At 29.5% G+C, this 57,671-nt stretch carries 45 protein-coding genes and 1 riboswitch (1 of these 46 cut by a window edge); of the genes, 36 read left to right on the forward strand and 9 right to left on the reverse strand.

Going from position 1 to position 57,671, the window contains the following annotated elements; all coding sequences use genetic code 11:
- Window positions 1-146: 146 nt before the first annotated feature.
- On the reverse strand, window positions 147-1,478 hold the full coding sequence (locus tag B3Z56_RS06250) for a DUF4910 domain-containing protein (protein WP_346878472.1): 1,332 nt from the start codon (window positions 1,476-1,478) through the stop codon (window positions 147-149).
- A gap of 331 nt (window positions 1,479-1,809) precedes the next feature.
- Here B3Z56_RS06250 and B3Z56_RS06255 point away from each other — a divergent pair, with 331 nt between their 5' ends.
- The 5 genes from B3Z56_RS06255 (at window position 1,810) to B3Z56_RS06275 (ending at window position 6,717) form a co-directional block, all read left to right on the forward strand.
- The gene (locus tag B3Z56_RS06255) at window positions 1,810-2,652 is read left to right on the forward strand and encodes a helix-turn-helix domain-containing protein (protein ID WP_346878473.1); all 843 of its coding nucleotides are present in this window, start codon (window positions 1,810-1,812) and stop codon (window positions 2,650-2,652) included.
- A 77-nt stretch (window positions 2,653-2,729) separates the two neighbouring features.
- Window positions 2,730-3,644, forward strand: a complete 915-nt coding sequence (locus B3Z56_RS06260; protein WP_346878474.1) for a hypothetical protein — start codon at window positions 2,730-2,732, stop codon at window positions 3,642-3,644.
- A 258-nt stretch (window positions 3,645-3,902) separates the two neighbouring features.
- Complete coding sequence (gene proB, locus B3Z56_RS06265; protein WP_346878475.1) at window positions 3,903-4,715, forward strand: glutamate 5-kinase; 813 nt, start codon at window positions 3,903-3,905, stop codon at window positions 4,713-4,715.
- A 25-nt stretch (window positions 4,716-4,740) separates the two neighbouring features.
- Window positions 4,741-5,985 (forward strand): glutamate-5-semialdehyde dehydrogenase, encoded by a 1,245-nt coding sequence (locus tag B3Z56_RS06270; RefSeq protein ID WP_346878476.1) that lies wholly within the window; start codon window positions 4,741-4,743, stop codon window positions 5,983-5,985.
- A 255-nt stretch (window positions 5,986-6,240) separates the two neighbouring features.
- Window positions 6,241-6,717 carry a hypothetical protein gene (locus B3Z56_RS06275; RefSeq protein WP_346878477.1) on the forward strand — a complete coding sequence of 159 codons (477 nt, stop codon included), beginning with the start codon at window positions 6,241-6,243 and terminating at the stop codon, window positions 6,715-6,717.
- A 203-nt stretch (window positions 6,718-6,920) separates the two neighbouring features.
- Here B3Z56_RS06275 and B3Z56_RS06280 read toward each other — a convergent pair whose 3' ends face one another.
- Complete coding sequence (locus B3Z56_RS06280; protein WP_346847268.1) at window positions 6,921-7,391, reverse strand: cupin domain-containing protein; 471 nt, start codon at window positions 7,389-7,391, stop codon at window positions 6,921-6,923.
- Between the two features lie 195 nt (window positions 7,392-7,586).
- Between B3Z56_RS06280 and B3Z56_RS06285 the strand changes: the two genes are divergently transcribed.
- From B3Z56_RS06285 to B3Z56_RS06300, 4 genes are read left to right on the forward strand one after another with little or no spacing between them, the layout of a single operon-like run.
- Window positions 7,587-9,914, forward strand: coding sequence for an ABC transporter permease (locus B3Z56_RS06285; RefSeq protein WP_346878478.1), 2,328 nt, complete (start codon window positions 7,587-7,589; stop codon window positions 9,912-9,914).
- 11 nt (window positions 9,915-9,925) lie between these two features.
- The gene (locus B3Z56_RS06290) at window positions 9,926-10,681 is read left to right on the forward strand and encodes an ABC transporter ATP-binding protein (protein WP_346847270.1); all 756 of its coding nucleotides are present in this window, start codon (window positions 9,926-9,928) and stop codon (window positions 10,679-10,681) included.
- Between the two features lie 33 nt (window positions 10,682-10,714).
- The gene (locus B3Z56_RS06295; RefSeq protein ID WP_346878479.1) at window positions 10,715-11,401 is read left to right on the forward strand and encodes a response regulator transcription factor; all 687 of its coding nucleotides are present in this window, start codon (window positions 10,715-10,717) and stop codon (window positions 11,399-11,401) included.
- Window positions 11,383-12,774 (forward strand): HAMP domain-containing sensor histidine kinase, encoded by a 1,392-nt coding sequence (locus tag B3Z56_RS06300; protein WP_346878480.1) that lies wholly within the window; start codon window positions 11,383-11,385, stop codon window positions 12,772-12,774. Before B3Z56_RS06295 ends, B3Z56_RS06300 begins: the two co-directional genes overlap by 19 nt.
- Window positions 12,775-12,861: 87 nt before the next feature.
- Here the strand turns inward: B3Z56_RS06300 and B3Z56_RS06305 are convergent, their stop codons facing one another.
- Together B3Z56_RS06305 and B3Z56_RS06310 are read right to left on the reverse strand one after the other, a co-directional pair.
- Window positions 12,862-13,428, reverse strand: a complete 567-nt coding sequence (locus tag B3Z56_RS06305; protein ID WP_346847273.1) for a DUF6143 family protein — start codon at window positions 13,426-13,428, stop codon at window positions 12,862-12,864.
- 251 nt (window positions 13,429-13,679) lie between these two features.
- Window positions 13,680-16,070, reverse strand: a complete 2,391-nt coding sequence (locus B3Z56_RS06310; RefSeq protein WP_346847274.1) for an ABC transporter ATP-binding protein/permease — start codon at window positions 16,068-16,070, stop codon at window positions 13,680-13,682.
- Window positions 16,071-16,240: 170 nt separating this feature from the next.
- Here B3Z56_RS06310 and B3Z56_RS06315 point away from each other — a divergent pair, with 170 nt between their 5' ends.
- The gene (locus B3Z56_RS06315; protein ID WP_346847275.1) at window positions 16,241-16,915 is read left to right on the forward strand and encodes a response regulator transcription factor; all 675 of its coding nucleotides are present in this window, start codon (window positions 16,241-16,243) and stop codon (window positions 16,913-16,915) included.
- Window positions 16,912-18,204 carry a HAMP domain-containing sensor histidine kinase gene (locus B3Z56_RS06320; RefSeq protein ID WP_346878481.1) on the forward strand — a complete coding sequence of 431 codons (1,293 nt, stop codon included), beginning with the start codon at window positions 16,912-16,914 and terminating at the stop codon, window positions 18,202-18,204. Before B3Z56_RS06315 ends, B3Z56_RS06320 begins: the two co-directional genes overlap by 4 nt.
- Before the next feature lie 219 nt (window positions 18,205-18,423).
- On the opposite strand, the gene B3Z56_RS06325 is transcribed toward B3Z56_RS06320, so the two are convergent.
- Window positions 18,424-18,969, reverse strand: a complete 546-nt coding sequence (locus B3Z56_RS06325; RefSeq protein WP_346877220.1) for a GNAT family N-acetyltransferase — start codon at window positions 18,967-18,969, stop codon at window positions 18,424-18,426.
- Window positions 18,970-19,437: 468 nt separating this feature from the next.
- Window positions 19,438-19,623: riboswitch (cobalamin riboswitch) on the forward strand.
- Window positions 19,624-19,942: 319 nt separating this feature from the next.
- Here B3Z56_RS06325 and B3Z56_RS06330 point away from each other — a divergent pair.
- From B3Z56_RS06330 to B3Z56_RS06390, 13 genes are all read left to right on the forward strand, one after another.
- On the forward strand, window positions 19,943-21,076 hold the full coding sequence (locus B3Z56_RS06330) for an ABC transporter substrate-binding protein (RefSeq protein WP_346878482.1): 1,134 nt from the start codon (window positions 19,943-19,945) through the stop codon (window positions 21,074-21,076).
- A 4-nt stretch (window positions 21,077-21,080) separates the two neighbouring features.
- Window positions 21,081-22,142 carry an iron ABC transporter permease gene (locus tag B3Z56_RS06335; RefSeq protein WP_346847279.1) on the forward strand — a complete coding sequence of 354 codons (1,062 nt, stop codon included), beginning with the start codon at window positions 21,081-21,083 and terminating at the stop codon, window positions 22,140-22,142.
- The gene (locus B3Z56_RS06340; protein ID WP_346847280.1) at window positions 22,142-22,900 is read left to right on the forward strand and encodes an ABC transporter ATP-binding protein; all 759 of its coding nucleotides are present in this window, start codon (window positions 22,142-22,144) and stop codon (window positions 22,898-22,900) included. The genes B3Z56_RS06335 and B3Z56_RS06340 overlap by 1 nt, the downstream gene beginning before the upstream one ends.
- A 35-nt stretch (window positions 22,901-22,935) precedes the next feature.
- The gene (locus tag B3Z56_RS06345; RefSeq protein WP_346847281.1) at window positions 22,936-23,715 is read left to right on the forward strand and encodes a nicotianamine synthase family protein; all 780 of its coding nucleotides are present in this window, start codon (window positions 22,936-22,938) and stop codon (window positions 23,713-23,715) included.
- The gene (locus B3Z56_RS06350) at window positions 23,712-25,031 is read left to right on the forward strand and encodes an opine metallophore biosynthesis dehydrogenase (protein ID WP_346847282.1); all 1,320 of its coding nucleotides are present in this window, start codon (window positions 23,712-23,714) and stop codon (window positions 25,029-25,031) included. Before B3Z56_RS06345 ends, B3Z56_RS06350 begins: the two co-directional genes overlap by 4 nt.
- Window positions 25,018-25,869, forward strand: coding sequence for a DMT family transporter (locus B3Z56_RS06355; RefSeq protein ID WP_346847283.1), 852 nt, complete (start codon window positions 25,018-25,020; stop codon window positions 25,867-25,869). Before B3Z56_RS06350 ends, B3Z56_RS06355 begins: the two co-directional genes overlap by 14 nt.
- Window positions 25,870-26,116: 247 nt before the next feature.
- Window positions 26,117-26,623, forward strand: a complete 507-nt coding sequence (locus tag B3Z56_RS06360; RefSeq protein WP_035131214.1) for a GNAT family N-acetyltransferase — start codon at window positions 26,117-26,119, stop codon at window positions 26,621-26,623.
- Window positions 26,624-27,098: 475 nt separating this feature from the next.
- Complete coding sequence (locus B3Z56_RS06365; protein ID WP_346878483.1) at window positions 27,099-28,487, forward strand: MATE family efflux transporter; 1,389 nt, start codon at window positions 27,099-27,101, stop codon at window positions 28,485-28,487.
- A gap of 291 nt (window positions 28,488-28,778) precedes the next feature.
- A complete protein-coding gene (locus B3Z56_RS06370) occupies window positions 28,779-30,542 on the forward strand; it encodes a PAS domain-containing protein (protein WP_346878484.1) in 1,764 nt (587 codons plus the stop codon).
- A gap of 45 nt (window positions 30,543-30,587) precedes the next feature.
- Entirely contained in the window at window positions 30,588-30,833 is a 246-nt protein-coding gene (locus B3Z56_RS06375; protein ID WP_346847287.1) for a hypothetical protein, read from the forward strand.
- Window positions 30,817-31,245, forward strand: coding sequence for a large conductance mechanosensitive channel protein MscL (mscL, locus tag B3Z56_RS06380; RefSeq protein WP_346847288.1), 429 nt, complete (start codon window positions 30,817-30,819; stop codon window positions 31,243-31,245). Before B3Z56_RS06375 ends, mscL begins: the two co-directional genes overlap by 17 nt.
- A gap of 420 nt (window positions 31,246-31,665) precedes the next feature.
- The gene (locus tag B3Z56_RS06385) at window positions 31,666-34,602 is read left to right on the forward strand and encodes an insulinase family protein (protein ID WP_346878485.1); all 2,937 of its coding nucleotides are present in this window, start codon (window positions 31,666-31,668) and stop codon (window positions 34,600-34,602) included.
- 180 nt (window positions 34,603-34,782) lie between these two features.
- Window positions 34,783-34,980 carry a cold-shock protein gene (locus B3Z56_RS06390; protein ID WP_035131204.1) on the forward strand — a complete coding sequence of 66 codons (198 nt, stop codon included), beginning with the start codon at window positions 34,783-34,785 and terminating at the stop codon, window positions 34,978-34,980.
- A gap of 153 nt (window positions 34,981-35,133) precedes the next feature.
- Here B3Z56_RS06390 and B3Z56_RS06395 read toward each other — a convergent pair whose 3' ends face one another.
- Window positions 35,134-35,823, reverse strand: a complete 690-nt coding sequence (locus B3Z56_RS06395) for a TetR/AcrR family transcriptional regulator (protein WP_346877228.1) — start codon at window positions 35,821-35,823, stop codon at window positions 35,134-35,136.
- 221 nt (window positions 35,824-36,044) lie between these two features.
- Here B3Z56_RS06395 and B3Z56_RS06400 point away from each other — a divergent pair, with 221 nt between their 5' ends.
- The 12 genes from B3Z56_RS06400 to B3Z56_RS06455 all read left to right on the forward strand — a co-directional run bounded on the left by B3Z56_RS06400 (window position 36,045) and on the right by B3Z56_RS06455 (window position 54,695).
- Window positions 36,045-37,370 (forward strand): glycine/sarcosine/betaine reductase component B subunit, encoded by a 1,326-nt coding sequence (locus B3Z56_RS06400; RefSeq protein ID WP_346877229.1) that lies wholly within the window; start codon window positions 36,045-36,047, stop codon window positions 37,368-37,370.
- An 18-nt stretch (window positions 37,371-37,388) separates the two neighbouring features.
- The gene (gene grdH / locus B3Z56_RS06405) at window positions 37,389-38,699 is read left to right on the forward strand and encodes a betaine reductase selenoprotein B (protein ID WP_346878486.1); all 1,311 of its coding nucleotides are present in this window, start codon (window positions 37,389-37,391) and stop codon (window positions 38,697-38,699) included.
- A gap of 88 nt (window positions 38,700-38,787) precedes the next feature.
- Window positions 38,788-40,329: a glycine betaine uptake BCCT transporter gene (locus B3Z56_RS06410; RefSeq protein WP_346878487.1), complete on the forward strand. Its 1,542-nt coding sequence runs from the start codon at window positions 38,788-38,790 to the stop codon at window positions 40,327-40,329.
- A gap of 255 nt (window positions 40,330-40,584) precedes the next feature.
- Window positions 40,585-41,748 carry an SAM-dependent methyltransferase gene (locus B3Z56_RS06415; protein WP_346847293.1) on the forward strand — a complete coding sequence of 388 codons (1,164 nt, stop codon included), beginning with the start codon at window positions 40,585-40,587 and terminating at the stop codon, window positions 41,746-41,748.
- A 75-nt stretch (window positions 41,749-41,823) separates the two neighbouring features.
- A complete protein-coding gene (locus tag B3Z56_RS06420; protein ID WP_346847294.1) occupies window positions 41,824-42,909 on the forward strand; it encodes a CdaR family transcriptional regulator in 1,086 nt (361 codons plus the stop codon).
- 304 nt (window positions 42,910-43,213) lie between these two features.
- Window positions 43,214-44,356 carry a glycerate kinase gene (locus tag B3Z56_RS06425; RefSeq protein WP_346878488.1) on the forward strand — a complete coding sequence of 381 codons (1,143 nt, stop codon included), beginning with the start codon at window positions 43,214-43,216 and terminating at the stop codon, window positions 44,354-44,356.
- A gap of 24 nt (window positions 44,357-44,380) precedes the next feature.
- Window positions 44,381-45,640, forward strand: a complete 1,260-nt coding sequence (locus B3Z56_RS06430; protein ID WP_346847296.1) for a GntP family permease — start codon at window positions 44,381-44,383, stop codon at window positions 45,638-45,640.
- A 337-nt stretch (window positions 45,641-45,977) separates the two neighbouring features.
- Complete coding sequence (locus tag B3Z56_RS06435; RefSeq protein ID WP_346847297.1) at window positions 45,978-46,724, forward strand: biosynthetic peptidoglycan transglycosylase; 747 nt, start codon at window positions 45,978-45,980, stop codon at window positions 46,722-46,724.
- Window positions 46,725-46,912: 188 nt separating this feature from the next.
- Complete coding sequence (locus B3Z56_RS06440) at window positions 46,913-48,319, forward strand: L,D-transpeptidase family protein (RefSeq protein ID WP_346847298.1); 1,407 nt, start codon at window positions 46,913-46,915, stop codon at window positions 48,317-48,319.
- A gap of 85 nt (window positions 48,320-48,404) precedes the next feature.
- Entirely contained in the window at window positions 48,405-50,150 is a 1,746-nt protein-coding gene (locus B3Z56_RS06445) for a flavin monoamine oxidase family protein (protein ID WP_414632296.1), read from the forward strand.
- A gap of 185 nt (window positions 50,151-50,335) precedes the next feature.
- Window positions 50,336-50,749 (forward strand): hemerythrin domain-containing protein, encoded by a 414-nt coding sequence (locus tag B3Z56_RS06450; protein ID WP_346847299.1) that lies wholly within the window; start codon window positions 50,336-50,338, stop codon window positions 50,747-50,749.
- 502 nt (window positions 50,750-51,251) lie between these two features.
- Complete coding sequence (locus B3Z56_RS06455; RefSeq protein ID WP_346878489.1) at window positions 51,252-54,695, forward strand: pyruvate carboxylase; 3,444 nt, start codon at window positions 51,252-51,254, stop codon at window positions 54,693-54,695.
- Window positions 54,696-54,843: 148 nt separating this feature from the next.
- Here B3Z56_RS06455 and B3Z56_RS06460 read toward each other — a convergent pair whose 3' ends face one another.
- From B3Z56_RS06460 to B3Z56_RS06470, 3 genes are all read right to left on the reverse strand, one after another.
- Window positions 54,844-55,353 (reverse strand): ferritin, encoded by a 510-nt coding sequence (locus B3Z56_RS06460; protein ID WP_346847301.1) that lies wholly within the window; start codon window positions 55,351-55,353, stop codon window positions 54,844-54,846.
- A 94-nt stretch (window positions 55,354-55,447) separates the two neighbouring features.
- Window positions 55,448-56,563 (reverse strand): SLC13 family permease, encoded by a 1,116-nt coding sequence (locus tag B3Z56_RS06465; RefSeq protein ID WP_346878490.1) that lies wholly within the window; start codon window positions 56,561-56,563, stop codon window positions 55,448-55,450.
- 91 nt (window positions 56,564-56,654) lie between these two features.
- Window positions 56,655-57,671, reverse strand: the 3' portion of a protein-coding gene (locus B3Z56_RS06470) for an MATE family efflux transporter (protein WP_346877231.1). It continues 366 nt past the right edge of the window; only the last 1,017 of its 1,383 coding nucleotides appear in the window; its start codon lies beyond the right edge, outside the window — the gene reads right to left on this strand; the stop codon is at window positions 56,655-56,657.

Below are 57,671 nucleotides of genomic sequence, written 5' to 3' on the forward strand. Positions count from 1 at the left end.
TATAGAGCCTTATTTTTATTAGAGAAAGGTATCCACTACAATTATATTTGCTTGTTCATTATTATCCATAGGAATAATAGTACATTAGAAGTATTATGTTACTTAAGTTCTTTTTTATATAAGATTTAAGATTTTATTTTTAGTTATTATTTTGAGAATCTTTCTGGATTATTACCAATTTCATTACATAAAGATGTGATTACGTTGCATGTATTAGATAAGTTTTCTTTATTGATCTTATCAGCGGTATCTTTATCCGTATGGTAGTCAACAAATGGGCCATATTCAAAATATGCCACTGGTATACCAGCTGCTTCAAAAGCTACATGATCACTTCTGTTACTTTCATCTCTTCTATTATCGTATTGGAAGTTATTCATACAACTTACTGCTAAATCTGCAGTTAAAGAATCCTTAGAGCTATCCATTGTGTAAACACATAAATTATCACCGATACCAACCATATCGGCATTTACCATTGCAATAGTATTTTGTAAATCATCACTATTTAAAGATTGAACATAATAATTTGAACCCACTAAACCTATTTCTTCAGCACCAAATGCAATAAATTTAATATTGCAATCAAGGTTTTTCTTGGATAAAATCCTTGCTGATTCCATTACAGTAGAAATACCTGAAGCATTGTCATTTGCAGCTGGGGTATCTACTCCATCATAGTGAGCTCCAACTATTAAGGTTTTAGCATCTTTCTTTTTAGATTTTAATGTTGCAATAATATTTTTTGATTTACTATCTATACACTGACTATCAACCTTTAGTGTGGCTTTAAGGCCTTTTTTTGAGGTTATTATGGTTGAATTAAGATATTCTGCATCAGCTTTAGATATTGTAACAGCTGGTATTTTTGTAGGTTCAACTAGGGTAGCGGATAGAGGTTCTTCACTATTAGGATCAAAAAATATAACACCTACAGCACCCATTGCAGTAGCTCTTTCAGTTTTATTTTTAAATGTATCACCACCACGTTGAATAATAACAAGTTTATCTTTTACTTTAGCTTTTTCCAAATCAGTTTGTGTTCCCATATATCCATTAACGACTTCTGAAGTTAATCCTTCCTTTGGAGTCTCTTTACTAAAGGTTAAAGCCTTAGATTCAACAACTTTACTTTCAGGCATATCTATTTTTACTTCTACATCATTACATTTAAACGCTGTTACAGGAAACTCTTGTTCATCAACACTAAGTCCCATGTCTTTAAACTCTTTACAAATATATGATGCTGCATCCTTTTCTCCATCAAACCCGGTTATTCTAGCATCATCCTTTGCGGAAAGTTTCTCTATAGTGCTATATATCCTATCTTCAGAAATATCCTTTGAAAAATCTTTGAATTTTATGCTAGTTATATCACTTAAGCTAGAGGACTTGTCTTTAACACTATTACAACCCACAAGTGATGTTATAACAATTAAAGAGCAACATATACATATTATTTTTTTGGTGCCTTTCAAAATTAATCCCTCCCCAAAATTATTAGTAAGTATAACCTTTGTTTTAATCTTAAAATAGATAAAATTTTATACTCCTTTCATTTATAACTAAATAGTATTTGTAATGTAGTTAGTACAATTGAACATATGTTATTTGTAAATTATATGAATATATTAACACTTAATTACATTTAATTCTAGTAATAAATTAGGCACACTAACACTTTTTATAAACTTTATCTATTAAAGATTTTAATAGATAAAGTTTATCCTAAATATTAGAAATAATGTTATAATATTAGTACGATTATTAACAAAAATAAAAATAAATTATTATGAAGTGGTGGAACAAATGAAAGAGCTATCAGACTTATTTAAACCCATAACTAATAATATAATAAATAAATCAGATACTTATAGAGAAGTTGAGCCATGTGATACTTTAAAGCCATATATAAGATGCTTTTGGGGAAGTCCAGTGCCTTATAGAAATAAGGAAATAACTAAAGAGGGGGATAGAAACAATATTGTGATTCCAGATTGTTGTATGGATATAATTTTTGATATAGATTATAGTAATAATAAAGTGAATAACCTATTTTGTAGTATAAATGATTCTCCTTTTTATACACAAGAGGTTAAAACCTCAGCGTTGATTTCTACCTTTGGTATCCGATTTAATTTTTGGGCTGTGCATTTATTTACAGATAATCAATTGCCTAAAAAGTGTAATGAGTTTGCAATTGTAGACCAATATTTTATGGATTTAGGAAAAGAAATTGAAGATATAGTTATATATTATCCTAAGATTGAAGAAAGAATATATTACATAGAAAAGTTATTGCTTAGAAGATTATTCAATAAGAATTTTAGAAATAAAAATTTATTAAATGGAGTATATTATATTTTGAAATCTAAAGGGGTAACTACAATATCAGAGATTAGTAATTATATTTCTGTTAGTTCTAGACAGTTGGAGCGTATCTTCGGAGAATATATTGGAATAACTCCTAAGAAGTGCTGCAGTTTAGTTAGATATCAAAATATATGGAAAGACATAGCTTTTAAGAGAGATTTTAATCTTAGTAATATTACTTATAGTTATGGTTATTGTGATCAAGCTCATATGATAAATGACTTTAAAAAATACCATGGAAACACTCCTATGAAAGCTATAAACGAGTTAATTAAATAGAATGTCGCATTTTTACAATACTAAAGGTGTTTAATGTATTAACATTAAGTTATGAAATAAAGTTTGTGAGGTGTACTATGGAGAAGTTAAAGATGAGCCAATTTAAAAATATAGAGGAGCATATATTTAGTAATGGTAGAGATATTGAAAAAGTAAAATGGAATTATACTTTTAATAAGGGTAGTAAAGAGGATATAGTATCAGAACTAATAAAATATCAAAATGAGGATGGTGGTTTTGGAAAGGGATTAGAAGCTGATATGCTATTACCATCATCAACAAGTATAGCATCTACTGAGGCCATTTTTATTGCATATGATTATGACCTTAATTGTGAGGAGCCTTGGTTTGGAAATTTATTAAATTATTTTGAAAAAACCATTGAAGATACGCCATCATTCTGGGAGAAGGTTCCAAAGGAAGTTGAAAACTTTCCCCATGCACCATGGTGGATATATGCTCCAGATACAAAATTTACTCCTAACCCTTGTGCTGTTGTTGCCTCAGCTTTTATCAAGTATGGTAATGCTGTTCAAAAGGAGATAGGTAATAAAATTGCAGCTAGATGTATAGAGTTTTTAAATAGTAATGAAGAGTGTTCTGACCATGATTGCTATTGCCTACAAAGACTATTTATAGTTTTAAAAGAACTAAATTCAAATTTGATTAGTGATGTAACTATAAGGTCTATGGAAAGAAGAATATTAGACTGTCTTTGTATAGATGAGGCTAAATGGATGGAATATGTATCACAACCTTTAGATTTAGTAACTTCACCTGAGTCACAATGGTATAAATTAGTTGAAACCTTTATAGAAAAGAACTTTTCTTTTTGGATTAATACATTGAAGGAAGAAGGTTTTTGGCAACCTAATTTTTCTTGGGGAGTAGATAGTGAAGTAGCTAGAAATGTTACTAGAATTTGGACTTGCTACATAGCTGTGAAAAGAGCTAGGATTTTCAAAGCTTTTGGGCTAATAAATTTATATTGATTTTAAATTAATATGTAAATAAGTTTTGAATTTAATGGTGGTGTCTCGTCTCCACCATAAAACCCACGACAATACAGCAATGTATTGTCGTGGGTTATTTTATGTACAGGATATATGCTTAGGTTTGCTATTCATTGGAAGTTATTTCTAATAAATTGTAGAGTGGGGTAGTATTAATAAACTTATATTTTTATGATAATATTATTACAAGCTTATTAAAAGATAAAATTAATGAAGGAAACTTAAGAGGAGATAAAAATGAAATATCGCGAAAATATTAAAAATTCAAGAAGAATAATTATAAAAATTGGTACTTCAACCTTAACCTATGACAATGGAAACATAAACTTAAGAAGAATTGAAAAAATAGCCATGTCAATATCTGATTTAATAAATAGTGGGAAAGAAATAATCCTTGTAACATCTGGATCTATAGGTGTTGGAGTAAGTAAAATGAACTTAAAGGAAAGACCAAAAACTATTAGAGAAAAACAGGCAGCAGCATCTGTGGGACAAGTAGCACTTATGAATATTTATAGCAAACTATTTGGAGAATATGGCTATTCAGTAGGTCAAATACTTTTAACAAGAGACATTATAGAATGTGAAAGAAGTAGAAATAATGTTGCAAATACTTTTGAAACCTTGTTAGAAAGCGGAATAATTCCAATAGTAAATGAAAATGATAGTGTATCTATAGATGAAATTGAAAATATATCTAGATTTGGAGATAATGACAATCTAGCAGCAATAGTTTCTACTATTGTGGATGCAAATCTTTTAATAATACTATCAGATATTGATGGTTTCTATGACTCTAATCCAAGAACAAATAAGGATGCAAAGCTTATAAAAGAAGTGAAATATATAACGGAAGAAGTAATAAATTTTGCAGAAGGTGCTGGAAGTAATTTAGGTACAGGTGGAATGGAAACTAAAATACATGCAGCAAAGCTTGTAACTGATAATGGTACAAATATGATATTAGCAAATGGAAAAGATCCAAGTAAACTTATTGATATATTAAATGGAGACGATGTAGGAACTTTATTTCTGAGAAAAGAAAGATAAAAAAATATGAAGGGAGTAATTTTAGATGGAAGAGTTAATTTTAAAAGGGAAAAAAGTAAAAGAAGCTGCGTACATATTATCAAATATTTCAACAAATGAAAAAAATAAAGCTTTAAATGAAATGGCAAAAGCATTATTAGAGAATGCTAGTGAAATAATAGCAGTAAATAAAATTGATATAGAAAATGCAAAAAATAAGGGAACATCAGAAGCAATAGTAGATAGATTGCTTTTAAATGAAGACAGAATCAAAGGGATGAGTGGATGTTTAACACAAGTAGCAGGACTAGAAGACCCTGTAGGTGAAGTAAGTTCAATAATAACTAGACCAAATGGACTACAAATAGGGAAAAAAAGGGTACCTCTAGGAGTAATAGGAATAATATACGAGGCAAGACCAAATGTTACTTGTGATGCAGTAGGGCTATGTTTAAAATCAGGTAATGCAATAATACTAAGAGGTGGAAGTGAAGCTATAAACTCCAACAAAAAAATAGTACAAATATTAAAAAAAGCCTTAGAAAAAACTAAGTTACCAGTAGATTGTATTCAATTAATAGAAGATACAAGTAGAGAAACTGTTAAAAATATGATGAAGTTAAATGAATATATAGATGTGCTAATACCAAGAGGAGGCGCTGGACTAATAAAATCAGTAGTAGAAAATGCTACAGTACCAGTAATAGAAACTGGAACAGGGAACTGCCATGTTTATGTTGATAAAAATAGTGACTTAGAAATGGCAAAACAAATAGTTATAAATGCAAAAACTACTAGACCAGCAGTTTGCAACTCTGAGGAAAAATTACTTGTTCATGAAGATATAGCAAAAGAATTTATTCCAGTAATAGTTGATGAGTTAAGACAAAGAAAAGTAGAAGTTAGAGGAGACAAAAAATCTATAGAAATAGTAAATGACATAATACTAGCAAATGAAGAAGACTATTATAAAGAATATTTAGATTATATAATTTGTATAAAGGTAGTAAAAGATATAGATGAAGCGATAACTCATATAAATAAATATGGCTCAGGCCACTCTGAAGCTATAGTAACAAATGATTATCAGAATGCTCAAAGATTTCATCAACAAGTAGATGCAGCAGCAGTTTATGTGAATGCTTCTACTAGATTTACTGATGGAGAGGAATTCGGATTTGGAGCAGAAATAGGTATAAGCACTCAAAAGCTACATGCAAGAGGTCCCATGGGACTTAAAGAGCTTACCACTAATAAGTATATAATATTTGGAAATGGTCAAATCAGATAATAACTAAGGAGTTACTCAAAATGATTAAAGGTATTTTGAGTAACTCCTTTTGTCATCTTTATTTTGTTTAGTAAGGACTCAGAAGATAATCTGAATATATTTATATATAGATTCAAATAATATAAATATGTTATTTAGAATAGGAAATGTGTAGAAGGTAGCAATTCCATATATTGCTTAACTTTATACTATTAAAAAATTTATTTATGATATACATATAGAAATTTACTTACCTTGAGTAAGAGGAGTGATAGCATGAACAATGATTTAAGGATAGATATCTTTTTGGATGAAACAAATACTCCATTTGCACCATATTTTAGCTCGGATGATTTACACCTAAGCTCTGATTTGGAAGAGTTTATTTTATCAAAGCTACTGAATTGCAAAAGAAGAGAAGTTGATATATTTATTAAAGGTGAAAATAATTATGATGATAAGTTGTTGAAGACAGCTATAGTAAATACCTTTTCAAACCGAGTGGAAGAAAATGAATATATCTATGGTAGAAATAATATGAAGGCTATTGTTTTGTACGCATTTGGCATCATTATTGGTTTGATAGGCTTGAGCCTTTCAAGCAGATATGCTTATTTCGCAGGTATATTAAGTATAGTGTGTTGGGTATTTATCTGGTCAGGCACAGAAGTTTATTTTTTTGAAAACCGACAAATAAAATCAGATATAAGGAAGTACCAGAATATTATTAATGCAAATGTGCATAAAAAATAGACATAATGAATGGCCAATTCTACATAGAGTAAATATATTAATAAGGGCATTGAATAAAATAAAAGATTATATGGTGGATTATAAATACTACATTTCATCTCCACCATTAAAATGGGGCTGTCTCACAAATTTTTTAGAGCGACAGCCCCATTTTTTATCCACGATATATTAAATAAATATTTAGCTAATATCAGGAAGAAGGTTTATCTAGTTAACTTTTTTATTATATCTTCTAGATTTGGATACATATTTAAAAGGTCTCTTCTCTCAAATAATTCAAAATCATCAAAAGTAAAGGCAGGGGCTACCATACATCCAACTAAAGCAAATCCATCATTATTCATAGAAGAACCAAATATATATCCCTTAGGAACTAAAACTTGTGGAACCTCTCCTTTTTCTATATCTAATCCTAATTGCTTAGTTATAAGCTCACCCTCTGGTGTGATCATATATATAGTCAGAGGTTGCCCGTCGTGGTAATACCACATTTCATCAGAAGTTAATCTGTGAAAATGAGACACCTCTCCTGTTTCAAGCAAGAAATATATGCTACTAAATAACTTTTTATCTTCTCTAAAGAAATCTTCTGATAATACTGATTGTTTGAAGTATCCCCCTTCCACATGTGGTGTCATGCCTAATTTTTCTATATAATATTGTGCTGATTTCATGCTGTACCTCCTAAGTATAATAAATCTATTATATCAAAAACTTAATGATTTGTTGTAGTAATATAAATTAATGACGGCATTACTGATAGAATTCCTTAGTGTATAATCAATTTAGAAAAATGTAAGAATTCATTAAGAATTTGAAATAAATATATTAAAAATTAATTAGTAATATAAAAGTATGGAGGGATGATGATGTGGAAAAAGAAAATTAAACAAAAAAAATTACAATTAATTTTAATAGCAATTATTTTAATGGTATCTTCATCTATATTTGCACTATCTATGAGCTTTACAAGTACAGTTTCAAAATATACTAATGATTATTATGAAGGAGAAAATATAAAGGATATTGTAGTTCAGACATATAATGAGGATGTTATTTCAAAAGTTGAAAGTTTTATTATGGAAGAAGAAACTAATGAAAAGGATATTAGAAAAACAAAGGGGTTAACGGTAGATAGACAAGTATTTTTAGGGGATGAAAACCTTGATTTGGGAATGGCAAATTTAATAATTTATGAGAGTATGAAAGCTCATCCATGGGATGTAGTTATAACAGAAGGAGAAAAAGTAACGACTCCAAGTAAAGGTACTATTTGGGTCTCAAATCTTTTAGCTGATTCTAAGAATTTAAAAATAGGAGATAAGTTAAAGATAAAAGATGGTGATGAATATAAATATTTAACTATATCAGCTTTAGTAAACGATTCAGTAGTTCCGAGTTCTGTTGTGGGCTATAATAATTTATATATAGGTAGTAATGATTATGATGACTTTAATGAACCTATTAAATCTGAATATATTGGTTATGATTCATCTAAAGAAGGAAACGATGCAACATCTGAATTAATTTCTTATATAGGTGATTCAATTGATGGAGTTATATATGATAAGTGGATTACAATATTTGCAGCAAATGCTGGAAGTCAAATTACAAGTGCAGTGGGGTTAAGTACAGCTATATTAATATTCATTGTATCTATTGTAATAATAAGATTTGTACTATGGAACAACATTTTAAAGGAGTATAAATCTATAGGTGTATATAAATCATTAGGATTTACCTCAAAGCAGATACGTAATATATATTTAAAAAGCTTTGGAATAGTAGGAGTCATTGCAATAACCGCTGGAAGTTTCTTTAGTATTTGGTTTATAAATTATTTAGTAAAGATATCTATTAAATATATTGGAATATATGAAGGTGGTATAAATAATTTTAGCTTTATAGTTTTAACAATAATATTAATGAGTTTTGTTTTAATATCTAATATTTATCTTTTACTTAGAAGAATAAATAAAATAAAGCCTGTTGAGGCATTTAGAATAGGAGTTACTTCATCTAAAGAGAAATTTAGGAAGTCAATTATTAGAGATGCTTCATCACCAATGTCCATGGCTATAAATGATATTTTTAAATATAAAAAGCAAAATATAATTATAGTAACAGTTTTATCCCTTGTAATATATCTTTCAGTATTTTTAGTTAGTGTAAATTACTCAATGATTAATATGAAAGATAATGCATGGAATATGTTTGGATTACTTCAGGGAGATGTTACCTTAGATTTTCCAAGTGGAGAGGCGTCATATGATAAGGCTTTAGAAGAAATTAAGAGTGACCCGAGAGTCTTAGGCGTAAGAGCGTGCTCATTTGATGTAGGAAAGGTCGCTTATTTAGATGTATCAAGATACAATATAAAAAATGCTCAAGTTATTACTTATTTATATGATAACTATGACAATAACCATGGGTTTAATGTATCTATTAAAGAGGGAAGAAATCCTAAAAATAAAAATGAAATTGCATTGTCAGAACAAATTCTAAAAGATGCAAGTTTAGATATTGGAGATTATATTGATATAAAAATATTAGGTGAAGAGAGATCATTGCTCATCACTGGTAAATATATCGGCATGATGTCAAATAACTACAATATGAGAATGACTTTAGATGTAGTGCCTAAGGAAATTAGAAATAACCTTAATAACTTAAACAACAATATTACTTTAAAAGATAAAAATGATTATGAAGAGTTTAAAGAAGAATATAAACAAAAATATGAAGTATGTTCTATAGATACATGTCCAAGTTTGATTGCAACAGCAAGTAAGTCAGTTATTGAGATAGTTATACCAGTTACTACAATTATTCTTTTAGGAATATTACTATTCAGTATATTAAATATAGTAAATCTTATAATTATGAACAATACCGATAATAGAAGAAATAATGCTATTATAAAATCGCTAGGATTTTCAAATATTTATATTTTAAAGAGAACTTTATATAGAATTATGCTACTTATAGGTATTTCATCTTTGGCTGGATTTATTTTAAATGCTACTATATCTAAAAATTTATTTAAGCTTGCAATGATGGGAATAGATGGGTTGATGATTCCAAATGGTGAAGTTATAAGCACAATAGTATTTATTGGAATATTAACCATTGGCTCATCAATAATATCAATGTTTAGTATAAGAAAAATATCTACAGTGGAACTTATTGAAGAGTAGGGGGAGAAGAGATGGGAAGTATTATTAAAGCAAGTGGATTATGTAAATCATTTATTTTAGGAAAAACATCAAACAATGTATTAAAAAATATTAATTTAGATATATATGAAAGTGATTTTACTGTAATAATGGGTAGTTCAGGTTCTGGAAAATCTACATTGTTATACTCTATTAGTACTATGGATAGCCCAAGTGCAGGTAGCGTTGAGCTTTTAGGAAAAGATATAACAAATATAGGTGAAAAAGAAGCTACAAGTATTAGAAATAAATATATATCCTTTGTTTTTCAAAGTATAAATTTACTTTATGATTTAACTATAAGAGAAAATATAACTTATTGTGGTTATCTAAACAATAAAGATAAGAAGAGCGTAAATAAAAAAACAGATGAATTATTGAATAGATTAGAGCTGAAAGATATTGAGAATAAATATCCTTCAGAAATATCAGGAGGACAACAGCAAAGAGTTGCAATTGCTAGAGCATTAATTAACAATCCTAAGATAATTTTTGGAGATGAGCCAACAGGAGCACTTAATTCTTCAACGGGAGCCAGGGTATTGGATATTCTTACAGAATTAAATGAAGAGGGACAATCCATAGTAATGGTAACCCATGATTTAAAAGCAGCCTCAAGAGCAAGTAGATTGATTTATTTAAAGGATGGAAGAATTGATGGTGATTTGTCTCTTGGAAGATATAATGAAAAAGATTCAGATAGTAGAGAAAAAAAGATATTTGAATTTATAAAAAGTAGGGGCTGGTAAAATAATGATATAATGGAAGTGGGGGTGAGTAGAATGCATGATAAAATCTTGGTAATTGAAGATGATAATGATTTAGGAAACTTAATAAAAGATTACTTAGAGATAGATGGGTTTCAGGTATTGATAGCTAATGATGGGTTAAAAGGTGTGGAACTGGCTAATGATCCTATGATAAAGCTCATTATTTTAGATATTATGCTCCCACTTTTAGATGGTGTTGAAGTTTGTAAAAGAATAAGGATGATATCGAAAATGCCAATACTTATGTTATCAGCTAAAAGTGGAGAGATGGATAAGATACTAACATTAGGAGTAGGGGCAGATGACTATATGACAAAACCTTTTTCTCCAATGGAATTAGTGGCAAGGGTGAAAGCTCATATAAGAAGGTATACTTCATTTTCTAGTGATACACTATCAGATGTAAAACAATTTGGTGATTTAATAGTAGACTCTAAGGCATATAAAGCTTTACTAAATAATAAGGAAATACCACTAACTTCTAAGGAATTTCAAATATTGGATTTTTTCACATCTAATCCTTCCCAAGTGTTTTCAAAGTCTCAGGTATATGAAAGTGTATGGGGTTACAGTGAATATATGGATGAAAATACTATAGCTGTGTACGTTAAAAGGTTAAGAGAGAAGCTTGGAGAATACGGTGAAAAGTCGATAAAGACAATATGGGGAGTAGGATATAAGTGGGAAGTAATAGAGTGAAGGATAATTACCTTGGTAAAAAAATTAGTATATTTACAGGGTTAACATATCTATTTGTTATATTATCAGTGGTATATTCTCTCCTAATTTTAAAGGAAGATATTAAAAAAGAAGATAAGTCTAATTTATTAAGAATAGAAACATCAAATCAAAGAGAATTGATTGAAGAAATGTTTAAAGAAAATAGCTATTACATGGAAAATGATTTTTATGATTATACAGTTATAAATTTAAAAGGGGAGGCTATCTTTTCTTCCATAGATGATTTTAATAAAGGAGAAAAGATAAATCTTGAAAATGAAATAGGTTATGATAATGCCTTTGACAATAGAAAAAATGCATTAATTAGATACAGTATACCTTTAGTTAATAATGATGTTCAAGAAGGGATTATAATTATAGATTTACCACAGAGTATATTAAAAAAGGAAAGCAAAAATGAGAAATTTATACCCCTGTGGATACTTTTATTTTTAATAGGAATATTAGCTTTTATGATAAATAGGTTTGTAAAAATAGATATAATAAAACCAATTAAAGAGCTCCATAGTAGTGCAAAAACCATACTAAATGGAAGCTATAAGTGTAAAGTAAACTACGATTATCATGGGGAGGTTGGAGAGTTTTGTCATGATTTTGAAGCTATGAGAGGTGAAATAATAGACTCAAAAGAAAAGGAAGAAAAGCTTAAAAGAAATGAAAAAGAATTATTAGCTTGTATTTCACATGATTTAAAAACTCCTCTTTCATCAATTTCAGGATATGTTGAAGGCATAAGAGATGGAATTGCAAAGGATGAAGATGGTATAAAAAGATATTCAAACATTATATTGAAGAAATCTAAGGAACTTTCAAAATTAATAGATGATATATTAGAGCAATCGAAAACAGAGTTGAATGAAATGTCAATTGAAAGAAAAGAAATATACTCTGATGATTATCTAAAGGAAGTTTTAGGTGACCTATCTATTGATGTAGCTACTCATAATATGAAATTAGATGTTAAGGGACAATTGCCAAGGGCTTTGATTTCTATAGATATAATAAGAATAAATCAAGTTATAAATAATATTATTTCAAATTCAATAAAATACTCTAAATCAGGAGAAAAAATTGAGATATGGGTAGATGATGAGATAGATAAAATTACTGTAAATATTAAGGATTTTGGTAGTGGAATTAGCATTGATGATATACCATTTGTTTTTAATAAGTTTTATAGAGGTGAAAAGTATAGAAACACTAATATATCAGGTTCAGGGCTTGGTCTTTCTATATCTAAGTATATAGTAGAGAGTCATGGAGGAAATATAAAGTGTTCATCTTCTTTAGAATCTGGAACTACTATTAGTTTTACTATACTTAAAATATAATTAATAAAGGTGCTGTCACACCTCAGAATTTATTTTCTATTGTGTAGCAGCACCTTTTTTATCTTTTAATTTAATTATTAGTAGGATTTACTTTATCTTTTCTTCCCACCATCCAAATGCGACTCTACCTTGAGCAAGTTCATTTGGAGTTTCTGGGTTGGATAAGAAAATAATAAATGATCCTCCAGGAGGAAAAATAAATTTGCCTACTTCTTCGTCGGCAATTGTAACCTCTGGAAGGGCTCTTCTAACAAATGCCTTAACTCCACCTTTAGGTTCTCCTATAACATTGCTTGCTTTAAGTAACCTAATTCGTGGCTTTGGTAATGGGCAAAGAGCTGTATTAGCTGGAGTAACTAATTCTGATATCTCTGGACATCCAGGTGGATTTGAATTAAACCATATTTGCGCTCTTATTGGTGATTCTCCAATATTTGTGACAGTCCAGACATATACGTGTAGATTAACTCCTGAATAATAAGGATTTACTAATCCTGCCCATGCACTTTTACCTCTTCCAAAATTTAATTCATCTGCATAGCCTACAAAATATTTTCCTTGAAGTGAAAGATATAGAGGATATGGCATACTAGCTACTTGAGTTATTGGATTAGGTAAGATTATAGAGTCATTACAATTTTTTGTGTTTTCCATTTTCATAATATCTCCTATTAAAAGTATAGATTTTTCATATTCTCCATACATAAGGTATAAGAATAAATCTGTATACTGTTAATATATGTTGTACGGATATAAGGGGTGTACAAGGAGTTGAAATTTAGTAAATCTGAGAATTTAAGATAGTGTTTAATATAAAATTTAATTATTAATTTCTAGATAACTATAGGAAATAAAAATGTCACATACTCTTTAAAATAAGGAGTATGTAACATTAAATTTATATATTATTCTGTACGTAATGATTCTACAGGATTTTTTCTTGCAGCCATTTTTGCTGGAATAGCACCACCCAGCAATGTTAAAGAAACACTTATAATTATAAGTATTATAGCATGAACTGGATTAAGTTTTGCTACACCTTCAAGGTCTGTTAAATTCTTAAGAACACTATTTATTGGAAATGTTAATAAGTATGATATTAATATTCCAAGTAATCCTGAACAAGAACCTATTATGAATGTTTCAGCATTGAATACACGGGTTATATCTTTCTTTCTTGCACCTAATGCTCTCAATACACCAATTTCCTTTGTTCTTTCTAATACAGAAATGTATGTTATTATCCCAATCATAATAAGGGATACAACAAGTGATATTGCGGCAAAGGCAATTAAAACAAGGGTTATTGAATCCATAATACCACCAGATAATTTTGTGAATGTAGCTGCTAAATCTGTATATATTATAGAGTCTTCAACAGCATTTCCATCATTCCATGAATTTAAGTAATTAAGTACCCTATCCTTGGTAGTAAAATCTTTAGGGTAAAGGGTGATAGCAAATGGTGTAGAAGTAGCACCTAATTGAGAAAGTACGTCATCTTTAGTAACATTAGGAGTAGTACTACTAGCTCCTCCCATTGGTGACATTGCAGCCATTGGATTAGTAGGCATACTAGTTCCAGCTGTGGCACCTCCAAAAGGCTTTCCAGTTAATACATTATAGTTAGAATCTTGCTGTACTTTAACAATTTCAGAGTTTTTAGCATTATCAATAAAATATTGTGATAATTCATCTGAATATGAAAGTCCTGGTGAAAGAATTTCTAGCTTTGAATTTTTGCTAGAACGAACTATACCAGCAATTTTAAGAGTAATAGCATTATCATTATTATAAATATCTATAAGATTGTCTGGAGTACCGTTTATTGTAAATATATTGCCCATCTGTTTGTAGTAATCATCATTTAAAGCTAATTTAAATTCCTTGTTTATAATATCATTAAAACTTACAGTATCTGATTCAGAATCTATACCTAAAGCTTCTAGCATAGAGTTGTCAAGTCTGTTATAGCTATCGACAATAAGAACAAGATCCGTTTTTTCTTTAGGATATGACCCAGCTAATAAATCATAATTGCTTTCAAGGTATCCTTTAGTATCTAAATTTAGACTATTGGGATATGATGAAAAGTTAATTAGGGATGTATTTACTGGAGTTGCAGTTTTGCCATCAGATTTCAAAAGATTCATATTAACAAGTCTTGTATAGGACATTCCAGAGAGCAGAGATGAATCAATATTTTCAATATACTCTATGTATTCATCAGTAAATACATTTGTGTGTTCAATACTATTTTTACTAGGGTCATAAGGATAAATGTAATCTACATCTGGAAATTGATTTTCATTTACGGAATTACTCACTGCTTCTTTGTGTTGCTCTCTCATTGCATCCATATCAACTTCGGCGGTTTTTTGATTAATCATTATTGGAAAACCAGATAATGTACTATTTTCAAATTCTCCAATTTGTTTATCGAATCCATTTGATAATGAAAGTATTAAGGCAATACCAATTATACCTATACTTGAGGCAAAAGCAGTAAGTGCTGTTCTCCATTTCTTTGTAGATATGTTTTTGCCAGATAGTTTTAAAGCAGTAAAGAAACTCATACTTGTTTTCTTAAGTTTATAATCAGCAGTATCTAAGTCATCATAAAATGGATTGCTATCAGATTTTATCTCACCATCTCTAAATTCAACAATTCTATCAGCATATTCATTAGCTAACTCTGGATTATGAGTTACCATAACAACAAGTTTATCCTTTGAAATTTCTTTAATAAGCTCCATAATCTGAATACTTGTATGAGTGTCCAAAGCCCCAGTAGGTTCATCTGCTAAAATTATATCAGGGTCATTAGCTAGAGCTCGAGCTATAGCAACTCTTTGCATTTGTCCTCCTGATAGTTGGTTTGGTTTTTTGTGAACATGGTCCTTTAGGCCAACCTTTTCTAACACCTCAAGAGCTTTCTTGTGCTTCTCTGTATTTGAAACTCCACTAAGGGTCATTCCCATTTCTACATTATCTACTATACTTAAGTGAGAAATTAGGTTGTAACTTTGAAAAATAAATCCAACACTATTATTTCTATAGGCATCCCAATCTGAGTCTTTAAAATTTTTTGTAGATTTACCATTGATAATTAAATCACCTTCATCATATTGGTCAAGACCACCTATAACATTTAAACATGTTGTTTTTCCAGAGCCACTCGGTCCAAGAATTGCAACAAATTCAGATTTTCTAAATTTTAGGCTTATTCCATCTAATGCAACTTGAGTAAATTCGCCTGTAGTATAACTTTTAAATATGTTTTTTAATTGTAACATTATGCTCCTCCTTTACGATTAACTTTTCTAATTGTAGAATCGTAATATGAACCTAATATGAATTATGGTCTAAAAGTATATTTTTATTTCTTTTTTATTTGTAAAGTTCATATTTAATTAACATAAAATAATTATTATATAAAGTAACATAATAAATTGAGGTGATAATATTGTTTAATATACTTGTTGTAGAGGATGATAAGAATTTAAGAAAACTTATATCTGCAACCTTAAAACAAAATGGATATAACTCATTAATGGCAGAGAATGGAGAAATAGCTCTTGATATTATGGATAAAGAGCATATTGATTTAGTAATATCTGATATAATGATGCCTAAGTTAGATGGTTACAATTTAGTGAAAGCTTTGAGAGACTCAGGATATAATATGCCAATACTTATGGTTACAGCTAAGGAAATGTTCGAAGATAAGAGAAAAGGATTTAATGTTGGCGTAGACGATTATATGGTAAAACCTATTGATATAAATGAAATGATATTAAGAGTTGGAGCACTTCTTAGAAGAGCTAAGATATCTAATGAACATAGACTATCTATAGGTGATATTATTTTAGATTATGATTCAATATCTGTAAGTCGACATGGAGACAGTGCTACCCTTCCTAAAAAAGAATTTTATTTATTATTTAAATTATTATCTTATCCTAACGTCATATTTACACGAAGACAGTTATTAGATGAAATATGGGGTATGGATAATGAAGTGGATGAGCGTACTGTAGATGTTCATATAAAAAGATTGAGAGAAAGATATGATAGTTGTACAGAATTTGAGATTGTTACAGTACGTGGTCTTGGATATAAGGCGGTTAAGAAGATATGAGAAAAAATCTAAGAGTTAAGTTTGTTGTAATTCTTCTATTGATGATGATTGTATCAGGAATTTGTTCCCTTATAATATCTGCATTAATGTTTAGTGGAAATATAGAGAAAGAATCAAAAAATGCCCAAAGGAAAGTAGTAGATACTATAATAGAACTATATGATAATACAGATTTTACTTTAAATAAAATTATAGAGTTAAGTAATAATGATAGATATGAAGTAATACTTATCAATGATTTGCATGAGTATGCTGGAACTGCTGATACGCTTCATGAGAGAGAATTTCTACAGATTAAAACCAAAAGACTTCCTATTATTAATACTATATTAAAGGTAGATGATAGGTATATAAAAATATCTAATTCATTTAATGAAAAAAGTGTGCATATACGTGCATTTTTTCTAACTATCACATCCTTAATTATATCTACTGTAATAGCTACCATAATATCAGGTATAGCATCAAAGCGAATCTTAAGGCCAATAAGAACTTTAAGTAAAGCTACTGAAGAGGTAGCAAAGGGAAACTTTAGTGTTAAAATAGGTATTCCTAAGGATTATGAATTTTCATTATTAGCAAAAAATTTTAACAAGATGGTTCATGAGCTTAGTAGTATAGAGACCTTAAGAAATGATTTTGTTAGTAACGTTTCCCACGAGATAAAAACACCCATTGCATCTATACAAGGCTTTGCAAAGTTAATTCAAGATAAAAACTTAGATGATGATGAGAGAAGTGAATTTACAGATATTATTATTAGTGAGTCATCAAGGCTTTCTAAGCTAACTTCAAATATATTAAAGCTTTCAAAGCTTGAAAATCAAGAGGTTATTACTGGAAAAGCAGAGTTTGCATTAGATGAACAGATTAGGTGTGCAATTCTTATAATGGAACCAGAGTGGAGTGAAAAGGGAATTGACTTAGATATAGACCTAGATAAAGTCAGTATTATAGGAAATGAGGATTTATTGCAGCAGGTATGGCTAAATATAATAGGAAATGCTATTAAGTTTACGGAGAAGGGTGGAACTATTGGTATCAAATTAATGGATTTGAAGGATAAAATAGTTATTAAGGTTTCAGATAATGGTGTTGGAATGAATGAAGAAACTCAAAGACATATTTTTGATAAGTTCTATCAAGGTGATAAATCCCATTTAAGCAAGGGAAATGGATTAGGATTATCACTTGTAAAACGAATAATTGAATTATGTGATGGTGAAATAAAGGTTAGGAGTAAGCTTTATTATGGTACGACTTTCACAATAGGACTACCTAAAAAATAATATTCTTAATAAATAGGATATTCCCATTTAGAGATTTAAAATTTTGCGAAGAGTAGATATGAAAAGTGAGGAAAGAAAAGAGTTGTAGTTGCAATAAAAATTTTATACCTTTATTGAACTATATAAAGATATAAGGAGCTGTCGCACTAATTTTTTAGTGTGACAGCTCCTTTACTTTAGACTTTACTGCACCTGTGAAATAAAGTTGGTAATGACACTTTACTTCATATTTATGGTCTTCCATTCATCTACAAGCATCCCATATTCATAGGTGTCTTTCCAGAGAGGATTACCATTTTCATCCTCAAAGAAATAGATATTTTGGAGACGGTGTCCTTCTCTTCTCATATTTACAGCTTCAAGCAGTTTCCAAGAAGATATGTTTCGGGGATCACAATTAGCAATTATACGTCTTGTACCTAGATTCTCAAAGGCATATTTCATAATAGCTTTTACACTTTCAGTAGCGTACCCTTTTCTATGATATTTGGAGTTAAATATATATCCAAGTTCCCAAGTCATAAAATCCTCTTTACTAAAATATAAATTGCCAATTACTTTTCCTGTACTCTTCAAGGAGACAGCCAAAAATGTATCACCCTTTGACCTGGATAGTGCTTCTTCTTTACAATCTTCCTCGGAGAAAGGCTTGTAGGGTTCAAATTTTAATACTTGCTCATCAGAAAAATACTCATGTAAATCTCTCCAGTCCTCAGGAGTAAAGTTACGAATTATTAATCTCTCAGTTTCAACTTTACAAATCATTTTTTTATACTCCATTTCATTCATTATTTATAATTAATTACTCAAACCTCGCACATGTAAATATAGCTTAACCCATTGATTTATCAAAGGTTTTGTGCTCAAATTTGCAGAGAATTCCTCTGGAAAATGATATGATGTAAATACCCAAAATACAATATATTAAATTTTTGGATGAATTATCTTATGAACAGTTTACCACAAAATAACCCAAAAAAAATGATTTAATAAAATTCATTTTAAACTATATGAAGCAATTTAAAGTTATGTAGTCTCATTAAAAATCAAATTGCTATAAGCAGTTAAAAAAGTAGCTTAATTTTGCAATAATTATGCTTATTAAATTACTTCGATATTGATAGTGCAATGGTTGAAATACTTTTTGTGCTGCGAAGTTTGAGTTATTATGAAAACAAATAATTCGAATTATTTGACAAAATATATAAGTATATGTATTATATAGATATAAAATTACATATTGTGTTTTATGGTTGCATACGCAATAACAGGGAATGAGGTTAGAATCCTCAACAGCCCCCGCTACTGTAATAGCTACGAAACTCTTTAAAAGTCACTATGAAAATAATTCATGGGAAGGCAAGGAGAATTAGGTTTGAAGCTATAAGTCAGGAGACCTACCATAAAATAAAGTTTGCAATTTCGGTGGGAAATTAAAGCGGCAAAGATTATTAATAGATATCAAATGTATATTTTAGTATACATTTTTTATTCTGTGTATATGTGTGCTTAAAGTCCTAGAAATAGGACTTTTTTTATTTTCACTATTTATATTTTTATATTTTTTACCAATTTTGTATTGATAATGAATTTCAAATATGATACTATGTTTTTATGAAATTGATATTCATTATCATTAACAGGTTAATAAATCATAATAGAAGTAAAGAGGGAGGTGGCTAAACATTCTTATATGAAAACCAAATTGTATTATAGAAAGTAAGAGGAGTGATTTTTTATGAAAAAACTAGTTAGTATAATGGTATCTTTAATAATGATAGTAGGGATAACAGGATGCTCACAGGAAAAGGAAAAAAACTCAGAAGAAAGTACTGTTATAGAAGTAGAAGACATAAATGGTGATGTAGTTACTTTAAATAGGCCAGCAGAAAAAATATTTTTAGGATTTTATATAGAAAATTATCTTGCAGTGTCTGGGGATTTTAAACTAGATAGAATTGTTGCTATGTCAAAAGGAGAAACAAAGGATTTAATGAATGCAATGTGGAGTAAGTATGCAGAAATAATTCCTAATTTAGAAGGGTGTATTGATACAGGATCTATTTACTTAGATAGTTTCAGTATGGAGAAACTAATTGAGGCAAAACCAGATTTAGTAATTCTTGCACCTTATCAGGCAAAAAAAATAGGGGATGGGATTAATACTATAAAAAGTCTAGGGATTCCTGTAGCAGTAGTTGACTACAATTCTTTTACTTTAGATAAGCATGTAAAAAGTACAGAAATACTTGGAAAATTATTAGGAAAAGAAGAAAGAGCAAAGGAACTTGTTGAAAATTATAAAAGTCATATAAAAAATGTTGAAGATAGAGTAAAAGATATACCAGAAGATAAGCTTAAATCTGTTTATTTTGAACTTGCAAGTCAAGGTCCAGATACCTATGGAAATTCTTATGGAAACTCTTTATGGGGAAATATACTTAAAACTGCAAAATGTAAAAATATTGCTGAAGAGAAAGTTGAAGAATATGGTCCACTAAATCCTGAATACGTTATCTCCAGCAATCCTGATATTATAATGTTCTCAGGACAAACTAATTCTCAAGATAAGGGAAAACAAAGATTTGAGATGGGATTCAATGTAAATGAGGATAGAGCTGTAGAAACAATGAATATGTATTTAAAAAGACCAGGTTGGAACAATCTAAATGCGGTAAAAAATAAAGAAGTATATGGTTTTGATCATAGCGGACTTAGAACTCTTTATGATTATGTATATCTTCAATATGCTGCAAAGGCAATTCATCCGGAAAAGTTTAAAGATGTAGATCCAATGAAAAATCTAAATGAATTTTATGAAAAATATTTACCAGTAAAACCAGCAGGTACTTTTATGATAAAGGGGGAATAGTCAAATGACTAATAAAATAAAAGTATTGGAGGATTTAAATGAGGGAGAGGATGTATATAAGAACATAAATAAAAAAAGATTTATTTTATTTGCTATTACAATTATAGCATTACTTGTATTTTCTATTTTAGATTTAATTGTTGGACCCTCTGGGATGTCTTTATCAGAGGTAATACGGACTTTAATACAAGGACCTACTAAAGAAAATATAAATTCAGCTGTTATGTGGTCTATAAGACTTCCAATGACATTAACATGTATATTTGTGGGAGCTTCATTGGGATTAGCAGGATCTCATATGCAAACTATACTTAGTAATCCATTAGCTAGTCCATATACTTTAGGTATTTCATCAGCAGCTGGCTTTGGGGCTTCTCTTGCTATTGTCACAGGAATTACTATTGGAAACATAGGATGGATTTCTATACCTTTAATGGCATTTGCTTTTTCATTTATATCTAGTTTATGTATATATTTTATAGGTAAAAGTAAGGGTATGAAGTCTATAACAATGGTGTTAACAGGTATTGTTATTCATTTTCTATTTCAGGCACTACAATCTTTAGTTCAGTATATGGCAGCACCAGAAGTATCACAACAAATTGTATTCTGGATGTTTGGAAGTTTATTAAAATCTACCTGGATTGGGGTATTTATTACTGCAAGTATTTTTCTTTTATGTTTCTTACTAACTACAACTATAGTATGGAAAATAACAGCCCTATCTGCCGGAGAAGAAAGAGCAAGAAGTCTTGGAATAAATGTAGACAAATTAAAGTTAAGGGTATTTTTAATATCAACTTTGTTAACTACAGGAGCTGTTTCATTTATAGGTCCTATTGGATTTATAGGATTAATTTCTCCGCATTTTGCAAGGTTATCCGTTGGAGAAGATCAAAGATATTTATCTCCCGTTTCAGCTATATTTGGAGCATTAATCATGGTTGTAGCTTCTATAATATCTAAAGTAATAAAACCAGGTGCATTAATACCTATAGGCATTGTTACATCTATTGTTGGAGTACCTTTTTTACTTTTTTTATTACTATCTAAGGGGGCAGAGTAATGAGTTTTATTACAGTAGATAAGGTTTCAGTTAAATATAAAAATAAAGAGGTATTAAGAGATATTACTTCTACTTTTAACCAAGGTGAAATAACTTCAATTATTGGTCCTAATGGTACAGGAAAGACAACCTTTATAAAAGCTATATCTAATATGGTTAACTATGGAGGTCATATATATATGAATGAAAATAATAAGGAGAAAATATCCATGGAAAAAGTGGGCTATGTGCCGCAGATGAGTAATAGTAGTTCTGGTTTAACTGTATTTGAAATGGTATTGCTTGGACATATGAAGGATTTAAAGTGGAAAATTTCTAAGGATAAACTAGAAGAAACAAATAAAATATTGAAAAAAATAAATTTAAGTCATCTAAGTTATAATAAATTTTCTAGTTTAAGTGGAGGAGAAAAACAATTAGTGATTATGGCACAAACCTTAGTTTCAAAGCCCAAAATACTACTATTAGATGAACCAACCAGCGCATTAGATATAAGACATCAGCTACAAGTTTTAGATCTAGCAAGAGAGTATACTACAGAAAATAATGCTATTACTATAGTTGTAATTCATGACTTAGCTTTGTCAACTAGATATAGTGACAAAATAGTATTATTTAACAAAGGATATGTGATGAAGGAAGGAAAACCAGAGGAAGTATTACAACCATCATTATTGAAAGAGGTTTATAAGGTAGATGTAGAAGTTTGCTGCACGAAGAAAGGTTATTTTACAGTTACCCCTATTACATGTAGTTAAATAATAGTAAAAATAAAGTTTTGAGGTGAGAGGGTATGAATAAACATAAATTTTTATTAAATTTAAAGTTGTTAAACATAGATATTAAAGAAATTATGAACTTATGCAAAGAGCATAATGAATGTTTTTCAGTCTTAAAAGATAAACTTGATTACGTATGTGATTTTATACTAGATAATTCAAATAATTTAAAATGGAAGAAATATTTATCAGAAGAAACGTATGATTCTCTAGTTAGAGAACTTAGAAACTCTACTTCAAATGCCTTAGGATGGGTTGAAAAGTTTCAAGCTCATAGCATATTAAGCGGTAGTGTGGATTCATTCAAGTATTCTGATGAATTAAATCTTGCTGTGCAAAATGAAATACTGGAGTTTGAAATAAATACCAAATCAAGGATTCTATTTATTGGCTCTGGAGCTATGCCTATAACAGCTTTTACTATAAAAAATGAAGTTGATTGTGAAGTGACATGTTTAGATATTGATAAAGAAGCACTTGATTTGTCTCAAAGATTATCAGATAAGTATGGGATCAAAAATATATTCTTTTCATCCCAAGATGTAAGTAAATTTGATTTAAACAACTTTACTCATATTATTATAGCTTCTTTAGTTGAAGAAAAATTAGATATTGCAAAATTTTTATTAGAAAATATCAATGGAGATACAAAGGTTATTTTAAGGTATGGAAATGAGTTAAAAAGTATATTTAATTACCCTTTGGATACAAAGATATTGAAACATTGTCAAAAAACAATAATAAAAGACAGTAAATATATTTATGAAAGTATAGTTTTGGAGAAATCTGTATGATGATTAAAGATATATATAATAATTTGGGAAACATATTAATAGTAGGTTCAGGACCTGTAGCAATGAATATGACAATTAATTTATCTAAAGGGTTTTTGGGTGAAATAGGTATGGTTGCTAGAGAAAGTGATAAAACTATATCTTTTTTACAACAATTAAAAAATAATGATTTTACAATAATGGGGAACGCATCAAAAAGAGAATTATTTAAAGTAGAAGGAAGCTATAAATTAAAAAAATTATATATAGGACATGCTAATATAGATGATATCTGGGATACTATGGTATTGTGTGTTCCATGTGATTGCTATATGGACATATTAAAAAAAGTAGATTTACTAAGGCTTACTAGAGTAAAAACGATTATTTTAGTATCACCAGAGTTTGGGTCTAGTATAATAGTTTCTAATTACTTAAATAGAGAGATAAGGGAATTAGAGATAATTTCTTTGTCTAATTATTTCGGTGCAACTAAGTATTCATCATCAAAATCATTAATAGAAGTAACAACAAAAGCTTTGAAAAAAAAGATATATATAGGTTCATCATTAGAATATAGCTATAAAGTACAAGTTCTAAAAAGTTTTCTAAAAGATATTGGAGTTATTTCAGAAATATTAAATGATCCATTAGAAGTTGAAAGCAGAAACATAACTATGTTTGTACATCCAGCTTTTTTAATTAATGATATTAGTTTAAATCAAGTATTTGATTATGATAAAACAAATAAATATGTATACAAGCTATATCCAGAAGGACCTATAACAATGAATACTATATCTATTATGCGTTCTTTATGGAAAGAAATATGTCAAGTGTATATGAAACTCAGGATTAAACCTATTAATATACTTAAGTTTTTAAACGATGATAATTATCCAGTTTTAGAAGAATCTATATCAAGAGAAAATATAGATAAATATATGGAATATGATACCATAAAACAAGAATATTTACTTTATGTTAGATATTCCTCAATATTAATTGATCCGTTTTCCATACCAGATAAAAATGGAAGATACTTTGAGTTTTCAAGGATTCCTTATCCAAAAATTTATAAAGATAATAGGGGAAAATGGAATATACCAAGAATGCCATTTGAAGATTATAAAAAGATCAAGCTTTTATATGCTATAGGAAAAAAATTAAATATAGACATGGAAAATGCAAAATATTTATTAGACTTATTTGATATTTACTTAAATAAATTTATTGAAGATAAGGGTGAGAATAATATAAATAATAGTGTATTTGAAGATCATAGCATAAACAATGCAAAAATTATAATTAAGGAGCGATTAAATGAGAGTAGATAAAGGTGTAATATTGGCAATACTATCTTCATTTACGTTTAGTATAATGAATGTTTTAGTAAAGTTAGTTAGTAATAGAATACCCTCTAATGAAATAGCTTTTTTTAGAGGCATAATTGGTGTGATTTTAATATTGATATTAATGAAGGGAACTAATGTAAAGTTTTCTAAAGAAGGAAAACCACTTTTATTAATGAGAGGGCTTCTAGGAGGACTTTACATGGTAACATACTTCTTTGCAATTTCTACAATGAAGTTAGGAGATGCTTCTATATTAGCACATTTATCAGGTGTTTTTGTAATGATATTTTCTGCAATGTTTTTGAAGGAAAGACTACCAAAGAATGCTTGGATATTTATTATAATTATTTTATTTGGGGCAAGCCTTATAATAAATCCATTTAGATATTCCACATATTCTTTTTATGCTATATTTGGATTGTTAAGTGCAATCCTATCAGCAAGTGCTTCTATAACTATTAGAAAATTAGCAAAATCTAAGAAACATCATTCTTATGAAATTGTATTTTATTTTTTAGCTGCATCTACAATAGTAGCGGCTATATTAATGAGAAATAATTTTGTAGTACCAACAGTTAGAGAATTTGTTTTATTGTTTATTTTAGGAGTTGTTTCCTTATTAGCACAAATATTTTTAACAGGTGCGTTTGGAAATACTAATGCTGTAATTGTAGAAGTAGTAAGGTATATAGGAATATTATTTAATGCAACTTGGGGATTGATATTATTTGGAGAATCTTTATCCGTATACTCTATATTAGGAGGAATTCTTATAATTGGAGCATCTATTGTTTTATCCAGACAAAAATCTTTAGAGTAGGGGAAATCAAATGTAATAAAAAGACTTTTAATAACTTTAACTGGGATTAAAAAGCTAAAAATGGGAAATATAAACTAATTGGAAAAGTTGTAGAAAACAAAGGAAAGTACAATAAAAACAAGTTAAACTTAGTTAATCAGCAATTAAGATTTTTACTTATATTAAGATTAATAGTATTATAAATCATAGTTACTAGTAAATTAACATATGTTTGCAAGCATTAAATAGGTTTAAGGAGTTGTACTTTGTGGAAATAAACAGTATAGTCCTAAGCCCAGAAGTATATAGATCTGATGCAGAAAAGATAGCTGATTGGCTTAGTGATGAGGAAATTGTAAAGTATTTAAATGAAGATAATAAGGCTAGAGAGAACTTAATTAATGTTATAGATAGAATAAATCTGCCAATTTTAACTCATTTATTTAATAACAACTGTAGATTTTTTACTATAAAAAATCCCTATGGAACTATAGGTTTTTTAAGACTTATCCCAAAAGGTGAAACAATTGAAATTGTTATAGCTGTGGGAGAAAAGGAACTGTGGGGAAAAGGTATAGGCCATAATGCAGTTATGGAAGCGTTAAAAACTGCATTTTTTGAAATGAGGACAGAAAAAGTTGTTGCAAAAATTAAGAAAGATAATAAAAGGTCTCAAAACCTTGTAAAGGGAATTGGATTTAGAGAAATAAAAAAACTTGAAAAAGAAGTAGAATATCATATTACAAAGGAAATATTCTGGAAGAAAGCAGCATAATAATCTTTTATATGAGAGTAAATAAAATAATAAAGAAAAAATTTTAGACAACCATCTTAGGTAATAAACTGGGAGGGTTGTTTTTTTATTGAGAATTAAATTATTGTTATAGTAGATAAAACTTTTACTAATGAATTTTTATCATTTAACAACAACATTAAATTTAAAACAAAAATTGACAAGAATTCAGAATTGTTATACACTAATATTAATTCGAGTATCGAAGTAATATTCAAAAGACCAGTGCATTTAAAAGATTTATCCTAAAGGACAACGACTTCTAAGTACCCAAAATACCGATATTAAGAATTCAGTTGGTAAGATTCAAAGAAACTAAGAACTATGTTTATTATATAAATTTTAAAAATAAAATAAGTTATAAAAGAATGAAATTTAGAGCTAACCATTTATGGTTAGCTCTAAATTAAGGAAAAATTGAAGTTTAATTTATTAAATTTAATCAGGAGGTAGATGTATGGTAAAATTTTCAGAACTTTTTTCTCCTAAAGACATGACTGAGGGGACACCATGGAAACGAATTGTAGAATTTTCATTACCAATGCTTATTGGGAATATAGCTCAGCAGTTTTATAACACAGCGGATTCTATTATTGTGGGTAAGTATGTAGGTGATAATGCACTGGCTGCTGTAGGTAGTGCATCTCCAATATTAAATCTTTTACTTGTACTTTTTGTTGGAATTGCAACAGGAGCAGGAATCATGGTTGCTCAATATTTTGGAGCAAAGGATAGAGAAAGGCTTTCTCATACCATTGGGGTATGCATATCTCTTACTGCTATAGCATCTCTAATCATAATGGTTATAGGGCCTCTAGTTACTCGTCCATTGTTATCTTTTCTTAACACTCCAGCATCTATAATAGATTGGTGTGCAGATTATCTTGTTATTTATTATGTAGGTATAGCAGGCTTTGCTTATTACAATATTTTAGCAGGAGTACTTAGAGGACTTGGCGACTCTATATCTGCTCTTGGATTTTTACTTATTGCTACAATTTTAAATGTATTCCTTGATCTTTGGTTTGTTGCAGGACTTGGAATGGGGGTACCAGGAGTTGCTTTGGCAACTATTATTGCTCAAGGTATATCAGCAGTTCTTTGTATTATTAAGTTAGCAAGAATGAATAGTACCTTTGATTTTAATCTTAAGATGCTTGTACCAGCTAAGGAATATTCTATGAAGCTTATAAAACTTGGATTGCCATCTGGATTTACTCAAGCCATATTTTCTATTGCAATGATTGTTGTACAATCTCTAACTAATAGTTTTGGAGAAATGGTTATAGCATGTAATGTAATTGTTATGCGTGTAGATGGATTTGCTATGATGCCTAACTTCACCTTTGGTAATGCAATGACAACCTATGCTGGACAAAATATTGGAGCTAAAAAGATGGATAGAGTTGATAAGGGTACTAAAGATGGTACTATGATTGCTGTTGGAGTTTCTACTGTTATAACAATTTTAATTTTAATTTTTGGTAAATATCTTATGGGTGTTTTCACTGATACAGCAGAATTAGTTGACTTAAGTATGCATATGATGCGTATTCTTGCAGTGGGTTATATTGCTATGGCAGTAACTCAAAGTTTATCAGGTGTAATGAGAGGTGCAGGGGATACTATGACACCTATGTGGATTTCTCTAATTACTACGGTGATTTTACGTGTACCTGTTGCTTATGGTATTGCATATTTAACTCGTAGTGCAGCTTATCCTACTGGAAGACCAGAATCTACATTTATATCACTACTTGTCTCTTGGACACTTGGAGCAATTGTAACTACAGTTTTCTTTAAGAGAGGTAAGTGGAGAAATAAAGGTTTTGCTGGACATGATTAAAAGTGCATGAATTAAATAGATTTTAAGAAGACGATTATATCAATAGTGCAATTGATATAATCATCTTTTTTTATTCAGTTTTAGATATTGAAAATATTGCAGTTGTTATACTGAAGATAACTAAATAATATTAAGAAATATTGTGATAGTAATCACAGATTTATAAATAAAATAATGATACATTGTAAATGAAAGACATTATCAATTAGAAACAATATGATGTTAAATAGAAATTTTAAGTTTAAATAATATATTTAAATTTTATATAAAATATGAGGAGAATGAAAATATATGAAAAAGCAAATTAACTACATTACTATTGATGGACGTGGAGACCATGAGACTTTTAAAGATTGTATTACTAAAGCAATTAAGGAGTTGAAATCAAATGAAGGTATACATGTAATTAAAGATTTCGAACCTTTTCCTATGTATAAAATGATGGATGGTAAAGGCTTTGATAAATATGTAGAGAAGTTAAGTGATGAAGAATTTCATGTTTACTTCACTCCTAAAGAGAAAATAGAAAAAATTCAAATGGAGGATAATTTAGAAATCGACCATGATAAAGTTAAAAAGATCATGGAAATAAAACTTAAGTATTTAAGAGGAGAAATATCTATAGAACTAGCAAAAGAAGAACTGATAACATCAGTTAAAAGTGTAACAGCTCAAGAATTTGCTATATGTGAGCAATATCTTCAGCAATATGGTATAACTGATGATGAATTAGCAGAGAGAATGTATGAAATTCTGCAAATTTTTGATGGAATACTTACAAGTAATAAAATAGACGTTAAATTAGGTCATCCAATTAGAACCTATTTAGAGGAAGGAAAGGCTATAAGAAATGTTTTAATTGAAGCTAATAATATGTTAAATAAAAAGTTTATTAAAAATCAATGGGCTGAGGTATATGATAAATTAGAAGAAATTAATATACATTTTTCAAGAAAGCAAAATCAACTATATCCTGCTCTCGAAGGTAAGGGCTTCGATAAACCTTCTAAAGTAATGTGGACCTTAGAAAATAATATAAAAGATATTATTAAAAAAGCTAAAGAGTATTTAGATAGGGATGAACATGAAAAGTTTTTAGATATTCAAAATGAAGTAATTGAAATGATTGAGGATATGATGATAAAAGAAGAAGAAATACTTTATCCAACTTCAATGGATCTTCTTGACCATGAAGATTTTATTAAGATGAGAAAAGGTGATGATGAAATTGGATATTGTCTAATTGAGAAACCACCTTATTACAAAGAAGATGAAATTAAAAAAGATGAAAATGCGTCTAATAATGAACTTCTGAAGGATTTGGCAAAGGTTTTACAAAAACATGGAATATTCAATAAAGAAGATAATGAAGTGTTAGATGTAAGCCAAGGAAAGTTAACACTTAAGCAGATAAACTTAATTTTTAAACATCTTCAAGTAGATTTATCCTATGTAGATGAAAATGAGATTGTAAAGTTTTATAGTGATACAAAACATCGAGTATTTCCAAGAAGTGCAGGAGTTATAGGAAGAAAGGTGCAAAATTGCCATCCAAGAGAAAGTGTTCATATGGTAGAAGAAATTATTAGAGCGTTTAGAGCGGGTGAACAAGATCAGGCAGAGTTTTGGTTAGAAATCGGTGGTAAGTTTATTTATATAATCTATAATGCAGTAAGAGATGAAGAAGGGAATTTTAGAGGAGTACTTGAGATGATGCAGGATGTAACAAAGATTAGAGGATTACAGGGAAGTCAGAGATTATTATCTTGGACTAATGAAAAACAAGAAAGTAAAAAGGATGAGGTAAGTGGTGAGGTTATAAAAAATCAATATGGATTAACAAAGGAAACTGTTATAGGTGACTTAGTAAAAAAATATCCATTTCTAAAAGAATTCTTACTAAACCTTTCACCTAAGTTTAGTAAACTAAAAAATCCAGTATTATTTAAGACTATGGCATCTATAGCTACATTAGATATGATTAGTGAAAGAGGCGGATTTGAGGTTGAAGAGATTATAAGTAAAATCACAGAAGAAATTAATAGTAGAAATTAAAAACTAAGAATATCAAAGAAGTTTCAGTATAATAGAATTTATATTATGCTGGAACTTCTTTTAAAAGATGTTGTCATAGATGAAAAAAATAGTAGTAATAAAGATGTTGACATTGAAGTATTTATATATGTAACATTAGATGGAATAGGGTCTGTTGGACATGTTCATTTATGTTATAATGGACAAGTTATATCCTATGGTAATTATGATGATAGATCTTTTAGGCTATTAGGTATAGCAAGTAGAGTTTTTTATTATTTTAAGGAGGAAAAGTATGTTAAAGGAATTTAAAAAATTTGCGATTAAAGGTAATATGATTGACTTAGCAATTGGTATGATTATAGGTGCAGCTTTTACTAAGCTTGTAACATCTTTGGTTGAGACAGTAATAATGCCTATTATTAGTATTTTTGTAGGTAGAATTGATTTTTCAAATTTGTTTATTGCTTTAGATGGAAAAGAATATGTAACTCTAGCTGCTGCAAAGGAAGCTGGAGCCTCAGTAGTTGCTTATGGAACTTTTTTAACTGGACTTATAGACTTTTTAATTATGACATTTGTAGTATTTATTGTGGTAAAGCAACTTGATAGGTTTAAAGGCAAAGAAGAAGCAAAACCTGTAACAACTAAAAAATGTCCTTACTGTATTTCAGAAATCTCAATTGAAGCATCAAAATGCCCTCATTGTACTTCTGACTTATAAGATGTATAAGTTTTAATAAAGTTTTTATAGTATATAAAATTGAAGAGCTTGTTTATGTATGTAGCATAACTTATATTAATTGTATTTACAAGTATGTTAAAAAATGTTATGATTGAATAGTTAGAATATTGAAAGGAGGTCGTTTTTAAGTGAAAAGTATAAAAAATTTGAATAAAAGTGAATTTTATAATACCTATAACGGCCTTAAGAATAGATTTTAACATATTTATTTTGATATTTTAAGTCATGGGGTTGTTTGGACTCTATGACTTTTTATTTTTTTAGTAAAATGAGAAGTTGTAGATATCTTGGTTTAACTAAGGTATATCTATAACTTTTTTATTTAATATAAAGTTATGAATAGTAATGGTTTAAAATGATTTTAAACCACTATTAGGAGTGATTGTGGGGGGAATTTATATGCAATTTAAAACTAACGAAATCTACTATGGATTTAAATTATTAAAAGAGGAGAAGGTAGAAGAGGCACAATCCATGGCTAGAATATTTGAACATGTGAAAAGTGGAGCAAGACTTTTACATTTAGAAAATGAAGATGATAATAAGTTATTTTCTATAAGTTTTAGGACAACTCCTACAGATAGTACTGGAGTTGCTCATATATTAGAGCATTCTGTACTTTGTGGTTCAAGAAAATTTAAGGCTAAGGATCCTTTTGGAGATATGGCCAAGAGTTCATTACACACTTTTTTAAATGCTATGACATTTACAGACAAAACTATGTATCCTGTAGGAAGTAGAAATAGTAAAGATTTTATGAATTTAATCGATGTATATTTAGATGCAGTTTTACATCCTAGAATATATGAAAATCATGAAATATTACGTCAAGAAGGTTGGAGATATGAATTAGATGAAAATACTAATAAACTAGCGTATAAGGGTGTAGTTTATAGTGAAATGCAAGGAGCCATGTCATCACCAGAGGAAGTTATTTGTAGTGATATATATAGATCAATATTTCCAAATACTACTTATGCCTTTGTTTCAGGTGGAGATCCAGAGGATATACCTAATCTAACTCAAGAGGATTTTGAAAAGTTTCATAGCAAATTTTATCACCCATCTAATAGTTATATCTATCTATACGGGGATCAGGATTTGGATGCATGTCTTAAGTTTATAAATGATGAATATCTTTATCAATTTGACAGAATAGAGATATCTTCTCATATAGATGATGTGAAAAATTTTGAAGGTATGGTAGAAAGAACTGCTAATTATTCTATTAGGGAGGATGAAGATGAAGAAAATAAGGCATTTTTAGCACTAAATTTTGCCTTTGAAGAAACATGTAATGGAGAGGCATATTTAGCTACAAAAATACTTTATAACATGTTAATTGAATCCTCAGCATCTCCAATAAAAGCTGCCTTACTTAAAGCTGGTATAGGTGAGTGTATTATAACAAGGGATGATATGAATATGGATGCAACTAAGGAAATATTATTCCCAATAGTAGCTAAGAATGTAGATATTACAAAGAAGAGTGAATTTATAAATGTTATTATGAATACTCTTAAAGAACTTGTAGACAAGGGATTAGATAAGGATCAATTGAAGGCAGCTATAAACACCATTGAATTTGATTTGCGTGAAGCTGATCCATGGAGAACTGCTAATAAGGGAATCGAATATAATGATTGGGTTTTAAATAGTTGGATATATGATGGAGATCCTCTTGTTCACTTGAAGTATGAAGATATCCTTAATAAGATAAAAACTGCTTTAGACAATGGATATTTTGAGAAGTTTATTGAAAAGAATATGGTTAAAAATCCCCATTGTTCCTTAGTAGTTTTGACACCTAAAAAGGGATTAGAAGATGCTAGAAATAAAGCATTAGAAAAAAAGCTAGAAAATTATAGAAGTTCTTTATCCGAAAAAGAAATAAAAGAGCTTATGGAGCGAAATAGGAAGTTAAAAGAAGCTCAAGTTAGGGTTGATACCCAAGAAGAAAAAGATACTCTTCCAAAGCTACCTATAGAAGAGGTAGATAAAAAAGTAGAAAAAATTCCTCAAGAGGTTGTAAAAGAACAAGGAATAACCATTTTAAAACATCATATTCCTACAAATAAAATAGTGTATATTAATCTGCTATTTGATGCAAAAGTAATTGAAGAAAAGTATATTCCTTATTTAGGACTTTTAAAGGATGTTTTAGGGGAGCTTGATACTGAGAAAAGAGGTTATTCTCAATTAATCACAGAAATCTATAAAACTACAGGTGGAATAACTTTTGAAAATCAAGTATACACTGAGAAAAATAATAGTCAGGCATATCATCCTAAATTTATAGTTAAATCAAAGGTAATTGCAGAAAACATTTCATCTCTACTAGAGTTAGTAAATGAAATAATTACTACTACTAAATTTGATGATTTAAGTAGGCTTAAACAAATTATTCAAGAAACAAAATCAAAGCTTCAAATGAGAGTTATAAATGCAGGACATGAGGTTGGGATGAACAGAGTATTTGCACAAACTTCTTGTGGTAGAGGATACTGGGAAAAAATTAGTGGTGCAACTTATTATGAATTCATCTGTAATTTAGAAAAAAGTATTGAGAAATCTGGTAAGGAAGTTAGAAGCAATCTTATTAAGGTTTATGAAACAATATTTAATAAAAATAATTTAATTATCTCAGTGGTGGGAGAAGAAAAAGAAGTTGAAACAGTAGTAACTAATATTAATAAGGTTATTTGTAACATTAAAACTGAACCTACTAAATTATATAATCTTGAGCATAAGAGCAAAAAAAATATCGAAGCTATAATAACTGCTAGTAATGTGCAATATGTAGTTAAGGGATTTAATTTTGCAGATCTTGGTTATGAATATTCAGGGAAAATGAGAGTGCTTTTAAATATATTAGATAATGAATATTTATATCCTAGAGTTCGTCTTCAAGGTGGTGCTTATGGATGTTATAGTGACATGAATAAGGATGGTAATTTAGCAATTTTCTCCTATCGTGATCCTAATCTTACAAGAACTATAGATGTATATAATGAAGCTTATAAATTCTTAGAAGAAGTAGATTTTACCAAGGAGGATATGGAAAAATTTATAATAGGATCTGTTGGACAGTTATATAAACCATTAACTCCTGATAGAAAAGGTGAAAAAGCAGTTGCAGACTATATTTGCAATGTAACTCAAGAAGACATTCAAAGATGGAGAGATGAACTTTTAAGTACTACTAATGAAGATATAAGAAGTTATGCTTCAATGATTAAGATAGGAATGAATGAAAATTATTGTTGTATAGTAGGTAATGAAGGAAAAATTAAGGAAAATAAAACTATTTTTAATAAAACAAGTAAATTATTATAAAATAACTTGCTTTATATAATAAAGTGTAGTATGCTTAATAAGAACTTAAATTAATAGTAAATAATATAAACCAATATGTTTCAATTAGTACTTAATAAATAGAGTATGTTAATATCGAAATTTTGTTAGTGAATTATTACAATGAATTTAAGAAAAATAAAATTTCGGAGGTATACATTTATGAATGGTACAGTAAAATGGTTTAATGGAGAAAAAGGTTTTGGATTTATTACAGGAGAAGATGGAACAGATGTTTTCGCACACTTTTCTCAAATAAATTCTGATGGTTATAAATCACTTGAAGAAGGTCAAAAAGTTTCTTTTGACGTAGCTAAAGGACCAAAAGGACCACAAGCAGAAAATATTACTATTATCTAGTTTTTAATTAGTAAATATTTACCCCTTAAATAGTTATACTATTTAAGGGGTTTTTTATATTTAAAAATTATAAATTATTTAAAAGTGTGATTACACAATATATGTAAATATTAAATTAATATTCATTTTAAATACATCTACATTAATGGCATTTTATAGAGTTAAAAAAGGTGATAAAACATTGGAAGACTTTAAGTTATAATAATGCAAGGTGTTATAAATAAATTTTAGAATAATTTCTAATGCCCTTTTTTTACTATATCCATCAACATGGTTTGTAACTTTCATCAATAAACCTTCAAAAAAAATAATAATATTTTCACTTAATTCTTTAACATCTTCTTGATTTATATACCCATCTTTAATACATACTTCAAGTAAAGCAAGATCACGTTCATTAATATAATCTTTATCTAGCATAGTAGATAAAGATGTTGGGAGACTTTTTAATTCATTAGGAAAAATTTCATAATATTCCTTCATAGTATCTTTAACACTAAGATGACCTTGATCTAGAAATATTGATTTAAAGATTTTAGGATTGTTAAAAGCGTGTATAGAGAAACACTTCCAAATACCTAAATAATTCTCTAAAGATGAATTGTCTTCACTAATATAATTAGGAAGATCTTGAATATATAAATTATAATATTTCATGCAAGCAAAAAACAAAATATGATTTAAATTTTTAAAGTACTTATATGCAGTAGCAACGTTATATCCTGTAGCATGAGCAATTTTTCTTGCTGTAACATTTTCTATACCTTCTTCATCTATAAGTTTATTAGCTGAACTTATGAAAGAAACTATCATTTCTTTTCTTTCTATGGCTGACTTAGTCATAAGATTACCCCTTTAATTTACTCATTATTAATATGTATCTTTATTATAACATTAAAATTTAAATTTATAATGATATAAGATTAACTATTTGATTTTTAAATACATAGAATTTGTTAATTAAATAACAAAAAAACGTAAACGCGTTTACAAAATGCAATTAGAGGAATAAAATAATATTATAAATATTAAGAATATTAAAAAAATAATAAGGGAGTGGGAGTATGAAACTAGAAATTGGAAATTTTCATGTGGAAGATATAGTTTTTGGCGAAAAAACAGAATTTACTCAAGGAATACTAACTATTAATAAAAAGGAAGCATTAGATTTTGTTTTAGAGGACAAGCACATAATTGAAGCAGATTTATTTATTGTTAAACCAGGTGACAATGTACGACTTATGCCAGTAAAAGAAGCTATAGAGCCAAGAGTAAAATTGAATGGAGATTCATTATTTCCAGGTTATACAGGAGATTTAGTTAAAGCAGGTAATGGTAGAACTCATGCACTGAAGGATTGTAGTCTGCTGGTAGTGGGAAAACATTGGGGTGGATTTCAAGATGGACTTATTGATATGAGTGGAGAAGGTGCAAAATATACCTACTATTCTCAACTTAAAAATATAGTACTAGTTGCTGATACAGATGAAGAATTTGAAAAAAGAGAACAACAGAAAAAAAATAAAGCTTTAAGAGAAGCAGGACATAAACTTGCAGAATTTATAGGCAGTGTTGTTAAAGATTTAGAACCAGAAGAAATTGAAGAATATGAACTAAAGCCAGTAATAAAACGTGAAAAAAGGGTAAATGAACTTCCAAGTATGGTATTTGTTATGCAACCTCAATCTCAAATGGAAGAGTTAGGGTATAACACATTTTTGTATGGATGGGACATGAATCGTATGCTACCAACCTTTATGCATCCCAATGAAGTTTTAGATGGAGCGTTGGTATCAGGCAGTTTCATGCCTTGCTCATCTAAATGGTCAACTTATGAGTTTCAAAATAATCCTACAATAAAAAGACTTTATAAAGAACATGGAAAGACAATAAATTTCTTAGGAATAATAATGTCAAATCTGAATGTAGCTTTAGAACAAAAAAACCGTGCAGCGCTATTTGTAGCACAGATTGCAAAGTCTATTGGAGCTGATGGTGCAATAGTTGCAGAGGAAGGATATGGTAACCCTGATGCAGATTTTACAGCCTGTATAGTTGCTCTTGAAGATGCGGGAGTAAAAGTTGTAGGACTTACTAATGAGTGTACTGGAAGAGATGGACAATCACAGCCACTAGTTTCTATGGACGAAAAGGCTGATGCTATAGTGTCTTGTGGTAATGTGTCAGAATTAATAACTCTTCCACCAATGGAAACTGTTATAGGAGAATTAGAATCTCTAGGTAGAGACGGTGTATCTGGTGGTTGGGAAAATGATGAGATACTTGGACCTTCTGTAAGATCAGATGGATCAATAATAATGGAGAATAATGCTATGTTCTGTGGAGATCAAGTTTGTGGTTGGTCGCCAAAAACAATGATAGAGTTTTAGTAACTAGGAGGGGATAAAATGAAAAAGGCAGTAATATATATAAACCAATTCTTTGGTCAAATAGGTGGAGAAGATAAGGCGGATTTTGAGCCTATAATTAAGGAAGGCACAATAGGACCGGCTATAGAGCTAAATAAAAACTTAGATGCAGAAGTTACTCATACAATAATTTGTGGAGATAACTTTATGGGATCTAATACAGAAGAAGCTATAAAAAGAATTATATCTGAACTTAAAAATATAGAATTTGATATTTTCTTTGCAGGCCCAGCTTTTCAAGCAGGAAGATATGGTGTTGCGTGTGGTGAAATCTGTAATGCTGTTAAAGAAGAATTTAATGTTCCAGTAATTACTTCTATGCACATAGAAAATCCTGGGGTAGAAATGTTTAAAAGAGATATGTATGTTTTTGTAGGAGGACATAGTGCAGCTAAAATGAGAAGTGATATAAAAGCTATGGCAACCTTTGGAAATAAGATTTTAAAAGGTGAAGAAACCCTTGGTGCTGAAGTAGAAGGATATCATCCTAGAGGGATAAGACATCAAATTTGGAGAAAAGATGGTAAGTTGGGTGCTGATAGAGCAGTAGAAATGCTTATAGATAAATTATATGGAAGACCGTTTATCACTGAACTTCCAATTCCTAAAACAGATATAGTACCTATAGCAGAGCCAATTAAAGATCTTAAAAATGCAACTATAGCACTTTTAAATACAGGAGGCATCGTCCCTGTAGATAATCCAGATAGAATTCAATCAGCGTCTGCAACAAGATGGGGAAGATACAATATTGATGGCGTAGATGCTCTAAAAGGTGGAGTTTATAAAACAATCCATGCTGGTTTTGATCCTGCAGCAGCAGATGCAGACCCAAATGTAATAGCTCCAATAGATGCATTAAGAGTATATGAGAAAGAAGGAAAATTCAAAAAATTACATGAGTATTTCTATTCAACAGTTGGTACTGGAACTACTCAAGCTGAGGCAAAGAGAATGGCACAGGAGATTTTAGTTCATCTTAAAGATGAAGGTATAGATGGAGTTATAATGGTTTCTACGTGAGGAACTTGTACGCGTTGCGGTGCAACCATGGTTAAGGAAATTGAAAAATCAGGTATGCCAATTGTACAAATGGCAAACTTAATTCCAGTTTCAAAAACAGCAGGAGCAAACAAGATTATTCCTACTATATCTATTCCATATCCGCTAGGAGATCCAGGAACTTCAAAAGAAGAACAATGGAAACTTCGTTACCACAGAGTTGGAGTTGCATTAGATGCCTTAGCTACAGATGTAAAAGAACAAACTGTTTTTAAAGTTAAGTTTTAATATTTAAGGGGCTGTGAAAGTAAATTTACAGCCCCTAAAGAAAACCTACGGCATAATTATCTACTCTAATTTTAAGGAGGATATTGTTATGGGGAATAGCAACACTAATACAAATACAACACTAAATGTAAAGACTAAAAGAAAGCAAGGGACAAATTCAGTTTTTATTATTTCATTGATTATAACTTTTGCTATTGTATTTTGGGGAATTTTAGATAAAAGTGGTTTTGAAAAAATATCCAATAGTGCTCTTAATTTTTTAACTGAAAAATTTGGCTGGGCATACCTGCTTTCTATGATGATATTTGTAGTATTCGCAGTAGTATTAGCATTTAGTAAATTTGGGAAAATAAAACTTGGACCGGATGATTCAAAACCAGAATATAGCACCGTTGCTTGGTTTGCAATGCTATTTGGAGCAGGTATGGGAATAGGACTAGTATTTTGGGGAATTGCAGAGCCTATATCTCACTTTGTAGCACCAATAGAAGGTATGGATCCAGGTTCCGTTGAAGCTGCAAATTTTGCTTTTAAATCTTCTTTTATGCATTGGGGATTCCACCCTTGGGCAAATTATAGTATTATAGGTCTTGCTCTAGCATATTTTCAATTTAGAAAAAATAAACCTGGACTAATTAGCAGCATATTTATTCCATTATTAGGAGAAGAAAGAGTAAATGGACCAATTGGTAAAACTATTGATATACTTGCAGTATTTGCCACAGTAGCTGGAGTTGCAACTTCTTTAGGACTTGGAACACTACAAATTAATAGTGGATTAAGTTATATGTTTGGAGTTTCAGAAACGCCTATAGTTCAGTTAATTATAATATTTGTCATAACAGTAATAGTTATTTGGACTGCAGTTAGTGGGATTGAAAAAGGAATTAGTGCAATATCAAATATAAACTTGGTCATTGCTTTTGGGATTTTAATTTTATCTCTATTTATAGGACCAACCATAAAGATAATAAATACTTTTTTAAATGGTACAGGTGGTTATCTAGCAGAGTTTATAGAGAGTAGCCTGCATATTGAACCTTTTGCAAGTAATAAATGGGTAAATAGTTGGAGAATATTTTACTGGGCGTGGTGGATTGCTTGGGCACCTTTTGTAGGAGTATTTATTGCTAGAATATCCAAAGGAAGAACTATTAGAGAGTTTATAATTGGAGTTATTGTAGCACCAAGTATTGTATCTATAATTTGGTTCTCAGTCTTTGGAACTCTTGGAGTAAATCTTGGTATTACTGGCGAGCTCACAATGGATGTATTAAAAAACTTAGCTGCATCACCAGAAACTGCATTCTTCCAAGTTATAACTAAATATCCACTAGGAAGTATAATTTCAGTATTTACTATAATATTATTAGGTACTTTCTTCATTACTTCAGCTAACTCAGCAACTTTTGTGTTAGGTATGTTATCTTCAAATGGAGATTTAAATCCATCTAATAAAAAGAAAATAATATGGGGTATACTTCAGGCACTGCTAGCTACAGCTTTATTGTTATCAGGTGGATTAGCATCATTACAAACAGCATCTGTAGTTGCTGCATTTCCGTTTATTATAGTAATGCTTTTATGTTGCGTTTCACTGTGGAAGGCACTGAAAACTGAAAAGATATAATTAGCGATTTAGATAGATTGTAAGGTATATATATTAAGTTAATTTATAAAGTTTAAGGGAGTCATAGACTCCCTTTTTAATATTCATTTTTATAACCAATAGTTAAAGCTATATATTATCATTTCATAGAAAATTAAAGATTTATCTATACCCTATGTAGATAATATAATATTTTGGATGTACTTTTTCTTTTAGAACACAATAATTTAATATATGATACAATAGATACAAATATAAATAGTAAGGTGTGTAAAGATGGAAGAATTAAGAAAAGCAATTGATGAAATTATAAAAGAACATATTATAAAATTAGTTATTAGTAATAAGATGAATAAAGATATAGAATATAACAAAATAATATTTATATTAAAGGAAAACAACTCGAAGGAGTATTATCAAATAGAAAAGTATACTGATAAGCAGGTATTTCATGAAAATATTCCTTTAGATTTATTAAAGGAAAAAGTCTTAGAGTATACAATGGATAATTATAAACAAGTTTCTGCTTGGGCAAGTAATATTACCTTTGATTTAAGAATATCTAAAAAGGGTAAAGTTCATTTAGGAAAGAAAACAAGCAATAATGAAAGTCTTATTAATAAAGAACATAATAAAGAAAAGAATTATATCATTAAAGAAGGAATGATAATTGAGCCCCTTATAGATTTAGGAATCTTCACTAAAGAAGGCAAAGTGGTAAATTCTAAGTATGATAAGTACAAACAAATAAATAGATTTGTTGAAATCATTGATGATGAAATTAAAAAGAATGATTATAAAGAGCTTACAATTTTAGATTTTGGATGTGGCAAATCTTATTTAACCTTTGTACTATATTACTATTTTGTAGAGATTAAGAAAATTAATGTTAAGATGATAGGTCTAGACCTTAAAAAGGATGTAATCGAAAAGTGTAATGATATAGCTAAAAGATATAATTATGAAAACTTACACTTTGAACTTGGAGATATAAATGGATTTAAATATAATGATAAGGTTGATATGGTAATTACCTTACATGCTTGTGATACTGCTACAGATTATGCATTATATAATGCTATTAAATGGAATAGCAAAATGATTTTTTCTGTACCTTGTTGTCAGCATGAGTTTAATAAGCAAATGAACACAGAATCCTTATCTATACTTACTAGATACGGCATAGTTCAAGAAAGAGTAGCAGCTCTCATGACTGATGCAGTAAGAGGAAATCTTTTAGAATCTGTAGGATATAAAACTCAGCTTTTAGAATTTATAGATATAGCTCATTCTCCTAAAAACATATTAATTAGGGCATCAAAGGCTAGTATAGCTAAGGAAAAAAAGGAAAAGGCACTTTCAGAGGTTAATGCTTTAATGAATGAATTTAATTTGAATCCTACATTGTTTAATTTATTAAAGCAGGATGAATTAATTTAGTGGTATATAATATTTGTTACAAGGTAACCTCCTTTAAGTTTGTATATAGTGCTTCACAAGGAGATGATTTAAATTATGATAATTAATAAAATCAATTTTAACTTAGCTCAAGAAATAGTAAATGCAGTTAAAGAGGTTGTAGATAAAGATATAAATTTTATAGATATTAATGGGATAATTATAGGTAGTACAGATAAATCTAGACTTAACACCTTTCATCAAGCAGGATATAATGCTATAAAAACTTTGAGTAATGTAACTGTTGAAGATAATGAGGAATATAAAGGAAGTAGAAAAGGTATAAACTATCCCATAAAAATAAACAATATTGCAGTAGGTGCTATAGGTATAACTGGAGAGCCTAGTGAAGTTAGTAAATTTGGATTTTTAGTCACTAAAATCACAGAAATATTTATAAAAGAACAGCAGCTAAATTATAAATACGAAGCAGATAAACAGAGAATAAATTATGTTGTAAAGTCATTGATATATAATAATGTTGAAGATAAAAATGAAATTGAAAATATTCTTCAGGAATTTGGAATAGAGTTAGATCAGCAGTTTGCAATAGTTATTTTAAAGATAAATAAGTATCATAATCTTAGAGAGCTAGAGACTATAGAGAACCATATAAAAGGTGTATTAGATGATATTGGTAATATATTTAAACTATATATTTATCCTAATGAATTCATAGCGTTAGTAAACCAAGAAAGATATAATAAATTAAGAAACACTCATTTGGAAACATTAAGTAAGTATCATGGAATTTTAACTGGGGGAGTAGGGAGGTTAAAGGGTTTATATGAAGCGTATAAATCCTATGAAGAAGCTAGAATTGCCCTTAAATACTCCGCTGAAAACCATGATATTTTAACTTATCTTGATAGCTTGAATTTAGAGCTTATTTTAGAGAGTGTAGATACTGAAACAAAAAATCAGTATAAGGATAAGGTATTAAAATCTCTTGATGAAGAGGATATAAATCTATTGGAGGTTTATTATAAAAATGATATGTCTCTAAAACAAACTGCAGAAGAGCTATATGTACATAAAAATACCCTTCAGTACAGATTAGAAAGAATATATGAAAAATCAGGATTTAATCCAAGGAAATTTAATGAATCCGTAATACTTTATTTAGCTATAAAACTATCATAAAAGGCAAAATGCAAAGAAATTTTTAATAATGAATTATCTCAAAATTGATTAAATCTAAAATTTTTATTGAAATTGTATCTATATGGAATAATAGGTATCAATCAAATAAAAATGAGGATTAATTATAACCAATTTTGAGATATTTTTGTTTATAAGTAAAAATATTTTTATGAAGGATTTTAAATTTGAAAATTCAATATTAGATATGACAAAAATTAAGGTGTGAAAACGTATTATTTTGTTGTGTGTAACATAGAAGTGACAAAAATCCTTTGATATAATTTGATAAAAGGAGGAGGTAGCAATGAAAATTGTAATTTCTATAGATTCTTTAAAGGGAAGTTTAACCTCAATTGAAGCAGCTAATGCAATAAAAACAGCAATATTGAATGTAGATAATAATTCAGATATAAAAATAATGCCCTTAGCAGATGGGGGAGAGGGAACTGTAGATGCCTTAGTAGAAGGCATGAATGGTGAAGGTAAAATTATATCTGTTACAGGTCCAGTGGAAGAAAAGGTGAAGGCTAAGTATGGGATATTAAAAAATAACAATACAGCAATAATAGAAATGGCTCAAGGGGCAGGTTATGCACTTGTTCCACAAGAACTAAGAAATCCTTTAAAAACTACTACCTATGGAGTTGGAGAAATAATAAAAGCTGCCATAAAAGAAGGATGTAGAAACTTTATAGTTGGAATAGGTGGAAGTGCTACTAATGATGCAGGAGTAGGAATGCTACAGGCCTTAGGATATGAGTTTTATGATGAAAATAATGAACCTGTTGGTTTTGGTGGCCAGGTATTAAATAAGATAAAAACTATAAAAACACATAATAAATTGAAGGAGTTAGATGAGTGTACCTTCAAAATAGCTTGTGATGTGACCAATCCTTTGTATGGAGAAAATGGAGCAGCCTATGTTTATGGACCACAAAAAGGTGCAACTCTTGATATGGTGAAAGAATTAGATAGAGGACTTAGAAATTTTGCACAGGTGGTTAAAAAAGACTTAGGAAAAGATATAGCTGAGACAGAAGGTGTGGGAGCAGCAGGTGGACTTGGATTTGCATTTTTAGGGTTCTTAAATTCAAAACTAGAATCTGGAATTAAGATAATATTAGAAGAAATTAAGTTAGAAGAAGCCTTAAAGGATGCAGATTTAGTTATTACTGGTGAGGGTAGACTAGATAATCAAACTGCCATGGGAAAAGCGCCTATAGGAGTTGCTAAGCTTGCTAAAAAACATAAGGTTAAGGTAATAGCAGTGGCAGGATGCACTACAGAAGATGCTGTTAAGTGTAATGAAGAAGGAATAGATGCCTATTTTTCTATAATAAATTCAGCTATGACTATAGAAGAAGCAGTTAATAAAGAAACAGCTATAAAGAATATGACATCAACAATGACGCAAATTTTCAGACTTATAAAGACAATGAAAGAATAAAAATCTTAAATAGGGGTGACGATAATGGAAGTACAGATTACAACATTAGGAGCTTTACTTGGGCTTGTAGTAGCCATAGTATTAATCATTAAAAAAGTACAACCTGTATATAGTTTAATATTAGGTGCAGTAGTTGGAGGGTTAGTAGGTGGAGCTGGAATTGAAGGAACCGTAAGTGTAATGATAAGCGGAGCAAAAGATATCATGCCAGCAATTCTTCGTATAGTGACCTCTGGAGTTTTAGCAGGAGTACTTATTAAGACAGGAGCAGCAGCTAAAATTGCAGATCAAATTGTAAAAAGCTTAGGTGAGAAAAGAGCACTATTTGCCATAGCGTTATCAACCATGATACTAACAGCTGTTGGAGTATTTATAGATGTAGCAGTAATAACAGTAGCACCTATAGCCCTTGCAATAGCGAAGAAATTAGGATATTCACCTATGGTTATACTTTTAGCTATGATTGGTGGAGGTAAGGCAGGAAATATAGTATCGCCAAACCCTAATACCATAGCAGCAGCAGAAAATTTTGGAGTAGAATTGTCATCTTTAATGGTAGCTAATATAATTCCTGCCATAGTTGGGCTTGTAGTTACAGTAATATTGACTTCTTTACTTAATAAAAAGTATAGAGGTGCAAAAGAAACAAAAATAGAAGATGTTGAAGAGGTGGAATTGCCATCTTTCTTTGCAGCAATAATTGGTCCAATTGTAACTATAATTTTACTATCACTTAGACCATTAATAGGAATATCAATAGATCCACTTATAGCATTGCCAGTTGGAGGTATTATAGGAGTTTTAGTTATGGGTAAAGGTAAAAATATTAACGAATATCTAACCTTTGGATTATCTAAAATGATGCCTGTAGCAATACTTTTAATAGGGACAGGTACTGTAGCAGGAATAATAAAGGCATCAGGATTACAGGCTACAACTATAGGAGTGCTTAATGCTTTAAATATGCCAGCATTTGTATTGGCACCTATTTCTGGAATATTAATGTGTGCTGCTACAGCTTCAACAACCTCAGGGTCAACTATAGCATCAGCTACATTCTCACAAGCCATAGTGGGAGTAGGTATATCACCTATAGGAGGAGCGGCGATGGTTCATGCTGGAGCTACAGTTCTTGATCATCTACCACATGGTTCTTTCTTCCATGCAACAGCAGGAGCAACAGGGATGAGCATAGGACAGCGTTTGAAATTAATACCATATGAATCTTTAGTAGGATTATCAATGACTTTAGTTTCTACAATAATGTGGGGAATTATATTCTAGTTTAGTAAGTATAGATATAATAGTTAAAAAGAAATACAATATTTAAATTTTAAAAGTAATAGAGCAATATCAAGTTTTAAAATCCATAGACTCTTAATTAAATAGGAAAATACTATCATTAAGGAATACTTATGAATTCTTTGATGATAGTATTTTTATTTTAAAGCCTTCTTTAAATCACTAGTCATTGACTATAATATTAATTAATTTTAGTAATTAATAATTAATATGTTAACCTATAAAATTGTAAATTACAAAAGTGTAAGATAAGTGTAAGTTACTTCGATAACATATGTGAACTAAGAGATGTATAATAAACTTATAAGGAGGAGTTGCAATGAAGAAGTTATTAGTTAAACTTACTTTAGGGATTATTGTTTTAATGACAGCACTTGGAGTTTTTGTTTTACAAGATGGATATTCTTTATATAGAGCTGCTACCTCTGATATAGGGGTACAAGAAAAAATTAATGATATAAGAAATGGTAAGGATTATGTAACTATAGATGGAATCTCTAAAGACTTCCTAGATGCTATTGTATCCGTAGAAGATCATAGATTTTATAATCATAATGGAATAGATTTAATAGCCATAGGAAGGTCAGCTATTAGTAATATTGATGCAGGGAAAATAATTATGGGGGGAAGTACAATAACACAGCAATTAGCAAAAAACTTATTTTTTACCCATGAGCAAAGATTGGAAAGAAAAATTGCGGAAATTTTTGTGGTTAGAGAACTAGAAAATAATTACTCAAAGGAAGAAATATTAGAGCTATATGTAAATGTAATATATTATGGCGATGGCTATTCTGGAATTAAACAAGCCTCTAAAGGATACTTTAATACATCACCCAATGAAATAACTTTATCTCAATCATTGTTGTTAGCTGGATTACCACAATCACCAGAAAACTATGCATTATCTAAAAATTATGAAAGAGCAAAGGAAAGAAGTGAAGTTGTATTAATGTCTATGATAAGAAATAATGTTATTTCAAGAGAGGAAGCAGAGTTACTATGTAACGGTAAAATGGATAAAACTTTCAATAAGGCTACGCTTGCTTCAGAAACTATAAATTAAGGGTTGAAAAAGCTATAAATTAAAACTTATAGGTTGTACTTTAATAATAATAGGTACAACCTATATTTTTGTACTTTTAAAGTGGTATGATTAGTATATATAGTATGAGAATATATTTATTAATATTATTTAATTGTAAATAATCGGGGTAAATTTATTTGCAATTGCTAGTTATATAGGGGGTTATTATGGAGATTAAAGATCAAGAAGTAGAAAAAAGTGTGAATATAAAGAAGAGGATAATTATAGGTATTATAATTTCCATTAGTATTTTGCTAATTATATATTTAAGTACATCTTTATATTTTATGAAGAGATTTTATTTTGGAACTAAGATTAATGGAGTTAGTGTTACTGGAAAAACCACGGAAGATATAGAAGCTGATATATTAGCAGAAAGTGAAGCTTATATATTAAAGTTAAAGCAAAGAGGTAATATTGAAGAAAATATAAATGGAAGCGACATTGAATATAAGTATAATTTAGAAAACAAAATTGGAGACTTGAAGGATAATCAAAGTGCTTTTGGATGGATTTATGGAGTTTTTAATACTAGCGATTATAAGTTAGAAAAAAAAGTATCTTATAATGATGAATTGTTAAAAAAGAAGTTTCGTAGTTTAAATTGTTTTAAGAATGATAATGTAATTAAACCTGAGAGTGCTAAAATTGAATATGAAAATAAGGAATACGTAATTAAAGATGAAGTACAAGGAAATAAGGTAAATAAAGATATATTATATAAAAAAGTTAAGGAAGCACTTAATAATAAAGTAGATGAAATAAATTTAGAAGAAATTGAATGCTATGAAAAACCAAAGTATACTGTTGCTTCAAAGGAAGTGGTAAATGCTAAAAATACTCTTGATAAGTATATAGGCTCAGTAATTACTCATAAATTTGGAGATAATAAAGAAGTATTAAATGGAGATTCTATTCATAATTGGCTTGATATTGATAAAAACTTTAAGGTATCTATTAATGAAGAAAAGGCAAGAGAATATGTAAATTCACTGTCTATTAAGTACGATACTTATGGGGCTACAAGAAATTTTAAAACCTCCATTGGAACTACCGTAAATGTAAGCGGAGGTAACTATGGATGGTTAATTAATTATAGTGAAGAAACTGAAACTTTAATTAATGCTATTAAAGATGGAAAAAAGGAAGAAAGACAACCTATATATGCTCAAACAGCTGTAGCTTATGGTGCAAATGATTTCGGAAATACATATGTAGAAATTAATTTAACAACCCAGCATATATGGTTTTACAATGATGGAGTTTTAATTACGGAAGGGCCTATGGTTAGTGGTAATGCTGATAGTAAGCATGCTACTCCACCAGGTATTTACAGTTTAACTTACAAAGAAAAAAATGCAACTTTAAGAGGAGAAAATTATGCGGCACCCGTTAGTTATTGGATGCCTTTCAATGGGGATATTGGTATCCATGATGCTACTTGGCGCTCAAAATTTGGAGGGCAAATTTATATAACAGATGGTTCTCATGGATGTATAAATACTCCATATGATGTTGCTAGTAAGATATTTGAATATATAACTCAGGGTACACCAGTAATATGTTATTTTTAGTTTGATTATATAATTAAACCATAGAACTCTTTTTAGTAAAGTAGAATATTATAATTACTATAGAACTAAAAGGAGTTGAAACTATTTGGCTAGGGAAATTAAAGTTGTGCAGCCAAGTAATCCTACAGACGAGGAAAGGCATAGTATGCTAAGGCTTGCTTTAGAGGAAGTAGGTCGAATAGAAGACTATGATAATTTAATTGAACTACTTAGCCCGCCAAAGGACATTACAACCATATTACCACCGGGTGGATGCAAAGGCATTAATATAGGTATAATAGGAGGAGGAATTGCAGGTTTATCTGCTGCTTTTGAGCTTAGGAAATTGGGTTTTGACATAACTATATTTGAACAGCAAAAGGAACGTATAGGAGGAAGAATTTATACTTACTATTTTGATGAAAATAAAAGATTTTATGGTGAGCTTGGTGCTATGAGAATACCAGTAAGTCATGAAGCTACATGGAAGTATATAAATCAATTTAAATTAAGAACAACACCTTTTATTCAAAATAATGATAATGCCTTTATTTATGTGAGAAATAAAAGAGCTATCAATGATCCAGATGGAATAAGTGTTATGGAGAAAATATATCCTGAATTTAATTTAGCACCATGGGAAAGACAAGAGCCATGGCAAAAGCTTGTAAGTTATGGCTTAGGAGCTAGCTTACTTCAAATTAGCCCAGATATAAGAAGAGAGTTATTACAAAATAAAAAAAGGTACTCTCCAGAAATTGAATACTTTGACAGCTTAAGCATAAGAAGAGAACTTGAAGAACGGGGATTAAGTGAAGGTGCTATAGAAATGTTATCATCTATTGTTACATTTTCTGGATGGCTCTATGATAATAGTTATATAGAAAGTCTCCAAGAACAGTATGCTGTAGATGATGCTTTTAGGTACCAAATTGATGGAGGAACAGTATGGTTACCTATTGCAATGTATCATTCATTAATGTCACTTGACCCTAAAGAGTATAATGACATTTTACAGGATCAACTAGGACATATAACTTGGAAAAGTGGGAATAGAGTAGAAGGTATATACAAAAATAACGAAGATAATAAAGTTATTTTAGAATATAAAAGTGAACAAGAAATAAGTAGTCACCACCAGAGCTTTGATTTTGTAATATGCACTATACCATTTTCTAGCCTTCGTAATGTAAATATATATCCTATGTTTAGCACAGAAAAAATGCAAGCAATCAAAGAGGTTAATTATATAGCAGGACAAAAAACTCTCTTTATGTGTAAGGAGAAATTTTGGGAAGAAGGGGGACCTAGTAAAGCAATAATAGGTGGAGCCTCTTATACAGACTTACCAATAGGAAGTATATGGTACCCATCTTATAATATTGAGTACAATATTGCCGATTTGGAAAGTCAGGTAATACCTTCTGTGAGAAGAGAGTATAAAAGTTATGGAGGGGCTGGGGTTCTTTTAGCATCCTACAATCTATCTAGAGATGCAATGCGTCTTGGTAATTTAGAACCAATAACTAGATTAGAATGGATAAAAATACAAGTAGAGCATGTCCAAGGACTTAAACAAGGATATCTTGATGATATAGTATTAGATAGTAAAACCATACAATGGGATAATGAACAAGGATTTTTTGGAGCTGTTTGCTATTATATGCCTGGCCAAAAAAGGCTATTTGCCTATGCTTCTAGCCAGCCTGAATATGATAATAGAGTATATTTTGCTGGTGAACATATTTCACAGGAACATGGATGGATACAAGGAGCAATAAAAAGTGCAATGATTGCTGCAAATGAAGTAGCAGAACATTGTAAAAATTATATGAAAATAGGTATAAATTAAAAATGAGGTTATATCAAAATATATTAAATCTTATATTAATTTAAGATTAATAGATTATTTTGATATGACCTTTTCTAATATTAATTAAAATAGAGGATATATGCTAAAGGTTGTAACAAATGGTACATAACTTCTGCTACATTTTGTTTATAATAAAGGTAGTAAATCAGTAGGGGGGTATTACCATGAATTTAAATAATTTAATGAGACAACACGGAGACATATCAGATGAAATAAGGCTAATAAAAGAAATGATAAATAAAAATGTTATGGCATTAAATGCAATGGAAGCAGCAAGCCATATAAATAAACTCGCAGGGAAATTACAAATTCACTTAACATCAGAGGATAAATTTTTATATCCAACTTTGATTAATGGTAAAGATTTATCACTTAAGAAAATGGCTAATTTATATATGAATGAAATGGGTGAAATTTCACAAGTATTCACTAGTTATAAAAATAAATTTAATACTAAGAATAAAATTGAAGCTAATTTAATGGAATTTGTTGAAGAAACTAAGTGTATATTAAAAGCTATAGAGACAAGGATTACCAAGGAAGAAAATGAATTATATAAAATGATAAATGTTAATTAGCATCATAAATTTTTATATATTTTATTACTAAAAATGGAATTAATTAATATATTATAGGTGGTTTATACAATAAATTAGTTAATATTAAATAAAAATACAATAAATTGATTTAACACAAATAAAATATTTAAAGAATATAAATTCATAAAATATTATCTTGCATAATTAAAAATGTATGATAATATACAATGGATTATAAGCAAAATAGCTAAATACAAGGGTTTGAAGATGATTTAAAATAGTTCGAATAGAATTATTTTAAATCATTTTTTCATTCAAGTCATTATATTTGCAAGTATAAAAATATTAAATTTCAGTTGTACATAATAATTTTATAAAAATGCTATACTTTATAAAAAGTGTGTGATATAATTAAAAACATGTTATTGGAGTCCAATTATTTTTGTTAAAAAAATATATTTTGCATAAACTAAAGATTATATATTGCATAAATTTATAAAGTTTTTAGTTGAAAATAATAAAAGATGGTGGTGTTTTTTATATGACTAAGAAAAAATTCAAAAGAGTATTAGTAGCAAATAGAGGAGAAATTGCAATAAGAATATTTAGAGCTTGTCACGAGCTTGGAATAAGAACTGTTGCTATATATTCTGAGGAGGATAAGCTTTCTCTTTTCAGAACAAAGGCTCATGAAGCCTATCAGATTGGAAAGAATAAAAGCCCTGTTGACGCTTATTTAAATATTGATGAAATAATTAATCTTGCATTAAAAAAGCGTGTAGATGCCATCCATCCAGGTTATGGATTCCTATCTGAAAATCCTGAGTTTGCTAGAAAGTGTAAAGAGGCAGGAATAGAATTTATAGGACCTAAAGCAGAAATGATGGATAGATTAGGGGATAAAATAAAATCAAAAATTGTAGCAAAAGAAGTTGGTGTACCTGTAATACCAGGAGTAGAAAAACCAATTACTTCAGAGACGGAAGCAATTAAATTTGCAAAAGAATGTGGATATCCAATCATGCTAAAGGCTGCTGCCGGTGGTGGTGGAAGAGGTATGAGGATAGTAAGAAAAGAAGAAGAACTTCTTGAGTCTTTTAAAAGTGCTAAAAATGAGGCAAAAAAGGCTTTTGGAATAGATGATATATTTATAGAAAAATATCTAGAAGGACCTAAACATATTGAGATTCAAGTTCTTGGAGATAAGCATGGTAATATAGTTCACCTTTATGAAAGAGATTGTTCAATACAAAGAAGACATCAAAAGGTTATTGAATTTAGCCCAGCAGTATCTCTAAGTGAAGAAAAAAGACAAGTTATCTGTGAAGATGCTTTAAAGATTGCAAAATCTGTAGGATACATAAGTGCCGGAACTTTAGAGTTCTTAGTAGATATACATGGCAATCACTATTTTATTGAGATGAATCCAAGAATACAAGTAGAACATACTGTTAGCGAAATGACTACAGGAATAGATATCGTTCAAAGTCAAATTTTGATAGCACAGGGATATAGTTTAGATTCTAAGGAAATAGGAATCTGTTCACAAGAAGATGTAAAACCAAGAGGTTTTGCAATCCAATGTAGGGTAACTACAGAAGATCCTTCTAATAGTTTTGCCCCAGATACAGGGAAAATAGATGTTTATAGAACAGGTTCAGGATTTGGGATAAGACTAGATGGAGGAAATGGATTTAGTGGTGCTGTAATTAGTCCATATTACGATAGTTTACTTGTAAAAACAACAGCTTATTCTAGAACCTTTGAAGATACAATTAGAAAATCCATACGTTCCATTAAAGAGTTGAATATTACTGGAGTTAAGACCAATATAGATTTTCTAATAAACGTATTAAATAATGAAACCTTTAGAAGAGGACAATGTGATACTAATTTCATAGCAGATAATCCTCAATTATTTGATATAAAACCTAGAACTGATGAAGAATATAAGGTTTTAAAAATCATTGGAGAAAAAATAGTAAATGAAACTAAGGGAAATAAGAGAGAATTTGACGTACCAGTTATTCCAGTTATAGACTCTTTAGAAGGAATACAAGGTACTAAGAAAATATTAGATGAACAAGGTCCACAGGGTGTTGTAAATTGGATCAAGAATCAGAAAAAACTATTAATTACTGATACTACTATGAGGGATGCACAACAATCCTTAATGGCTACAAGAGTGAGAAGTAGAGATATGTTCAACATTGCAAAGGCGACCTCAGCCTATGGAAGAGATTTGTTTTCTCTTGAGATGTGGGGGGGAGCTACCTTTGATACGGCTTACAGATTCTTAAAAGAATCTCCATGGGAAAGACTTGAGGAATTAAGAAAAAGAATTCCTAATGTTATGTTCCAGATGCTGATAAGAGGAGCTAATGGAGTAGGATATAAAAATTATCCAGATAACGTAATAAGAGAATTTATAAGAGAATCTTCAAAGAGTGGTATAGACATATTTAGAATTTTTGACTCACTTAACTGGTTAAAGGGTATAGAGACATCGCTTGATGAAGTTTTAAACTGTGGGAAATTAGCAGAAGTTGCTCTATGCTATACTGGAGATATTTTAGATGTAACTAGAGATAAATATAGTCTTGAATACTATGTAAATAAGGCTAAAGAAATAGAAAAAATGGGAGCTCATATACTTGCTATAAAGGATATGTCTGCATTGCTTAAACCTTATGCAGCTAAAAAACTTATTAAGGCATTAAAAAATGAGATTTCAATACCTATTCATTTACATACTCATGACACTACTGGAAATGGTGTAGCAACTGTGCTTATGGCAGCCGATGCAGGAGTAGATATTGTAGATACAACCTTTAATAGTATGTCTGGTTTAACTAGCCAACCAGCTCTAAACTCTGTAGTAGCAGCTCTTGAAAATACAGACAGAGATACTGGCATAAATGTAAGTGAAATTCAAAAGTTATCAAATTATTGGGATGCTGTAAGACCAGTATATGAACAGTTTGAATCAGGACTTAAGTCAGGTAGAGCAGAAATTTATAAATATGAGATTCCAGGGGGACAATATTCAAACTTAAAACCTCAGGTAGAAAGTTTTGGACTTGGTCATAGATTTGAAGAAGTTAAATCTATGTACAAAGAGGTAAATAATATGGTAGGGGATATAATAAAAGTTACACCTTCTTCAAAAATGGTAGGGGACATGGCTATTTTCATGGTTCAAAATGGATTAACTTCTGAAAATATCTGTGAAAAGGGAAGAAATATGGCTTTTCCAGATTCGGCAGTATCTTATTTCAAAGGGATGATGGGTCAACCAGAAGGTGGATTCCCAGAGGAACTACAAAAGATAGTTTTAAAGGGTGAAAAGGCTATAACAGATAGACCAGGAGAATTATTACCACCTGAAGACTTTAATAAAATTGAAGAATATTTAAAGGATAAATATAAATATACTCCATCTAAAAAAGATGTTATAAGTTATGCTTTATATCCTGAAGTATTTGAAGATTTCTTAAAATTTGTTTCAGAATATGGTGATGTAAGTCGTATGGGTAGTGATGTATTCTTCCATGGACTTGCAGAGGGTGAAACATGTGAAGTTGAAGTTGCAGAAGGCAAGACCCTTATAGTTCAATTTATAGAAATAGGTAAATTAGATTCAGAAGGATATAGAACTCTAGCCTTTGAAATTAATGGAAATAGAAGAGAAATTAAAATTAAAGATAAAACAGCAAGTGCTTTAAAGAGTAATGGTAAAGATAGCTCTATAAAGATGGCTAATGCTGAGGATAAGCTAGAGATTGGAGCGAGTATTCCTGGAACTATAATTAAAGTCTTAGTAGAAAAAGGACAACAAGTTAAAGAGGGAGAAAGCTTACTGACAATAGAAGCAATGAAAATGGAAACTAATATAGTAGCTTCTATGGATGGTACTATTGACTCCATCCTTGTATCAGAAGGACAACAAGTAAAGACAGGACAATTACTAGTAAAATTAAAGTAATAACATCTACTTAATTTGTAGCAAAATAAATTGCCTATAAAAAATTTATATATATTATAAAAGACTTACTTAATGTTTTATCACTAAGTAAGTCTTTTGCATTGTCATTATACTCACTAAATATTATAATGAGTAATTGATTTTCACATTAAGCAGTAGTTGGTGGAGTGAAAACTCTTGTAGCAAGTTCTTCATCTAACATATATAAAGCTGCTGGATTATCTTCAGCTCTTTTAATCTTTTTAAGAAGAGTGTTGAAGGTGTTTTCTTCTTCAACCTGCTCATCTATGAACCATCTAAGTAAGCTTATAGTTGCATGTTCTTTTTCTTCGGAAGCAATATCTGCTAACTTATAAATTCTACTTGTAACTAGTTGTTCATGTTTATAACCAGTTTCAAATACATCTATTATACTTTCATATTTGCCCTCTGGTTTATCAATTTTATCTAATTCAACAACACCATTTTTTTGAAAAATATAGTCATAAAGTTTCATTGCATGGAATAATTCCTCTTGAGCTTGAACTCTAAAGAAATTAGCTATTCCACCTAAATCAACAGATTCAGCATAGGCTGCCATAGCTAAATAAGTGTAAGATGAGTAAAATTCAAAGTTTACTTGGTCATTAAGATTTTTTAATAAATTATCACTTAACATTAGTATACCTCCTTATAATCCTTAGTTTATTGTAGGATTTTAAATATTTAGTACTATTCTACATGATTTACCATAGTTATTCAAATTATAACAACTATAACAATTTAATAATAGGAATAAATATAAAAAGTCCTAAAATATTGTAGAAGGTAAATTTCTTTAAAAACTTACCACTATAGGATTTAAATTCCTTCACATATAACTTAAATGATATAACACTTGCCATAGATGCAATTATTGTGCCCATTCCTCCAACATTAACACCTAGTAAAAGCTCTTTATAATAATTTGTGAAGTTTGCAATGAGCATTGTAGCAGGTACATTACTTATACCTTGACTCAGCAGAATAGATGCAAAGTAAGTATTATTAGCTCTATTTAGTATTTGTGATAAAAAGCTTTTTACAACACCTAGAGAGGAAATATTGCCTATAAATATGAAGAAACCTATAAAAGTAATAAGTAAGGAGTAATCCACTTCCTTTAATAGATTTTTATTGATTATCAAGGTTAATATCAAGGTTACCCCCATGGAAGTTCTATAATCTATAAATTTAAATACAGATAAAATAGCTATAATAAATAAAATAGTAAAAATAATAATACCTTTTGTGTTGAATCCGGAAATATTATCTAGACTAGGAACATTAATATTTTCTTTATTATTTATAATTAATATAGTTAAAAATATAATAGCAGTTATAACTAAAGGTAGAGTTATCCTAAAAAAGTCCACAGGAGTTAGATTATAAAAGGAATAAATAAAAAGATTCTGTGGATTTCCCATAGGGGTTAGACTACTACCTAAGTTGGCAGCTAAAGTTTGAAAAATTACTAGTTTTAATGGATTAACCTTAATCTTTTTACTAATTATTATAGTTAACGGTACAAAGGTAAGTAGAGCTACATCATTAGTTACTAACATTGAGGAGAAAAAGGTTATAAATATTAGGGAAAAACATAATGATGTGTAGCTTGTACATTTATTTAATATAGACACTGCAATGAAGTCTAATATCTTTAAATCTTTAAAGGCTGCCACAATAATCATTAAATTTAGCAATAAAAATAAAACCTTAAAATCTATATACTCTATCTTGGGTATAGCTATAAAGGAAGAGAGAATAGCTAAAGTTATAGCTATTACTAATATAGTCTCGGTTTTGAAGAATTTTATAATTTGATTTTTATAAATTTGTACTATTTTCATTTGTATATCTCCATTTTAAAAATTAAGCTATGTATTACTTTGATTATAAATTAATTATTAAGTAAAACATAGCCTAAATATAATTATATATTTAATTAATTGAAGGTTTCCAAGTACCCTTATAATAAAAGTATACAGATAACGCAGTTCCTATTATCCAACCAAGAGGGAAGGCCCACCAGATACCGGAGTATCCTATTATTGAAGCTAAAATGAAGGAAAGGGCTACTCTTAGTATTAAATCAGAAAAGGTGGCAAACATAAAGTCTTTCATAGCTCCGGCTCCACGGAGAACACCATCACATACCATCTTAAGACCTACTACTAAATAAAAAGGTGCTAGGGTTCTTAGAAACTCAGTACCCACATTAATTACATCTATGCTCTCACTAGAATCTACAAACAATCCAATTAATTTTGGAGCAAGGATTAAAAATAGAATAAGAATTCCACCACATATACTTAAGGTTATAGCTACTGCAGCTTTATATCCTTCTCTCACCCGGGAAATTTTCTTTGCACCAATGTTTTGTGCAGTGAAGCTAGAAAGTGCACTAGACATAGTACTCATAGAAGTAAGAGCAATGGTATGAACTCTAAAGGCAGCAGAATATCCTGCTACGACTATGGCTCCGTAGCTATTAACTAGACCTTGTACACAAATTTGACCTACAGATATAAAGGATTGTTGCATTATACTTGGTATGGCAATTCTACTTATACGTTTTAAAATGTAACTACTAAAGTAAGGATACTTTTCAGTGACTTCAATTTTACGTAATCTCATAATAAGGCACACTATAGCTAGTATAGAAGAAAGACCTTGAGCAATAAAAGTAGCCCAAGCAACTCCAGATACACCCATTTTAAAAGTTATAACAAACACTAGGTCTAAAATAATATTAAATATAGAAGAGAAAATTAAAAGATATAAAGGTGTTTTGGAATCTCCTAAACCGTTAAATATGGCGGTGGCAGTATTATATAAAAATAAAAATATAATTCCGCTTATGTATATTTGTAAATAAAGGGCAGAATCAGAAAATATATTTTCTGGAGTATGAAGAAGTCTCATAAGAGGCTTACAAAAAATACTACCCAAGATAGT

It is taken from the genome of Clostridium sp. UBA7791 (assembly GCF_002480755.1).
Classification (GTDB): domain Bacteria; phylum Bacillota; class Clostridia; order Clostridiales; family Clostridiaceae; genus Clostridium_J; species Clostridium_J sulfidigenes.

Bases quoted from the DNA above. Each gene is read 5' to 3' on its own strand.
- B3Z56_RS06435 (WP_346847297.1), top strand. From the start codon at position 45,978: ATGAAGAAGTTATTAGTTAAACTTACTTTAGGGATTATTGTTTTAATG.
- B3Z56_RS06305 (WP_346847273.1), bottom strand. From the start codon at position 13,428: ATGGAAAACACAAAAAATTGTAATGACTCTATAATCTTACCTAATCCA.
- B3Z56_RS06415 (WP_346847293.1), top strand. From the start codon at position 40,585: ATGGAAGAATTAAGAAAAGCAATTGATGAAATTATAAAAGAACATATT.
- B3Z56_RS06255 (WP_346878473.1), top strand. From the start codon at position 1,810: ATGAAAGAGCTATCAGACTTATTTAAACCCATAACTAATAATATAATA.
- B3Z56_RS06285 (WP_346878478.1), top strand. From the start codon at position 7,587: ATGTGGAAAAAGAAAATTAAACAAAAAAAATTACAATTAATTTTAATA.
- B3Z56_RS06425 (WP_346878488.1), top strand. From the start codon at position 43,214: ATGAAAATTGTAATTTCTATAGATTCTTTAAAGGGAAGTTTAACCTCA.
- B3Z56_RS06375 (WP_346847287.1), top strand. From the start codon at position 30,588: ATGCTGGAACTTCTTTTAAAAGATGTTGTCATAGATGAAAAAAATAGT.
- B3Z56_RS06310 (WP_346847274.1), bottom strand. From the start codon at position 16,070: ATGTTACAATTAAAAAACATATTTAAAAGTTATACTACAGGCGAATTT.
- B3Z56_RS06295 (WP_346878479.1), top strand. From the start codon at position 10,715: ATGCATGATAAAATCTTGGTAATTGAAGATGATAATGATTTAGGAAAC.
- B3Z56_RS06320 (WP_346878481.1), top strand. From the start codon at position 16,912: ATGAGAAAAAATCTAAGAGTTAAGTTTGTTGTAATTCTTCTATTGATG.
- B3Z56_RS06350 (WP_346847282.1), top strand. From the start codon at position 23,712: ATGATGATTAAAGATATATATAATAATTTGGGAAACATATTAATAGTA.
- B3Z56_RS06390 (WP_035131204.1), top strand. From the start codon at position 34,783: ATGAATGGTACAGTAAAATGGTTTAATGGAGAAAAAGGTTTTGGATTT.
- B3Z56_RS06440 (WP_346847298.1), top strand. From the start codon at position 46,913: ATGGAGATTAAAGATCAAGAAGTAGAAAAAAGTGTGAATATAAAGAAG.
- B3Z56_RS06465 (WP_346878490.1), bottom strand. From the start codon at position 56,563: ATGAAAATAGTACAAATTTATAAAAATCAAATTATAAAATTCTTCAAA.
- B3Z56_RS06340 (WP_346847280.1), top strand. From the start codon at position 22,142: ATGAGTTTTATTACAGTAGATAAGGTTTCAGTTAAATATAAAAATAAA.
- B3Z56_RS06270 (WP_346878476.1), top strand. From the start codon at position 4,741: ATGGAAGAGTTAATTTTAAAAGGGAAAAAAGTAAAAGAAGCTGCGTAC.
- B3Z56_RS06385 (WP_346878485.1), top strand. From the start codon at position 31,666: ATGCAATTTAAAACTAACGAAATCTACTATGGATTTAAATTATTAAAA.
- B3Z56_RS06345 (WP_346847281.1), top strand. From the start codon at position 22,936: ATGAATAAACATAAATTTTTATTAAATTTAAAGTTGTTAAACATAGAT.
- B3Z56_RS06335 (WP_346847279.1), top strand. From the start codon at position 21,081: ATGACTAATAAAATAAAAGTATTGGAGGATTTAAATGAGGGAGAGGAT.
- B3Z56_RS06280 (WP_346847268.1), bottom strand. From the start codon at position 7,391: ATGAAATCAGCACAATATTATATAGAAAAATTAGGCATGACACCACAT.
- mscL (WP_346847288.1), top strand. From the start codon at position 30,817: ATGTTAAAGGAATTTAAAAAATTTGCGATTAAAGGTAATATGATTGAC.
- B3Z56_RS06290 (WP_346847270.1), top strand. From the start codon at position 9,926: ATGGGAAGTATTATTAAAGCAAGTGGATTATGTAAATCATTTATTTTA.
- B3Z56_RS06395 (WP_346877228.1), bottom strand. From the start codon at position 35,823: ATGACTAAGTCAGCCATAGAAAGAAAAGAAATGATAGTTTCTTTCATA.
- B3Z56_RS06430 (WP_346847296.1), top strand. From the start codon at position 44,381: ATGGAAGTACAGATTACAACATTAGGAGCTTTACTTGGGCTTGTAGTA.
- B3Z56_RS06355 (WP_346847283.1), top strand. From the start codon at position 25,018: ATGAGAGTAGATAAAGGTGTAATATTGGCAATACTATCTTCATTTACG.
- B3Z56_RS06420 (WP_346847294.1), top strand. From the start codon at position 41,824: ATGATAATTAATAAAATCAATTTTAACTTAGCTCAAGAAATAGTAAAT.
- B3Z56_RS06365 (WP_346878483.1), top strand. From the start codon at position 27,099: ATGGTAAAATTTTCAGAACTTTTTTCTCCTAAAGACATGACTGAGGGG.
- B3Z56_RS06460 (WP_346847301.1), bottom strand. From the start codon at position 55,353: ATGTTAAGTGATAATTTATTAAAAAATCTTAATGACCAAGTAAACTTT.
- B3Z56_RS06275 (WP_346878477.1), top strand. From the start codon at position 6,241: ATGAACAATGATTTAAGGATAGATATCTTTTTGGATGAAACAAATACT.
- B3Z56_RS06370 (WP_346878484.1), top strand. From the start codon at position 28,779: ATGAAAAAGCAAATTAACTACATTACTATTGATGGACGTGGAGACCAT.
- B3Z56_RS06325 (WP_346877220.1), bottom strand. From the start codon at position 18,969: ATGATTTGTAAAGTTGAAACTGAGAGATTAATAATTCGTAACTTTACT.
- B3Z56_RS06410 (WP_346878487.1), top strand. From the start codon at position 38,788: ATGGGGAATAGCAACACTAATACAAATACAACACTAAATGTAAAGACT.
- B3Z56_RS06330 (WP_346878482.1), top strand. From the start codon at position 19,943: ATGAAAAAACTAGTTAGTATAATGGTATCTTTAATAATGATAGTAGGG.
- B3Z56_RS06400 (WP_346877229.1), top strand. From the start codon at position 36,045: ATGAAACTAGAAATTGGAAATTTTCATGTGGAAGATATAGTTTTTGGC.
- B3Z56_RS06450 (WP_346847299.1), top strand. From the start codon at position 50,336: ATGAATTTAAATAATTTAATGAGACAACACGGAGACATATCAGATGAA.
- proB (WP_346878475.1), top strand. From the start codon at position 3,903: ATGAAATATCGCGAAAATATTAAAAATTCAAGAAGAATAATTATAAAA.
- B3Z56_RS06455 (WP_346878489.1), top strand. From the start codon at position 51,252: ATGACTAAGAAAAAATTCAAAAGAGTATTAGTAGCAAATAGAGGAGAA.
- B3Z56_RS06260 (WP_346878474.1), top strand. From the start codon at position 2,730: ATGGAGAAGTTAAAGATGAGCCAATTTAAAAATATAGAGGAGCATATA.